This window comes from Pseudomonas sp. BN411, from assembly GCF_029871235.1.
GTDB lineage: Bacteria > Pseudomonadota > Gammaproteobacteria > Pseudomonadales > Pseudomonadaceae > Metapseudomonas.
This window is the reverse complement of record NZ_SSOM01000067.1, coordinates 55,582-110,446: the sequence shown is the minus strand read 5'-3', so window position 1 is coordinate 110,446 and position 54,865 is coordinate 55,582. Positions and strand designations below refer to the sequence as shown.

Below are 54,865 nucleotides of genomic sequence, written 5' to 3'. Positions count from 1 at the left end.
GCCCCACCTGGTCGCTGAACAATCTTTCCAACTGGCTCAGTGACAGGCAGGCCCGTTGCGCCAGCGCCGCCGCGCTGACCTTTTCCTCCAGCAAGGCATCCACCGCCGCCAGCGCGTTGGCGATTCGCGAGTCCAGCTGTTGCCGGGGCGCGGCCAGCAGCAAGCCGGCCAAGGGATCAAGGTCCGCCGGGGCATCCGCGAGCAACTGGCGCAAGGTCTCCGGGCTGAAGGCCAGGGGTTCGGCATAAACGGCGACCACGTCCTGGCTGGGGTCCTCGATGGCGTGGGCGCGCATCGATTCCACCAGCAGGAAGCGCCCGCCGCATGGCTCACCCTCCAGGGTCAGGCGCAGTGGCGCGGTCTTGGCCAACAGCGCCTGGTGGGCGTAGTGAGCGTGGGGACGCGCGCTGCCGGCAACGCCATCAAGCAGGCAGAAGTCGCGGGCCATCCATAGTGCGCCCTGCCAGGGTGATTCGATCATCAGGGGCCTCCTGCCGGTTCCAGGCAGACAGCAATAGCTGCCGGTTGCCGGTTCGGCAAGCGGTGTGCCGAGGTGCCTTGTGGGGGCGAGATCATTGGCGAAATGGGTGGGCGCCGAGCGGACCTGACACAGCCCTCACCCCAACCCCGCTCTGCGCCCCAGCCTGATCGCTTCGCGCTCAGGCGTTCATCGGCACCGGAAGCAGTGCTTCCGAAAACGTGCCTCTTCACCCCAGAGGGAGAGGGGGCGGGCCGTGCCGGAGATTGGCCGCGCTTTTTCCTGTGGGGGCGAATTCATTCGCCAAGCAGGGCGCAGCCCTGCCCTACGGCTGCTCCAGCGCCTGCACCAGCGCTTTCAGGAACCGCGCCGCTTCGCCCCCGGTCACTGCGCGGTGGTCGAAGGTCAGCGACAGCGGCAGCACCGGGTGGATTTCCACCTTGCCCTGCCAGGCCACCACCTCATCGCGGATGCCCCCGGCGCCGATGATCGCCACCTGGGGCGGGACCACCACAGGGTTGGCGTAGCGGCCGAACAAGGTGCCGAAGTTGGACAGGGTGATGGTCGCGCCCATCATTTCCTGCGGCGGGATCGAGCGCGCCTTCACGTCGGCCCGCAGCCGCGCCATACCTTCCTTCAGGTCCTCGGCGCTACGCCCACCGACGTTGCGCAGCACTGGCACGAAGAGTCCATCCTGCGTGTCGACGGCAATGCCGAGGTCGAGCTTGTCGTGCTGGCGGATGGACAAGGCGCGGCCGTCGAACCAGCTGTTGAGGATGGGTTCCACCTCGCAGGCGGCGGCGATGGCCTTGCCCAGGCGGATCAGCGGGTCGCGGGCTTCCGGCCAGCGGTGCAGGTCGGCGTCGCCGAAGATGGTCACCGGCACCACCTCGGCATGGGAGCGCGCCATGTTGATCGCCATGCTGCGGCGCACGCCCCGCAGACGCTCGCCGCCGAAGCTGTCGCGGGCGCTTTGGGCGGCCTGTTCCACGTCCGTGCGCGTCACCAGGCCGTCGGGGCCGGAGCCGGCCAGGGCGGCAAGCTCAACGCCCAGTTGGCGGGCGAGCTGGCGTACCGCTGGGGTGGCGCGTGGCGCCAGGTGTTCGCGGGTAGATGGCGCGGCGCCGACGAAGAAACTGTCGGCCTGGGCATTGCCCCCGCCCTCCAGGCGGCCGACCACGGTGCCGGCGTCGGCATCCTCGCCCTCGTAACCCAGCAGCGGTTCGCCGACGTGGAGAATGTCGCCCTCCTTGCCGAAGGTCCTGGCCACCACGCCGTCATGGGGTGCCGGGATATCCACAAGCGCCTTGGCGGTTTCCACCGAGACGAGCAGTTGGTCGGCCTTGACGCTGTCCCCCACCTTCACGTGCCACTGGACGATCTCGGCTTCCTGCAGACCTTCGCCCAGGTCGGGCAGTTTGAAGTATTTCATCGTGCGCTCCTCGTCTCAGGCGTAGTTCAGCACCAGGTCACAGGCCGCAAGAATGTCTTCCGGGCTGGGGATGTAGAGCTGCTCCAGGCGATACAGCGGCGGTGGAATATCCGGCGCGGTGACCCGCTGGATCGGCGCCTGCAGGTCGAGCAGCGCGCGTTCGTAGAGGCTGGCCGCGATTTCCGCGCCGACCCCGCAACTGCGCGGCGCCTCGTGGACGATCACGCAGCGGCCGGTCTTGCGCACCGACGCCTCCAGGGTGTCCAGGTCCAACGGTTTGATGCTGGCCACGTCTATCACTTCGGCGGAGACGCCCTGCTCTTCCAGCTTCGCAGCCGCCTGCAGGGTTTCGTGGACGCTGGCGCCCCAACTGACGAGGGTGATGTCCGAGCCCTCGCGCAGGGTGAAGCAGCTGTCCAGCGGCAGGCGCCTGCCGTCGTCGATGATGGGTTGCGGGTTCATCCGGTAAAGCCGGGTGGGTTCGAGGAAGATCACCGGGTCCGGGTCGTCGATGGCTGCCAGCAACAAGCCATAGGCCCGTGCCGGCGAGGACGGGATCACCACCCGCAGGCCAGGGATGTGGGCGAACAGCGCTTCGGTGCTTTCGCTGTGGTGCTCCGGTGCACGGATGCCGGCGCCCATGGGGCTGCGAAGCACCATCGGGCAGGTGAGCCGGCCACGGGTACGGCAGCGAATGCGGCTGGCATGGGACACCAGGTGCTCCATGGCGGCATAGATGAAACCGAGGAACTGGATTTCCATCACCGGCTTCAGGCCCTGGGCGGCCATGCCCACGGCGAGGCCGCCGATCATGGTTTCCGCCAGCGGCGTGTCGATCACCCGCTTGAAGCCGAAGCGGTCGCGCAGGCCGAGGGTGGCGCGAAACACGCCGCCGTTGACGCCCACGTCTTCCCCCAGGACCACGACGTTTTCGTCTTCCTGCATGGCGCGGTGCAGGGCCAGGTTGACGGCTTCCAGCAGGGCGCGTTTTTCGAGGCTGGTGTTGAGGTTAGTCATGGCTACCTCCTTGCTCACGCCGGGCAACTCGCTCCAGAAGCATTTCGCGCTGCTCGCCGAGAGCGGCCGGCCAGCGCGAGTAAACGTGGTCGAGCACCGCCTCCACCGGCTGGATTCCGGCGGATTCGAAATTATCCACAGCCCTCTGGACCTGCCGTTGGCAGTCGGCGATCAGCGCCTGCTCACGCCCTTCGTCCCAGACCCGGTTGGCAGCGAGGAAGGCCTGCATGCGCTTAATGGGTTCTTCCTGCCAGGCCGCCTTGACCTCCTCGGCGCTGCGGTAACGGGTGGCGTCGTCGGCGGTGGTGTGATCGCCCAGGCGGTAACTGAGGCATTCCAGCAGGATCGGTCCCTTGCCGTGGCGGGCGCGGTCCAGTGCCCATTGCACGCGGTCATAGACGGCCAGCACGTCGTTGCCGTCCACTTGTTCGCCGTGGAAGCCAGCGCCAGTGGCCTTCTGCGCGAGGGTGGGTGCGCCGCTCTGGATGCGCCGGGGCACCGAGATGGCCCACTGGTTGTTGTTCACCACGAAAACCACCGGCAGCTGCCAGGCCCCGGCCACGTTGAGGGCTTCAAGGAAGTCGCCCTTGCTGGTGGCGCCGTCGCCGCAGGTGGTGACCACCGCGCGATGCTGCCCACGGATCTTGATCGCCGTGGCGACACCACAGGCATGCAGGGCCTGGGTGGCGATGGGCACGCAGATGGGGAAATCCTCTTTCGAGCGTGGGTCCTGGAAGTCGCTGCCGCGTTCGTCGCCGCCCCAGTAGAGCAGGATTTCCTCCATGCGCACGCCGCGCATCAGCTGCACAGCGGTGTCGCGGTAATAGGGCACCAGCACGTCCTCACCGCGCATCAGGCTGCCGATGGCGACGCCTATGGCTTCCTGGCCCAGGGTCGGGGCGTAGGTGCCGATGCGGCCGGTGCGTTGCAGGGCGACCGCCTTCTGGTCGAAGAGGCGGGTCAGCACCATGCGGCGATAGAGGTCGGTGAGCAGGTTGAAATCGTCGGCCCAGGCTGGCAGTTCGCCGACCAGCCGTCCCTCGGGGTCGAGGAAGCGCGTATAGGGCAAATCGATCCGATTGGACATGGCTTCGCTCCTTACACCTTTTGAGTGCCTGTGCAGTGCCCGGGGCTTGTGGCTCCGGGAGCTAACGGGCCGGGCCGCTGGTTGGCGGCCGTTCAGCCGAACAGCAGGCGCTCGGCCAGGGCGTCGGCGACCCGCGCGGGGGATCGCTTGTCGGCCTGGGCGTGCGCGTAGATCTCGGTGAGCCGCTGGTGGATCCGCGACAGGTGCGCGGTGATCGCCGGCAGCGTCTCGCCCTTGTGCTTGAGGGCGACGTAGATGAGCCCGCCGGAATTGATCACGTAGTCCGGCGCATAAAGGATGCCGCGTGCTTCCATCTCGTCGGCGATCTCGGGGCTGGCGAGCTGGTTGTTAGCCGCGCCGGCCACGGCCGCGCAGCGCAACTGGCCCACCGTCTGGGCGTTGAGTACACCGCCCAGGCCGCAAGGCGCGAGGATGTCGCACGGCGTGGTGAGGAAGGCATCGGCAGCCACCGGCTGGGCGCCCAATTGCTCGATGGCCAACTGCACGCGGCCGGTGTCCAGGTCGCTTACCAGCAGCTCGGCGCCAACCGCATGGAGCTGTTCGGCCAGGGCGTAGCCCACGTGGCCGAGGCCTTGCACGGCGACGCGCAAGCCTTCGAGGTCATCGCTGCCAAGCCGCGCATGGGCGGTGGCACGGATGCCGGCGAAGACGCCGAGGGCGGTGTGCGGCGAAGGATCGCCAGCCGCCGTGGTGCTGGTGACGTGGCCGGTCTGCTGGGCGATGCAGTCCATGTCGGCGCTGGAGGTGCCGCTGTCCACCGCGGTGATGTAGCGGCCATTGAGGGACTCGATCATGCGGCCGAAGGCTTCGAACAGGGAGGCGCGATCATTCACATGGGCCGGGCGGATGATCACCGCCTTGCCGCCCCCTTGGTCGAGGCCGGCCAGGGCAGCCTTGTAGCTCATGCCCTGGGCGAGGCGGATGGCGTCGCGGATGGCGCTTTCATCATCGGGGTAGGCGAGATAACGGCACCCGCCCAGGGCTGGGCCGAGGCGGGTGTTATGGATGGCGATGATGGCCTTGAGTCCGGTGGCGGGGTCGTTGGCGAGGTGCAACGCCTCCAGCCGGGCGGTTTCCATCATGGCGAACATGGCGGTCTCCCTTCCTGACTTTACGGCCAGTATAGGTCGGCCTGCGCCATCCGCCCCCTTGCATGCGGACATAAGCCGGAGCGCCAAGATAACCGCTGTTCGTGCCACTACTGGACGAAAATCAACCAGTTGGCTACAAGGAAACAACCTCTCGGAGATACCCATGGACCCGCGCCAACGCTGTCTAGCCTGCCTCGAACGCGAGCCTCCGGCGATGCTGGAGGCGGCCCTGTGGATCGCCGCCGAACACGATCCGCGCCTGGACCCGGAACGGGTGCTGCGCGAATTCGGCGGCCTGCTCCAACTGGTGGCGGCCGGCCTGCCGAACCTGGCGCCGGCCGAACTGGCCCAGCCGTTGTTGCGGCGGCTGAACGAGCTGGACTTTCATGAGGACGACGACACGCCCCTGCGCCCGCGCGCCGCGCTGCTGCCCGAGGTCCTCACCCGGCGCCGGGGACAGCCGCTGTCGCTGGCGCTGATCGCCCTGGAGCTGGCCGCACGCCTGGGTATTCCCCTGGCCGGGGTGGGCTTTCCCGGCCACTTCCTGCTGCGCGTACCCGGTGCCGACCACCTGCTCGATCCATGCGGCGGCCGTCGCCTGTACACCCGCGATTGCCGCGACCTGCTGGCGCGCGTCCAGGGCCCCCAGGCCGAGCTCCAGGCGGCACACCTGCAAACGGCCAGCGCGATGGAAATGCTCCAGCGCCTGTCGCGCAACCTGCGCATGCTCCACCAGGAGGCCGGTGAGTTCCTCGCCGCGCTGAAGGATGCCGAGCGCGTGCTGCTGCTCGGCCCGCCCAGCATGCATGACCACCTGGCCCGGGCGGATATCTACCAGCGCCTGGATTGCCCCCAGGCGGAGCGCTACGACCTGGAGCGCGCCCTGCTGCTCTGCGACAACCCGGCCCAGCACCTGCACCTGGCCCAGCGCCTGCGCCGGCTGGGGCATGTACAGCCGCTGCATTGATGGCGCCCCGGCGGCTCGGGCATGCTTTGACATTCCTCCCGCCGTGACCGCCCCATGAGTTCGCACGACCAAGCCCCCGATCCCCAGACCGCCGCCACCCGTGACGTGGTGATGCGCTACCACCTGAGTTGGAAAGCCCGCGACATCGAGGCCGTGCTGGCGCTCTACCACCCCGAGGTGGAATACAACGATTTCTTCCAGAACCGCTGCATGCGCCGCGATGACATGCGCGACTACCTGCTCGCCACCATGCCCAGCGGACCGGAAGACTTCCTCGAACACAACGACCGCATCCGCATCGACGGCGACACCGCCTTCATCCAGTACGCCATCAGCGTCGCTGGCGGCGGCACCTTCCGCGCCAGCGAAGCCATCACCGTACGCGACGGCCTGATCTGGCGGATCAACGAGTACGCCCTGCTGGTGCAGCCCGCGGCCCAGTCCAGCACGACCCCGTCGCAGCGACCGGCAGCCAGTCGTCTCGGCCTGTCAGCGCGCCAGCTCGGCCTGCTGGCGCGGGACATCGAGGAATACTTCCAGCGTTCCCAGCCCTACCTCGATCCGGCGCTGGACCTGCACCAGGTGGCCAGCGCCACCGGCTATACCCGCAACCAGATTTCCTACCTGCTGAACCAGATGCTCGGCCAGAGCTTCTACCAGTACGTCAACCACGCCCGCCTGCAGCACCTGCTCAAGCTGCTGGAAGTTGCCGTGCCGCCGGTGCGCATCGACGAACTGGCCTTCACCGCCGGCTTCAATTCGCTCTCCGCCTTCTACCGCTGCTTCCGCCAGCACACCGGGCTGTCGCCCAAGGCCTACCTCAAGAGGGCGCACGGACGTTCGTAGGTTGGTCCGAGCAGAGCGAGGCCCAACGATGGGGCTGGGAGTCGTTGGGCTTCGCAGGCTCAGCGCCAACCTACGCGTTTCCTTCTCGTACATCCCGCATTCCCAGCGTGCCCGCGCACACGACAAGTGCCCGGCCAGGCTCTAGCCTTGCCAGCCACAACAACCTGCCAACGGGGACCTGCCTATGCCGAACTGGCGCTCGATCAGCCTGTGGATGGACACGCTCGATGAAGACCTCAAGCCGCGGCCGGCGCTGTCCAGCTCGCTTGAGGTGGACGTCGCGATCATCGGCGCAGGCTATACCGGGCTGTGGACGGCCTATTACCTCAAGCGCCAGGCCCCCGAGCTGAAGATCGCCATCGTCGAGTCGGAATTCGCCGGCTTTGGCGCCAGCGGTCGCAACGGCGGCTGGCTGATGGGCAACCTGCTGGGTGAGGACCGCGCCCTGGCGCCGCTGCCCAGCGAGGTGCGCAAGGCGTCCTTCGACCTGCTCCACGGCATTCCCGACGAAGTGGCCGACGTGCTTCAGCGCGAAGGCATCGACTGCCACTACCGCAAGGGCGGAATCCTCTATTGCGCCGCACGCTACCCGGAGCAGGAAAAGCGTCTGCGCGGCCAACTGGCCGACCTGTACGCCGAAGGTCTGACCGAAGCCGACTACCGCTGGCTGAGCCCCGAGGAACTGAACGGCCAGCTGCGCGTGGCCAACCCCTACGGCGGCATCCACACCCCGCACTGCGCCACCATCCAGCCGGCCAAGCTGGTGCGCGGACTGGCCCGGGCAGTGGAACGCATGGGCGTGCAGCTGTTCGAGCAGAGCCCCGCCACCCACTGGCAGCCGGGGCTGGTACGCACCGCCCAGGGCGAACTCAAGGCGCACTGGGTGGTACCGGCCATCGAAGGCTACGCCGCCAGCCTGCCGCCGTTGGGCAAGTACCAATTGCCGGTACAGAGCCTGCTGATCGGCACCGAACCGCTTTCCGACGAGCAGTGGGCAGAGATCGGCCTGGAACATGGCCAGGCTTTCAGCGAGAGCAGCCGCCAGGTCACCTATGCCCAACGCACCGCCGACAACCGCCTGGCCTTCGGTGCGCGTGGCGGCTACCGCTTCGGCGGCAAGCTACGACAGGACTTCCAGCTCACCGCGGACGAAGTCGGCCTGCGCCGCTACCTGCTGGGCGAGCTTTTCCCGCAACTGCGTAACGTGCGCATCACCCACAGCTGGGGCGGCAACCTGGGCATGGCGCGACGCTTCCGCCCGCACATGCTGGTAGACCGCAAGAACGGCATCGCCCTGTCCGGCGGCTACGGCGGCGAGGGCGTGGGCGCCAGCAACCTGGGCGGGCGCACCCTGGCCGACCTGATCCTCGGCAAGGAATCCCTGCTCACCCGCCAGCCCTGGGTGCTGGGCGACGGCCCGCTGGAGCGCCTCAGCGCCTGGGAACCGGAACCCTGCCGCTGGCTCGGCTACAACGCCATCATCCGCAGCTTCGTCCACGAGGACCGGGTGCTGGCCAATCCCCACAGCGCGCCCTGGCGCCGGACCATGGCACTGAAACTGGCCGGCCTGCTGGAAGGCCTGATGCGCTAGGCCGCGCGAAATCTCACTGCACCTATTCGCGAGCAGAGCTCGCTCCTACATCCAGGCATTTGCGGAGCCAACGACATGAAAGCCACCCTGCTGAAGAACACCCACGACCTTCCCCTGTCCGAACCGACCCCGGTCGCAGTACCTGTCGGCGAGCCGGTGCCGCACACCCGCGTGCATTCGGTGGAGCGCACCGACCAGGTGGAAACCGGCGTCTGGGAATGCAGCCCCGGCCGCTTCCGCCGCCAGATCGTCGAGCAGGAGTTCTGCCACTTCACCCACGGCAGCTGCACCTTCACCCCGGACGGCGGCGAGCCCATCGAGATCAAGGCCGGTGATGCCCTGCTGCTGCCGGCCAACAGCCTGGGCGTGTGGGACGTGAAGGAAACGCTGCGCAAGACCTACGTGATCATTTCGCGCTGATGAAGCCGGAGCCGGCAGGGCCTTGCCCTGCCTGGCGAATGAATTCGCTGTGTCTGCATCAAGTGTTGCAAGTAGCTGCATTGCCCGTAGGAGCTGGCTTGCCAGCGAATGGCCCCGTTTCGCTAGCAAGCTAGCTCCTACGAGGTTCCTGGACCGATGGGCGATCTCTGGCAACAGCTACGTGCTCCATCGCAATCAGTCGTCGAAGCTGCCGTGCCGCCCCTGCCCCGCCTTGAAGGACCGGGCACCGGCCAGGGTTTCGCCGCTGTGGATAACCTTCATCCCACCCTTGAATTCGTTGGCGATGGCGGCCTCGAACGGCAGTTCCCACTGGGCATAGGCGCTGGCCCGATCCGCCAGCATGCAGCGCTGCGGGAAGGCGGCGATGGCGTGGGCCAGTTCCTCGGCTGCAGCGCGGGCTTCGCCCTTGGCCACGACCCGGTTAGCCAGCCCCATGGCCAGCGCTTCCTGGGCCTTGACCGGACGGCCGGTGAGGATCAGGTCCATCGCCCGGCCCTGACCGACGATGCGCGGCAGGCGCACGGTGCCGCCATCGATCAACGGCACGCCGAAACGCCGGCAGAACACGCCGAACACCGCGTCCTCGGCCATCACCCGCATATCCGCCAACAGCGCCAGCTCCATACCGCCGGCCACCGCATGCCCCTCGATGGCGGCGATCAGCGGTTTCGCCAGTTGCATCCGGCTCGGTCCCATGGGGCCATCGCCCTCGTACTCCAGGCGGTTGCGTCGTGCGCCATCCTCGGCCACGGCGCCCAGGTCGGCGCCGGCGCAGAAGGTTCCGCCTGACCCGGTGAGCACCGCCACCCGCGCCTCTTCGTCCACCTCGAACGCCCGCAGCGCCGCGGCCAGCGCCTCGGCGGTGGGACGATCAACGGCATTGCGCACCTCGGGACGGTCGATGATCAGGGTGGTGACGGGGCCGTTCTTCTCGACTCTGACGTTCATGGGGGCTCCTGGGCTGGCAGATAGGGTGGCCGCTTTTCCTGTGGGGGCGATTTCAATCGCTATGCAGGCCGAAGGTCTGCCTTCAGGGGCTGCTGCGCAGCCCATTGCGAATGAATTCGCCCCCACAAGGTGTCATCCACAACACCAATGAAAAAGGCCGGCAACAAGGCCGGCCTTCAACATAGTGCGTCTCCGAAGGAATGTTCAGCCCGCTGGCGGAACTGCCCCGGTGAACGGCGGGATCAGAGGGCGTACTTCTGCAGGTTGGCCATCATCTCGCGCAGGGCTTCGACGTTGTCCGCCGGGTGGGCTGCATCAGTGAAGTCGCAGATGGTTTTCCAGTTGGCCGCCACGTCCTCGGCATCGAAGCCGGCCTTGGGGTCGAAGCCGAAGCCCAGGCTGCGCTCCCAGCGCACCTTGCCAATCCAGCCGCCGCCCACTTCGAACAGGCCGGAGGTTTCCTGGCACTGCTCGCTGCCGAGGAACACCACCAGCGGGCTCACCAGTTCGGGCTTGAGCTGTTCGAACACCTGCGGCGGGATCAGGCCTTCGGTCATGCGGGTGCCGCCAGTGGGGGCGATGGCGTTGACCAGGATGTTGTTCTTACGGCCTTCGATGGCCAGGTTGCGGGTCAGGCCATAGAGGCCGAGCTTGGCCATGCCGTAGTTCGACTGGCCGAAGTTGCCGTAGATGCCCGAAGTGGACGAGGTGAAGATGACGCGGCCGTAGCCCTGCTCGCGCATATGCGGCCAGGCGGCGCGGGTGACCTTGTAGGCGCCTTCGACGTGGACCTTGTAGACCAGGTCCCAGTCGGCGTCTTCCATCTTGTGGAAGGTCTTGTCGCGCAGGATGCCGGCGTTGTTCACCACCACGTCGATGCGCCCGAAGTGATCGAGCGCGGCCTGCACGATCTTCTCGCCGTCGGTCACCGAGTCATGGCTGGCCACGGCGGTGCCACCGGCTTCGCGGATTTCCGCCACCACGAGGTCGGCCGCCGAGGCGTTGGCGCCTTCACCGTGGGTGCTGCCGCCGAGGTCGTTGACCACAACCCGGGCACCATGACGGGCGAACAGCAGCGCATGGGCGCGGCCAATACCGCCACCGGCGCCGGTGACGACTACGACTTTGTCTTCGAAGCGGATTGCATCGCTCATGGGCTGGCTCCTTGGCAGGCCTGGGTATCCGCCGAGTCTCCGGCAGCTTCCCCAGCCCCACAAGAATCGGAACCGTCATGAATGGTGCCCGATAAGGGCGACGTTACTTGATGGGAATGAACAGGGTTCCGCGTGGACGCAGCTTGAACAGCCACCAGTTGTAGCTGTGGCAGAGCAGCGCAAGCAGGGCGGAAGCCAGGAGGCAGCCGATCGCGGCCAACCAGCTCCACGGGCCCGGATCGCGCAGGATGGCGTAGCCGATGAGGCTTAGGCTGCAGATGAACAGCAGGGCCGCGACGCCGGGCCCAAGGGTACGGATGACGGGATAGAGGAATACCAGGAGGCGGAAGAGCATGAGCAGGTCTCGTTGCCGCCGGGCCACTCGTGCCCGGCCGGAAAATGAAACCCGGGATGCTAGCGCCCCGCCTCCGGCCTCCCCATTAGGACAAATCCGATTGAGCCTCGGAAATGTCCCTTACGCATGCCGCTCACGAAACGCCAGGTAGTGCTCCAGCACCTGCTCCGGCGCTTCGGTCTGTGGATAGTGACCAATGCCTTCGAGCAGAACGGCGTCCGCATCGGGGATCAGCTCGCGGTAGCGCGCCACCATGTGGGCGCCGGAGATGGGGTCCACCGCCCCGTCGATCACCCGCAACGGCACCCCGCCCTTCTGCATCGCGGCCACCCAGCGGTCGCGCTGCTGGCGCCGCTCGGGAATGTAGTGGATCAGCCGGTGCATGACGGCAGGACCGTCCTGCTCGGCGATCAGTTGCCAGAAGTCGTCCAGCTCCCCGTCACTGGGTTGGGTGTCGGGGCCGAACACCTGGGCGAAGCTGGCGGCCAGCTTGCGCCGGGAGAACAGCCGCCCGACCAGGCCACCGAGGGGGCTCAGCAGGAGCTTCTGCACCAGCACCGGCCTATGGGTTTCCGGGAACAGGCCGCCATTGAGGAAGACGCAGCTGGCCAGCTTGAAGCACCCTTCGTGATGCCGCGCCAGCAACTCCTGGGCAACGCTGTCGCCGTAATCGTGGGCCAGCACGTGCACCGGCCCCTCCACGCCGAGGTGGGCGAGCAGCGCCTGCTTCAGGTCCGCCTGCTCCAGCAGCCGGTAGTCATGGCCGCGCGGCTTGGCCGAGTAGCCAAAGCCCAGCATGTCGCAGGCGATGAGGCGAAAGCGCTGGGCCAAGGGTTGCCAGAGGTAGTGCCAGTCCCAGGAAGCGGTGGGAAAGCCGTGGATCAGCAGCAGCGGCTCGCCCTCTCCCTCCGTCCAGTAGCGGACGCGCAGGCCGCGGAAGTCCAAATCCCTGGCCTGGGCGCGCCAGTCGCCCAGGGGGATGCCGGACAGCGCCATTACTGGTCGTATCCGGGCATTTGCTGGTCGAGCTTGCGCAGCAGTGCCGGCCACGGCAGCGCACCGCCCATGCCGGTGGAGGTTTTCATCACGCCGGCGATCATCGCCCGGGCGCCGTCGAGGATCTGCTGCGGGATGTGGATAAGTTCACCACCGCCAGCCTGGGCCATCACCTGGATCTCGCAGGCGCGCTGCATGGTGAACATGCCGAGGAAAGCGTCGGCGATGCTGCCGAAGGCGGTGAGCAGGCCGTGGTTGGGCAAGATCATGAAGTTGGCCTGGCCGAGGTCGGCCTGCAGACGGGCCTTTTCCTCGTGGTGCAGCGCCACGCCTTCGTAGCCGTGGTAAGCCAGGCTGGCGAGCACGAACAGCGATTGCTGGGACAGCGGCAGCAGGCCGTTCTTCTGCGCGGAAACGGCGATGCCGGCCGAGGTGTGGATATGCAGCACGCAGCCCACGTCCGGGCGTACCTCGTGAACCGCGCTGTGGATGGTGTAGCCGGCCGGGTTGATGTCGTACGGGCTGTCCATCAGCTTGTTGCCGGCCAGGTCGATCTTCACCAGGCTCGACGCGGTGATCTCGTGGAACATCAGCCCGTAGGGGTTGATCAGGAAATCTTCGGTGCCGGGAACCTTGGCGGAAATGTGGGTGAAGATCAGGTCGTCCCAGCCGTACAGGGCAATCAGGCGGTAGCAGGCGGCCAGGTCGACGCGGGTCTGCCATTCGGCGGCGGACACCTTGTCCTTGAGGTTGAGCGACGGGAGGGCTTGAGCGGCGGTCATGGCGGAATCTCGTTGTTGTTGTATGTGCGACGAGTCTAGCCACGGGCCGCCAGGGCGATAGTCGCCTTGGCAGCCAGCTTAATGGCCTTGCGAGTCAGATCAGCGCGGCGACCAGCGGTGCGGCGAAGAGGTTGAGCAGGCCCATCAGCACCATCACCAGACCGGCCACCGTGCCCTCTTCGCGGCCCACTTCCTGGGCCCGGCTAACACCCGCGCCATGGGCACCGACGCCGAACAGCGCGCCACGGGCCAGGGCGCTCTTCAGGGGCAGCCAGCGGATCAGCAGGCCGCCGGCAACAGCGCCGAACACGCCGGTGAGCATGACGAAGACCGCCGTCAGTTCGGGCACGCCGCCGAGGTCCTGGGCGAGCGGCATGGCGAAGGGTGTGGTGATGGAACGTGGCACCAACGACAGGCTCACCTGGGACTCCAGCGCCAGCGCATTGGCCAGGCCCCAGGAGCTGGCGATGGCCACGCCACTGCCGGCCAGCATGCCCAGCATCAGTGCCGGCCAGTGACGGGCGAGCAAGGCGCGCTGCTGCCAGATGGGCACAGCGAAAGCCACGGTGGCTGGGCCCAGCAACAGCATCAGCCAGTGGGTCGCCCCGGCGTATTCGGCGTAGGCGGTATGCAGCGGCACCGCAACTGCCAGCAGCAGCACAGGCACGAAGATCAGCGGCGACAGCAGGTAACGGCCAGTGCGCCGGTACATCCAGCGGCTGGCCAGGTAGCCGGCCAGGGTCAGCGCCAGCCAGAACCAGGACATGGGCTCAATGTTCATGGCGCATCCTCCAGCGGCATACGGCTTCCACGGTCAGTGCGGTGGCCAGCATCACCAGCAGGGTGCTGGCGCCGATCACCACCAGGATGCGTACGCCGTCCTCGCGCAGCAGAGCGCCGTAGTCCAGCAGGCTCATCAGCGCCGGGATGAAGAACAGCAGCATCTCGGCCATCAGCAGGCCGGCCCCCAGTTGCAGCGCCGCCGGTTTCACCCAGCCACTGGCGAAGGCAGCCAGCAGCAGGCCAAGTCCAATCACACCGCCGGGAATCGGCCAGCCCAGCACCGCCGCGAGTTTGCAGCCCAGGGCATAGAGGCCGACCAGGGCAAGGAGCTCGGCGGCGAGACGGCTGAAATGGAGCAGGCGGGAACGGTTCATGGCGGTGACCCTCGGTACTGGTGGCCAGCTTAGGTCCGCGCCTATCATCCCAAAAGCGAATTGTTCGACTTGCAGCCATTCGAGATTGGAATAGCCATGGAATTCCGCCAGTTACGCAGCTTCGTCGAAGTGGTCCGCCAGGGCGGCTTCACCCAGGCCGGCAAAACCCTGCATGCCACCCAGTCCACCGTCAGCAAGCAGGTGGCCCAGCTTGAACAGAGACTCGGGGTGCAACTGCTGGAGCGCAGCGGTCCGCACCTGCGCCTGACCGACGCTGGCGCCGTGGTGCTGCGCCACGCCGAGGACATGCTGCGCCAGCGCCAGGACCTGCACAGCGAACTGGACGACCTCAGCCAACTGCGCCGTGGCGAGCTGCGCCTGGGATTGCCGCTGCTGGGTGGCGAGGTGCTCTTCGCCGAGCTGTTCGCCCAGTACCGGCGGCGTTATCCGAACATCGTGGTGCGGTTGTTCGAAGGCGGCAGCAAGCTGATGGAAGAAGCGTTGCTGCAGGGTGAACTGGAGCTGGGTGGCAGCCTCACCCCCAATGACCCTGCGCTGGACTACCAGCCCTTCTGCAACGAGCCGCTGGATATTCTCGTGCCCGAGGACCATCCCCTGGCTGGCGAAGAAAGCCTCGCACTCGCACAACTGGCCGACTCGCCCTTCCTGCTTTACCAGCAGAGCTTCACCCTCAACGACCGCCTGTTGCAGGCGTGCCGGCAGGTCGGCTTCACGCCGCGCGAAGTGGGCCGCAGTGGTCAGGCGGATTTCCTCGCCGCGCTGGTGGCCGCCGGCCAGGGCGTGGTGCTGCTGCCGCGCATCGTCGCCCGACCACTGCAACGCCCGGGCCTGCGTCTGGTGCCGCTGCGCGAGCCCGACCTGCGCTGGGACATCGCCTTCGTCTGGCGACGCGGTGCCTACCTGTCGCGCGCGGCGCAGGCCTGGCTGGAGCTGTTGCGGGAGTATTCGCCGCTGAGAAAAGGCGACTCAGCCCTGTAGGGGCGAATTTATTCGCCAAGCAGACCGGAGGTCTGCCCTTCAAGGCCGATTGGGGCAGCTACGCCGCCCTTGGCGAATGAATTCGCCCCCACAGGAAAAGCGGCAGGACTTCGTCCTGCAATCGCGAATGAATTCGCCCCCACACGTTCAGATCAGCGCGCGATCCAGTAACGACCATTCCCGCTGCGCCTGCGGGTCGTCGGACAGCAGGCGAAAGCCGGCGAACTCGAATCCGGGCGCTACGTTGCAGCCCACCAGGGTATAGGCACCCAGGCAGCGGGCCGCTTGCCAGGCGTGGGCGGGTACGGTGCGCTGCGGCAAGCTGCCCTCTGCCACCGGGCCAAGGACTTCCCGACGCACCTCGGCGGGCGATTCGGCCACCAGCAGTTCCAGCGGGTCGCCTTCGTAGAAGTGCCAGGCTTCGTCGGCATCCACCCGGTGCCAGCGGCTCACACCACCCTGCAGCAACAGGAAGAAGATGGACGACGACGCGGCGCGGCCACCCGGCAGATGGGTGGCCGACTCGAACACCCGGCGATAGAAGCCACCTTCAGGGTGCGCCTCCAGTTGCAGCTCGCGGATGAGGAATTCGGCGCGCGGGTGCATCAGGCTTTCAGCGCCGCGATGACGGCGTTCAGCCAGGGCTCAGCATCCAGTTCCGGGGTGACGGTTTCGCTGGCGTCCAGGCGCTGCATCTCCACCACTTCGCGCAGGCCGAGCTCGGCATAGAGCTCGCGCATCAGCTCACCGCCGCCGCAGTACAGGTCATAGCTGGAATCCCCGAGGGCGAGAATGGCACCGGAGCGGCCGCGCCAGTTGGGCAGGCGGTCGCGCAGCTCGGCATACAGCGGCAGCAGGTTATCCGGCAGCTCGCCCATGCCGGTGGTGGCGGTCACGGTGAGCAGTGCCTCAGGGTCGAAGGCGATCAGATCATCCAGGCTCACCCGGGGCAGGTAGCTGGCGTCCAGGCCGGCGGCCTTGAGCAGCTTTTCCGCGTGACGAGCGACTTCTTCGGCGGTGCCGTACACCGAGCCGGACAGGATGGCGACTTTCATGGAGACTCCGAACAGAGGGGCGAAATGCCTCGCATTATGCCGCAACTGGCGAGGTCCGCAGGATGCCGTAGACTGCTTCCGGTCAGGTCGACAGAGCCAGGAACATGATCAACGCCAAGCTGCTGCAACTGGTAATAGACGCGTCCAACGACGGTATCGTGGTTGCCGAGCAGGAGGGTGAAGACAACATCCTGATCTACGCCAACGCCGCCTTCGAGCGCCTCACCGGCTACCCCCGCGACGAAATCCTCTACCAGGACTGCCGTTTCCTCCAGGGCAAGGACCGCAATCAGCTGGGCATTCCCGCCATCCGCCAGGCGATCCGCAATGGCCAGCCGTGCCGGCAGATCCTGCGCAACTACCGCAAGGACGGCAGCGCCTTCTGGAACGAGCTGTCCATCACCCCGGTATTCAACGAGTCGGACCAGCTCACCTATTTCATCGGCATCCAGAAGGACGTTACCGAACAGGTGGAAGCCCGCCAGCGGGTGCGCGAACTGGAAGCGGAGGTTGCGGCACTCAGATCAGAACTTGCAGAACTCAGGACGTAGGAGCGAGCTCTGCTCGCGAAGCGCTTTGATTAGATCTTTCGCGAGCAGAGCTCGCTCCTACAACGGGACAAAGGCCGGTTCAGGTGTCCAGATGCCCGACCAGGAACTGCCGGAGGCGGCGCTGCATCAGGCGCCCCTCGCTGCCGAGGCAAGCCACGGGCGTGCCGTCCAGTTCCTCACTCATCAGGTCGGCGGTCTCACCGGCCAGTGCCAGGGGGCAGTCCAGTCCCAGGGCCAGGCGGTTGAGCTGCTGGCCGAGGTCGTCGGCCGGTGGCTGGTTGGAGAACAGCACCAGCGCGTGGGGTTGCAGCTTGCCGCACACCAGCTCCAGCTCGGCCAGAGGCTGGCCAAGGCCGAGCACGCTCACCACCACCTCACCGCTGCCCAGCAACAGGCCGGCCACCAGCAACTCCAGCTCGCGCCCCTGCCCCGGCAAGGGCGCCAGCAGCACCCGCTCCTGCTGGTTATTGCGCGACAGCTGCAAGCGCTGCAGGACGCGGGCGCGCAGGAAGCTGTCGAAGAACACCCATTCGCTGCCGCGACCGAACTCGTCCTGGCGCAACAGCAACGACTGCCAGACCGGCATCAGCACATCGGCGAACGCCACGTGCAGTGGATAAGTGGAAAACACCTGGCCGTAGACCCGCTCCAGCTCAGCCTCGTCCAGGGTGGCGACGGCGTTGCGTACCTGGGTGCGACGCTCGTTCCACTCCCCCGAAGCCGCATCCGGGTGGATCGGAGCCACCGGCATCCTGGCCGCATTGCTGCGAGCCAGCAGCTTGCCCACCTTGCTCACCGAAACGCCGCGCTCGATCCAGGCGAGGATGCTGCGCACCGCCTCGACATCCGCCAGGGAATACAGGCGGTGGCCGCTTTCGGTGCGGGTCGGCTGGATCAGCCCGTAACGCCGTTCCCAGGCCCGCAGGGTGACCGGATTCACCCCGGTCAGGCGCGAAACCTCCCGGATCGGGAAGAGTTCTTCCTGTTTCGGGGCGGCCGAGGCGATGGATGCACCGGATTCGGTCATGGCGTGGGAATCGTCAGGCGAAGGATTCACGCAGTTTAAACCTTGTTGCGGGGATTCCAATCGACCGCAGGCCGCAGCAGGCGCGGGACGACCCACCGGTCATCCGTCCCGCTGGCGCTTTGGCGAAAAACCGGAATAATCCTTGCCTCTTTTTCAGCGCAGCCCACCACCCCGGCGCTGCGTGACGTGCCCCGGCCCAATCCGGGCGGGCACCCGGTTGCAAGGAGATACACGATGTCTGCCGATCCCGTCACCCTGATGGTGGCCCGCCGCGTCGCCCGCGAGCGCTACCACGATTTCATGGCCTGGCTGCGCGAAGGCGAGCAACTGGCCGCCGACTTCCCCGGATACCTCGGCTCGGGCGTGCTGGCACCGCCGCCGGATGACGACGAGTTCCAGATGATCTTCCGCTTCACCGACGAGCCGACCATGTCCGCCTGGGAGCACTCCGCTTCGCGCCGCGCCTGGCTGGAGCGCGGCACCGGCTTGTTCGAGCAGCCCCATGAGCATCGCGCCCTCGGCCTGGATGCCTGGTTTGGCAAGGCCGAGCAGCGGTCGCCGCGCTGGAAGCAGAGCGTGGCCATCTGGCTGGCCTTCTTCCCCGTTTCCCTGGCCTTCAACCTGCTGTTCGGCGGTTGGCTGGGCGACCTGCCGCTGGCCCTGCGGATATTCCTCAGCACCCTGGCGCTGACGCCGCTGATGACCTATTGGTTCATCCCGCTTTCCACTCGCCTGCTGGCGCCCTGGCTGCAGGCCAGCCGCCCCTCCCCGGCCCGCAGCGCAGCGGCGGTGCAACCCCGCTGAGGCCAGCCCCCGGCAATTTGTACAAGCCCCACCCCTGGTATAACGTGGTGCAGATCAGGCCGTCTGCACCGCCTTCCGGCCATCGCCCTCAGTACCTCCCGCTTCGAGGCGTCAATGAGCCGACCCGCTCCAATCCTCATCACCGGCGCCAGCCAGCGCGTCGGTCTGTATTGCGCTGAACGCCTGCTGGACGAAGGCCAGCCAGTGATCATCAGCTACCGCACCGAGCGCGACGGCGTGCGGCACCTGCGCGAACGCGGCGCCACGGCGCTGCAGGCGGACTTTTCCAGCGAAGCCGGCATCCTCGCTTTCATCGAAGCACTCAAGGCCTGCACCGACAGCCTGCGCGCCATCGTCCACAACGCGTCGGACTGGCTGACGGAATCGCCCGGCCATGAAGCCGACGCCTTCCAGCGCATGTTCAGCGTGCACATGCTGGCGCCCTACCTGATCAACCTGCATTGCGAGGAACTGCTGCGCCGTAGCAGCCCCGCGGACATCATCCACCTGAGCGACGACGTGGCGCGCCGAGGCAGCGAGAAGCGCGTCGCCTACTGCGCCAGCAAGGCCGGGCTGGACAACCTCACACTGTCCTTCGCCGCCCGCTTCGCCCCTCACATCAAGGTCAACGGCATCGCCCCGGCACTGGTGATGTTCAATGCCGAAGACGATGACGCCTACCGCAAGAAGACCCTGGCCAAGTCGGCGCTGGGCATCGAGCCCGGCCCGCAGGTGGTCTACCAGGGCCTGCGCTACCTCCTGGATAATTCCTACGTCACCGGAACGACCCTGACTCTCAACGGCGGACGCCACCTCAAGTAGGCGCCGCGAGGACTGCCACCATGAGCGATGAACTGGACCTGCATTACCGGGAAATCCTGCGGGGGCTGGGGGAAGACCCTGAACGCGAAGGCCTGCGCGACACTCCCATGCGGGCAGCCAAGGCCATGCGCTACCTGTGCCACGGCTACGAGCAGAACCTGGACGAACTCGTCAACGGCGCCCTCTTCGCCTCGGACAACGACGAGATGGTGACCGTGAAGGACATCGAACTCTATTCCCTCTGCGAACACCACCTCCTGCCCTTCATCGGCAAGGCCCATGTGGCGTACATTCCCACCGGCAAAGTGCTGGGGCTGTCGAAGGTCGCGCGCATCGTCGACATGTTCGCGAGACGATTGCAGATCCAGGAGAACCTCACCCGCCAGGTCGCCGATGCGGTACAGCGGGTGACGGGCGCCGCCGGTGTGGCGGTGGTGATCGAAGCCCAGCACATGTGCATGATGATGCGCGGCGTGGAAAAGCAGAATTCGGTGATGAGCACCTCGGTGATGCTCGGAGCCTTCAGGGAATCCCAGAACACCCGCCACGAATTCCTGAAATTGATCGGACGGAGTAACTAGAGAATGCCGAGACTGGAGCCCGGAATGGCGCGAATCCGCGTCAAGGACCTGCGCCTGCGCACCTTCATCGGAATCAAGGAGGAAGAAATCCTCAACAAGCAGGATGTGCTGATCAACCTCACCATCCTCTACCCGGCCACCGAAGCCGTGCGCGACAACGACATCGACCACGCGCTGAACTACCGCACCATCACCAAGGCCATCATCCGCCACGTCGAAGAGAACCGCTTCGCCCTGCTGGAGCGCCTGACCCAGGAAATCCTCGACCTGGTGATGGCCAACCCCAGCGTGCGCTACGCCGAGGTGGAAGTGGACAAGCCCCACGCGCTGCGTTTCGCCGAATCGGTGTCGATCACACTTGCCAGCCATCGCGAGTAACAGGTCCGGTTCGTCGCGGACCTGTTCAGAGTCGATTGCCGGAGCCAAGGAGGGCTCCTATCATCCCCGCCAGTCCCTCCCGAAAGCCCCAGGAGAATCCTGCCATGACCGAGCAAGAACGCCTTGAACTCGAGGCCGCAGCCTTCCGCAGTCTGGTGCAACACCTGCGTAGCCGCCCCGATGTACAGAATATCGACCTGATGAACCTCGCCGGCTTCTGCCGCAACTGCCTGTCGAAGTGGTACAAGGCCGCCGCCGACGACCTGGGCCTGGAAGTAACGCCAGACCAGGCCCGCGAAGAGATCTACGGCATGCCTTACGCCGACTGGAAGGCCAAGTACCAGAAAGAAGCCAGCGCCGAGCAACAATCGGCCTTCAACAAAGCGAACAAAGAATGAGCAACCTGAACGACTTCCGCGCCCGCCTGCACAGCGACCAGTTCGTCTTCGCCGAGACCCTGGCCTTCATCGCCGAAGGCTACGACTACCAGCAGAGCGCCTTTGCCAACGGCCCGGTGGAAAACGCCGCCGGCCAGAACGAAGGCTCCTGCAAGACCCTCGGCCTGGCCCTGCTGGAAGGCTTCAGCCTGGAAGAAACCCTGCTGGCCTTCGGCGAGCACTACCGCTCCGTGCTGGCCACGCCGGAAGGCAACGACCACGGCAATATCCGCGCCCTGATTGACACTGGCCTCGCCGGCGTTCGTTTCGAGCGCCAGCCACTGCAACGCAAGGCCTGACCCCGCTCAACCGCCCCGTCCGGGGCGGTTCTCTTACGCTTTGGCTTCCGCTTTTTGTCGGCAATGGCTGACAGCACTTTTCTACCAAACGAGTAGGATTCTCATCTGTTGTGGATGCTTGGCCTGATCGCTCCCACACGATTGGCCAGCGACAACACCACTTGCGGAGCGCACGGATGCAGCAAACCCTCGTATGGAAGCCCCTGACGACGTCCGGCGTGGAAAGCCTGCGTCTGTCCATGGATGAACAGGGCATCCACGCCAGCAGCCATCTGGTGCAGAACCGCAACGGCCAGAGCATCGCCGCCACCTACGTGCTGGACAGCGACCCGCGCTGGCGCTTCCGTCATCTCTGGCTGAAGGTGGAAAACCATGGCTCGCGCAGCCTGCGCCTGGAGCGCGATATCCGCGGACGCTGGTTGCTGAACGGCCAGCGCCGCCACGACCTCGACCAGTGCCAACTGGTGATGCTCTCCGCCACGCCCTTCACCCACACGCCGGCCCTGCAGCGCTGCGGACTGGACACCGGCCAGAGCGAGCAATTGCAGGTCGCCTACATCGACCTGCCGAGCCTGCGGGTGGAAGCCCGCCAGTTGCGCTACCACTGCCTGCGCCAGCAAGCCCAGAACAGCCTCTATCGCTGCGAGGCGGAAGGCCGCAAGGCCATCGAACTGACAGTGGACCGCCAGTCCCTGCTGCTGGAAGCCCAGGGCCTGTACCAGCGCATGAGCGCGCGGACGTTGTCGTTGAATACCTGGGCCTGAGGCGAGCCTGCAGTAGGTTGGGCAGAGGTACGAAGCCCAACACATCGTCGTTGGGCTTCGCTGCGCTCAGCGCCAACCTACGAAGAGCTCTGCACGGCCTCAAAGAAAAAGCCCCGCATTGGCGGGGCTTTCCTCATCAAGCGCTTTTTACTGACCGTCGAGATAACGCTCGACGTCCAGGGCAGCCATGCAACCCGCACCGGCCGAGGTAATGGCCTGGCGGTAGACGTGGTCGGCCACGTCGCCGGCCGCGAACACGCCGGGGATGTTGGTGGCGGTGGCGTTGCCTTCGCGGCCACCGTTGACCACCAGGTAGCCGTCCTTGAGCGTCAGCTGGCCTTCGAACAGCGAGGTGTTCGGGGTGTGGCCGATGGCGACGAACAGGCCGTCCACCTTCAGCTCGTCGCTGCCGCCGTCATTGCGCTTCAGGCGCACACCGGTGACGCCCATGTCGTCGCCCAGCACTTCGTCCACTTCCGCGTTCAGCTTGAGGACGATCTTGCCTTCGGCGACCCGCGCCTTCAGCTTGTCCTGGAGGATCTTCTCGGCGCGGAACGTCTCGCGACGGTGCACCAGGGTCACCTTGCTGGCGATGTTGGCCAGGTACAGCGCCTCTTCCACGGCGGTGTTGCCGCCACCGACCACCGCCACTTCGCGGTTGCGGTAGAAGAAACCGTCGCAGGTGGCGCAGGCGGAAACGCCCTTGCCCATGAATGCCTCTTCCGAGGGCAGGCCCAGGTAACGGGCGCTGGCGCCGGTGGCGATGATCAGCGCATCACAGGTGTAGGTGCCGCTGTCGCCCACCAGGGTGAACGGCTTGCCGGCCAGGTCCACGGCATTGATGTGGTCGAAGACGATCTCGGTCTCGAAACGCTCGGCGTGCTCCTGCATGCGCTGCATCAGCGCCGGGCCGGTGAGGCCGTGGGGGTCGCCGGGCCAGTTGTCGACTTCGGTGGTGGTAGTCAGCTGGCCGCCCGCCTGCATGCCGGTGATCAGCAGGGGCTTGAGGTTGGCGCGGGCAGCGTAGACAGCCGCGGAGTAACCGGCAGGGCCGGAACCGAGGATGATGACCCGCGAATGACGTGCTTCGGACATGGCTGACTCCCGCCCCTTGGGGCATAAAAAGGGGCCACTGCGGCACTTGGGGAAGGCTTTGGATGCAGAGGCCCCGTTGAACAGGGGCTGGCCGTTGTCGACTGGCCAGCAATGGTCGCAAGGTTACCGGGGGGCGTGCGATAGCGGAAATACCCGCTCTCAATCCCGGCCATAGGTGACACCTATTTGCAAAGCCGCGATCAAATTTGTTCCGAGCCTTTTCCAGGCTTTCCACGCCGAGGGCAAAGCCGTTAAGGTCGGCGCGTTTGCAACCTTGAGGGACCACCATGCCTGCACCCGCACTTTCCGGACCGCAGTACCTCGGCGAAGGACTGAAACTGGTTCTCAGCCCCGGACTGCGCCTGTTCGTCCTGCTACCGCTGACCGTCAACCTCCTGCTGTTCGCCGCCCTTATCGGCTTCGCCCTGCAGGAGTTCAGCGGCTGGGTCGATGCCTTCATGCCCAACCTCCCCGACTGGCTGAGCTTCCTCCAGTACCTGCTCTGGCCACTCTTCGTGCTGCTGGTCCTGGTGCTGGTGTTCTTCAGCTTCACCATGCTGGCCAACATCATCGCTGCGCCGTTCAACGGCTTCCTCGCGGAAAAGGTGGAAGTGGTGGTACGCGGCAAGGACGAATTCCCAGCCTTCAGCTGGGCCGAACTGATGGCGATGATTCCGCGCACCGTGGGCCGCGAATTGCGCAAGCTGGCCTATTTCCTGCCACGGGCCGCCGCCCTGCTGATCCTGTCCTTCATCCCCGTGGTCAACCTGGTGGCCGCGCCGCTGTGGATCGTTTTCGGCGTCTGGATGATGGCGGTGCAATACATCGACTACCCGGCGGACAACCACAAGCTGGGCTGGAACGAGATGCTCGCCTGGCTGCGCGAGAAGCGCTGGCAGAGCCTGGGTTTTGGCGGCATCACCTACCTGGCGCTGATGATTCCCTTCGTGAACATCCTGATGATGCCGGCCGCCGTGGCCGGTGCGACCCTGTTCTGGGTGCGCGAGGGCGGCGACAAGGCGCTGGTGAAGTAAGGCTGCGGCTCGATCACCGCAAGTCGCGGCAGGGTACCCAGTGAAACCCGTGGGCACCCTGCCGGGGATGAGGCTATGAACTCCGTTCGGGCGTGCAGGAAAGCCTGGCGTTCGTGCTCCGGCCGATTGGCCGACTGTCGACGATAACCAGGGCGCTGGTGCCCGGTTCGAGCAGCACTCGCTTGCCCGCCGGGCGCATGGCGTCAGCCACACCCGGTCCGACTTCGCACAGGGCAGCCTGCGCACCGCGGTTGGTGAGTTTGAGAATCTGACTGCCGCCCCGGCTGATGGCAGAAGCATCGACGTTATGGATCAACGGCGTACTCAGCGCCAGGTCGATATCGAGGCCGTTCAACTCAGCCTCCATGCTGGCATCGGCGAATGCCACCAGGGGCAGGCAGGCCGCGAATCCGCTTATAAGGAGCACTTTGTTCATCTCGAACCTCCGGGAGATTCAGAGTGAGCCTCTACCTGGCCGTAGAGGCGGGGCACCCAGCCCCGGACGGGAAAAGTCCGTCGGCTGGATCGATCCACTGCCGGTGGGGGTCCGGCGTAGATGCATTGCCCATCACATCAGGAGGGACGTGGTCACTGCAGGGCCATCCGCTGGCCTGTGCTTGAAAGCAAAGGATTACGCGGCCCCGCCGGCATGAGGGACATGCCCTAACAAGTCTAGGAGGGTCCGGCAAAGCACCCGGCAGCGGGCGACAGGCGTCCTCGTGGACCGCGTCCGAAGGCTACGTCATTCATCGGTCATCCCGCTGTCATACGGGCTACATCGCCAGTACCGACACTGGCTGCATGACCATAGCGCCCCTGTACATCTCGCTGATCAGCGAAACCTTCCTGCCCGAAGTCAATGGCGTGGCCAATACCCTTGGCCGCCTCTGCGACGGCCTGCGGGCCGCCGGCCACCGGCTGCAGCTGGTGCGTCCGCGCCAGTCCTGCGACCACGGCCGCAGGAGCGACGATGACCTGCTGCTGATTCGCGGCTGGCCGCTGCCGGGCTACCCCGGCCTGCAATGGGGCCAGTCCTGCCTGCACAAGCTGTTGCGCCGCTGGCGCCAGCGCAAGCCGGATGTGCTCTACATCGCCACCGAGGGCCCGCTGGGCTTCTCCGCCCTGCGCGCTGCACGGCGCCTGGGAATTCCGGTGGTGAGCGGCTTCCACACCAATTTCCAGCAGTACACCGGCCACTACGGCGCCGGTCTGCTGACCCGGTTGCTGACCAATTACCTGCGCTGGTTTCACAACGCCACGCGGCTGACCCTGGTTCCCAGCGTCAGCCAGCTGCAGGACCTCACCCGGCGCGGCTTCGAGCGCCTGCAGCTGCTGTCCCGCGGAGTGGACGGCCAGTTGTTCAACCCTGCCCGCCGCTGCCCGGACCTGCGTGCGCAGTGGGGCGCAGGTGAGCAGGACATCGTGGTGATCCATGTCGGTCGCCTGGCTGCGGAAAAGAACCTCAGTCTGCTCGGCGACACGTTTCAGCGCCTGCAACAGCGTTATCCACAGCAGCACCTGAAGTTGGTAGTGGTGGGCGATGGCCCCCAGCGAACGCAGCTCCAACGTGCCCTGCCCGAAGCCATCTTCTGCGGCGTTCAGCGCGGCGAGGAACTGGCACGGCACTATGCCTCGGGGGACCTGTTCCTGTTCCCCAGCCTGTCGGAAACCTTCGGCAACGTGGTGCTGGAAGCCCTGGCATCCGGTCTTGCGGTGGTGGCCTTCGACCAGGCCGCCGCCGCCCAGCACATTCGCCACGGGCACAACGGGGCGCTGGCCCTGCCCGATGAGCCAGCCAGCTTCATCGAGGCCGCCACCTGGCTGCTGGAAGACCCGGAATGCCTGCGCCGTGTTCGCCTCAATGCGCGCATGCACGCCGGTCGCCAAGGCTGGGAGGCCATCGTCCAGCAATTCGAGCAATACCTGCTGCACGCGCGCCGGCCTGAACTGGAAGCGCCGGTCGGCAGCACCCTGCCCCCGCAGGCTTAGGAGAACGCGGCAGGGGGCGCGGCGTAAGCCAGGCTCAGGGCGCCGCGTCCAAGGTTGATCGCCCCCGTCGGACTGAGCATCGCCAGATGCAGTGTCACACCCAGCTCTATACAGGCCGCCTCCAATTCGGCGAAGCCTGGCAGGTCGCGAACCAGCGATAGCTCCCCGGCAAAACTCATGCACAACTGCGGCGCTAGCAACTCTCCGGACAGCACCCGCGAGCGGGCGTGAGCAAACAGTTTTTCCGCCGCCTTGTCGAAGCTGGGTGCCAGGGATACGGGCTTGTCTTCGCCCTGCAGCACACTGATCACCGGCTTCACGTCCAGTAGCGACCCCAGCCCCAGTGCTGCCCCACGCAGGCGATCGAGCAGGCCGCTGCGCTCACCCTTCTGGAAGCCACGTTGGCGCAGATGCCCGAGGTCGTCGGGCAGCAGGAAGGTGCAGACCTGCCCAGACAACTGCTCCAGCCGCGTCCGCACGGCGTTGGGATGGGCGCCATCGCCAATCAGCCGCATGGCCTCGGCGGCCAGCACGGCGGTGCCGGCGAAGATGTTGCCGCCATCCACCACCCGCATCGCGAAATGCCCGGCCACGCCTGCCGCTGCGCGGCGGTCGCGGTAACGCTGGAGCAGGCCGAAAGAGGCCTGGGTGGCGTGCTCGAAGATCGGGCTGCGCTGGGAGGAGATGGTCAGGCAGATCACGTGGTCGTAGCGGGTGACCAGCTCCTCCAGGAACCACTCCTGCATTTCCATGACCTGCAGAGGCTCGCTGCGATCCGCCGGCCCGGCCTTGGGCAGCAACTCGCTGTAGAAGGCCTGGGTGGCCTGGGGTACACGACGGTCCACCAGCGAATGCTCCCCCAGCCGGATGCGGATGGGCAGCACCGGGATGCGGTGCTTCTGCAGAAAGTCCTGGGGCAGGTCACAGGTGGCGTCCACTACCAGGCCAATGCGCATGGGTTACTCCTTCGGCCGGTGTGCCGGCGCTTGTTGTGATGCGCGCACAGTGACCGCCGAAGGGTGTGATGTCAGCCCAACTGAAAGAGGGTTTGGGGGGAAGTCCGAGCGGGATTGGCTGCCCTCTCCCCCGGCCCCTCTCCCGCAAGCGGGCGAGGGGTGACTCGCGCCTGGCACGTTTTCTCAGTCCTGCACGTTCTGCTCCCTCTCCCTCTGGGGTGAAGAGGCACGCTTTCGGAAGCACCGCTTCCGGTGCCGATGAACGCCTGAGCGCGAAGCGATCAGGCTGGGGCGCAGAGCGGGGCTGGGGTGAGGGAAACGGAGCCCTGCTGGGACCCAGGTCAGCTCACAAGCAAAAAGCCCCGCCTAAGCGGGGCTCCTTCATACCAGTGCCTTACACCAGGCTACCCAGCGCATCCCGGCTGAACGGCAGGATGTCGTGCATGCGGCCTTCGCGCACTTTCACGGCCCAATCCGGGTCCACCAGCAGGGCACGGCCCACGGCGACCAGGTCGAACTCTTCCTTGTTCAGGCGCTCCAGCAGGCCTTCGATGTTGGCCGGCTGGGCGACCTTGTCGGTCTTGACCATGAACTGCAGGAACTCGCCATCCAGGCCGACGCTGCCGACGGTGATGGTGGGCTTGCCGGTGAGCTGGCGGGTCCAGCCGGCCAGGTTGAGCTCAGAGCCTTCGAATTCCGGCTCCCAGAAGCGGCGGGTGGAGCAGTGGAAGATATCCACACCGGCATCGGACAGCGGTTTGAGGAACTCACCCAGAGCCTCGGAGGTGGTCACCAGGCGCGCGGTGTAGTCCTGCTGCTTCCACTGGGAGTAGCGGAAGATGATCGGGTAATCCGGGCCAACGGCAGCGCGGATGGCCTGGATCACTTCGATGGCGAAGCGCGAGCGGTTGGCCAGGCTGCCACCGTATTCGTCGGAGCGCTGGTTGGTGCCCTCCCAGAAGAACTGGTCGATCAGGTAGCCGTGGGCGCCGTGGATTTCCACGCCGTCCATGCCGATGGCCTTGGCATCACGGGCAGCCTGGGCGTACGCGGCCACCACTTCCTGGATATCGTCCTTGGTCATGCCGTGGATGACTACCTGGCCATCCTTCACTTTCTCAGTCGGGCCATAGCCGGGAACGCTGGCGTCCGGCTCGGTGCCCAGACGACGCACGTTACCCACGTGCCAGAGCTGCGGAACGATGCGGCCGCCTTCGGCGTGCACGGCATCCACGACTTCCTTCCAGCCGGCCAGCGCGTCTTCACCGAAGAAGCGCGGTACATGGGGATAGCCGTTGGAGGCCTTGTGACCGATGGTGGTGCCCTCGGTGATGATCAGGCCGACGCCAGCAGCGGCGCGCCGGCGGTAGTACTCCACCACCTTGGCGTTGGGCACGCCGCCCGGGGAGAACGAACGGGTCATCGGCGCCATCACCACGCGGGTGGGCAGTTCCAGGCCGCCGAGGCGGAAGGGTTCGAACAGGGCTTGTACGGGAGCGGTCATGGGTTCTCCTGTGGCCGGCCATATGACCGGTCGTCTCGGTTTCAAGGCATTGAAAAATCAGGCCCGGAGCAGCAGCTCCAGGCGGTCGACGAATGCGTTCATGGGTGCGGTGCCACCGCCTACCTTCAGGCGCGTGAGCACGCCCTGCCAGGCGTTGGCGATGAAGGCCGCGAGGTTGGCGCAGTCTTCATCGGCCGACAGCTCGCCAGCGGCCACGGCTTCTTCCAGGCAAGCCTGGAGGATGTCCACCGAGCCTTGCAGAATGCTTTCCACCTGCTCGCCGATAGCGGGCGAGAGTTCGGCCATCTCGTAACCGAGGCTGCCGATGAAACAGTGGTATTCCGGTTTCTCGCGCCCGGCGAAATGCGCCAGCAGCTCGCGGTAATAGCCGAGGATGCGCTGGCACGGGCTCAGTGCGGAATTGCCCAGGGCCTGTGCATAACGATCCAGCCGCGGCAGGTAGAGGTACTCCAGCGCCTGCACGGCAAAGTCTTCCTTGCTGGCGAAGTAGTGATAGAAGGAGCCCTTCGGGATACCCGCGGCCTGGACGATCTCCTGCACGCCGGTGCCGTGATAGCCACGGCGGGTCATCACCTGGGAGCCCTTGGCGAGAATGAGGTCGCGTTTGTCGAGTCGGATACTGGTCATGGCGGCGAGCATATGACCGGTCGTCTCGCCATGCCCAGCACTATTGACGACGCTGATCGGGCACTAAAAGCCGGGGAAGGAAACGTAGGAGCCAGCTTGCTGGCGAACGTCCCGGGTGAGGCATTCGCCAGCAAGCTGGCTCCTACGGTCAAGCGTTCATGAGTGCGGGAGTTGAATCAGGCCAGGGCCTTTTCGACAGCCTGGATCAGCGCAGGGTCTTCCGGTGCGGTGCGCGGCGAGAAGCGCGCCAGTACGCGGCCGTCCTTGCCGACGAGGAACTTCTCGAAGTTCCAGGTGATCTCGCCGGGGAACTCGGCCCCCTCGCCTGCCAGCAGGCGGTACAGCGGGTGACGTGCCGAGCCGTTGACCTCGATCTTGCTGCCCAGGGGGAAGGTCACGCCGTAGTTCAGGCTGCAGAACTCGCGGATCTCTTCTTCGCTGCCCGGCTCCTGCCCGGCGAACTGGTTGCAGGGAAGGCCGAGCACGGTGAAGCCCTTGTCGCGGTATTGCTGGTAGAGCTTTTCCAGCCCGGCGTACTGCGGGGTCAGGCCGCATTTGGAGGCGACGTTCACCACCAGCACCACCTGGCCCTTGTACGGCGCCAACGGCAGGTCCTGACCGTCGAGCGCGCGCAAATTGAGGTCGTGAAACGCACTCATGACTGACTCCTCGAAAATCTCAGGGATTTCACAGCAGACAAAAAAGGCGCCCCGGGGCGCCTTTTCGGTTTTTTCAGCTTAGCAGCCGAATCGCGATTTGCCGGGTCGACAGTCGCGGACGATCGGTCAGTGGTGATGACCGCCTTCGCCGTGGATGTGGCCGTGAGCGATCTCTTCATCGCTGGCGTCACGCACGGTGATTACCTTGACCTTGAAGTTCAGGCGCTGGCCGGCCAGCGGGTGGTTGCCGTCAACGGTGACGTCGTCGCCGTCGATGTCGCGGATGGTCACGATCTGCATGCTGCCGTCCGGGCCGGAAGCGTGGAACTGCATGCCGACTTCCAGTTGATCGACGCCTTCGAACATGGCGCGGTCCAGGGTGGCAACCAGCTCGGCGCTGAACTCGCCGTAGGCATCTTCCGGCTCGACGGCAACGTTCAGCTCGTCACCGACCTGCTTGCCTTCGAGGGCGCGCTCCAGGCCAGCGATGATGTTGCCGGCGCCATGCAGGTACACCAGCGGGGCGCCGCCGGCGGAACTGTCGATCACCTCACCGGCGTCGTTGGTAAGGGTATAGTCGATGGACACGGCCTTGTTGGCGGCGATCAGCATGGTGCGAGACCTTCTGGAATGAATGATGAAAGCGCAAGTTTAACCGCGCGGCCGGTCGATTGCGACCCGAACGCTGACAGGCGGCCCCGGCTCGTCGGCTACAGGCAAGACGAAGACGGTCACTGGGTGGCGGTGCTTTCCTGCGGCCATACTCAGCACTTGCGGCACCAGCCGCCCTGGCAGTCACGCGCCTGGGTGCTCGACCCCGAACTGCGCGCTGCCCAGCTGGGTCGACTCTTCCCCTGCGGCTGGTGCGCCCAGGGCCTGGCGCCCGAGTCCACTGAGGAAACCTGATGCCCGCACGCAACATCCTGGTGATCCACGCGCGCAAGACGTCGCTGCGCTTCGCCCTGGTCAACGAAGCCCATAGTCAGTTCATCCTCCACGGCATGGCCGACGGACTCGGCAGCCGCGACGCGGAATTGCGCTGGCAGCGAGGCGGTGACAAGGACAACCTGATGATCCCCAACGCAGACCACCGCGCCGCGCTGTCGCAGCTGCTGCCCATCGTCCAGGGCGCCGCCGGCGGCAAGCTCCACGGTGTCGGCCACCACGTGCTGCACGGCGGCGAGCTGTTCACCTCTGCCTGCCGAGTGGACGCCCTGGTAGTCCGCCGCCTGCAGGCCCTGGTCCCATTGGCGCCGCAGCAGATGCCGGCCAGCCTGGTGGGCATCGACGCCGCCATGCACCTGCTGCCGAACCTGCCCCATGTCGCGGTGTTCGACACGGCCTTCCACCAGAGCATGCCCGAGCACGTCTACCGCCTTGCCCTGCCGGACGCCGTCTACCGCGACCACGGTCTGCGCCGCTATGCCTTCCACGGCAACAGCCACCGCTATGTCAGCCGCCGCGCCGCCGAACTGGCCGGGCTTTCCCTCGGTGACAGCTGCTGGCTCTCCGCCCATCTGGGCGAGCACTGTTCCACCTGCGCCATCGTCAACGGCCAGAGCCGCGACGCCAGCATGAATCTGGTGATGGCGAGGCGCAGCGGCGACATCGACCCACACCTCTACACCCAACTGCACCGCAGCCTCGGCTGGAGCCTGGAGAAGATCGACCAGGTGCTGCGCCAGGAGAGCGGCCTGCTCGGTCTCTCGGAACTGGCCGGCGACATGCGCAGCCTGGAACAGGCCCGCGACCAGGGCCACGCCGGCGCCACCCTGGCCATCGAAGTCTTCTGCTACCGCCTGGCCAGGACCCTGGCCGCTGTTGGTTGTGCGCTGCCGCAGCTGGACGGGCTGATCTTCACCGGCGAGATCGGCGAGAATTCACCCCTTGTGCGCAGCCGCACGGTGGATCACCTGAAGCTGCTCAACCTGGCCATCGACCGCGAAGCCAATGCACGCTGCGTGCGCGGCGTCGCCGGCCCCATCCACAAGCGCGGCCACCCGCGCGTGCTGGTGGTACCGACCAACGAAGAACGCCAGATCGCCCTCGATACCCTGGCCCTGCTTGCCTGAACCGCCTTTGCCAAGGAGCACCATGCACTGCTTTTTCATCGCCCCGACCGGTTTCGGCGTCGGCCTCACCTCCACCAGCCTGGGCCTGGTGCGCGCCCTGGAGCTGGCTGGCCTGCAGGTCGGCTTCCTCAAGCCCGTGGCCCAGCCACACCCCGGCGACCTCGGCCCGGAACGCTCCACCGAACTGGTGGCACGCACCCACGGCCTGAAGCCCCCGATGCCGCTGTCCCAGTCCCATGTCGAGCGGATGCTCGCCGACGGCCAGCTGGAAGAACTGCTGGATGAGATCACCGGCCTGTTCCACCAGGCGGCCGAAGGCAAGGACGTGGTGATCGTCGAAGGCATGGTGCCGACCCGCCATGCCAGCTACGCCGCGCGGATCAACTTCCACCTGTCCAAGAGCCTCGACGCCGATGTGATCCTGGTGTCGGCGCCGGAAGACGAAAGCCTCTCCGAACTGTCCGACCGCCTGGAGATCCAGGCACAGCAATTCGGCGGCCCGCGCGACCCGAAGGTGCTCGGGGTAATCCTCAACAAGGTGCGCGACGAAGAGTTCACCCGCCGCCTCAAGGACCAGTCGCCCCTGCTGCGCGGCGACGACTTCCGCCTGCTCGGCAGCGTGCCCTGGCTGGATGAGCTGAACGCGCCGCGTACCCGCGACGTAGCCGAATTGCTGCAGGCCCAGGTCATCAACGCCGGCGATTACGACCAGCGCCGTGTGCAGAAGATCGTGGTCTGCGCACGCACCGTGCCCAACACCGTGCAGCAGCTCAAGCCGGGTGTGCTGGTGGTGACGCCGGGCGACCGCGACGACATTATCCTCGCCGCCAGCCTCGCCGCCATGAACGGTGTACCGCTCGCCGGCCTGCTGCTCTCCAGCGACATCCAGCCCGACCCGCGCACCCTGGAACTCTGCCGTGGCGCCCTGCAGGGCGGCCTGCCGGTACTGGGCGTGGCCACCGGCACCTACGACACGGCGACCAACCTGAACCGGATGAACAAGGAAATCCCGGTGGACGACCGCGAGCGCGCGGAGAAGGTCACCGAATTCGTCGCCCGCAACCTGGACCTCGACTGGCTGCGCGCCCGTTGTGGCGCCCCCAGCGCGAGCCAGCGCCTGTCGCCGCCAGCCTTCCGCCATCGCCTGATCCAGCAGGCGCAACTCGCCGGCAAGCGCATCGTCCTGCCCGAAGGCAGCGAGCCGCGCACCGTGCAGGCAGCCGCCGCCTGCCAGGCTCGTGGCATCGCCCATTGCGTACTGCTGGCCCGGCCGGAGGACGTGCACGCGGTGGCCCGCGCCCATGGCATCGAGTTGCCCGAAGGCCTGGAAATCCTCGATCCGGAACGTGTCCGTGAACGCTACGTGCAGCCCATGGTGGACCTGCGGCAGAACAAGAGCCTGAACGCGCCGATGGCGACCGCCCAACTGGAAGACAACGTCGTCCTGGGCACCATGATGCTGGCGCTGGATGAGGTGGACGGCCTGGTGTCCGGCGCCATCCACCCCACCGCCAACACCATCCGCCCCGCTCTGCAGCTGATCAAGTCGGCGCCCGGCTACCGCATCGCCTCCTCGGTCTACCTGATGCTGTTGCCGGAACAGGTGGTGGTCTACGGCGACTGCGCGGTGAACCCCGAGCCCGATGCCAACGACCTGGCGGAAATCGCCCTGCAAAGCGCGGATTCGGCCGAGGCCTTAGGGATCGTCCCGCGGGTGACGATGATCTGCGATTCGCTCGATGAGACTGCGCTGGCCAAGGTCCGCGAAGCCGCCCGCCTGGCCCGCGCCGCCCGCCCCGAGCTGACCATCGAAGGCCCCCTGCCCTACCCCACCGCCGCCCGGGAGGGCAGCACCACGGTCTTCGTCTTCCCCGACCTCGCCACCGGCGATGCCGCCTACAAGGACGCCCAGCAGAGCCACCCCGTGGTGAGCGGCGGCCTGATGCTGCAAGGCCTGCGCAAACCGGTGAACGACCTGCCGCGCAATGTGTTGGTGGACGACATCATCCACACCATCGCCTTGACGGCGATACAGGCGGCGTGCGGGAGCGAAGCCTAGCCGCGGCGGGCGCTGAGCTTTCTTGTAGGGGCGAATTCATTCGCCAAGCAGGCCGAAGGTCTGCCTCCCTGATTCGACCGGGGCTGCTATGCAGCCCTTGGCGAATGAATTCGCCCCTACAACAGAGCCGACGAATTAGCCTCGCTCCCGACCACCCGGTCACCCTTCGCGCTTGCAGTTGAGTGAACAACCGTTAACCTTTGCCACCATTCTGCCCGCCGTCAGGGAACGCAGCGGGCCCGTCCATAACGAGGTGGCCATGACCACCCCACGGTGAGGCTCCATCCCTTTCATGCTCAGCTTTATCCCCTCTCCCCTGCGCGGTGTCCTGGCGGCTGTCCTACTGGCCCTCAACACCCTGTTCTGGTGCATGCCGCTGTTCGCCATCACGGCGCTGAAACTGCTGCTGCCGTTCCGCGCCACGAAGGGCGTGCTGAACTGGGCCGCGAGCTTCATCGCCGAAGGCTGGATCAGCTGCAACAAGGCGTGGATGCGCCTGGTGCGCGACACCCGCTGGGACATCGACGGCCTTGCCGGGCTGGACTATCAGCACACCTACCTGGTCACCAGCAATCACCAGAGCTGGGTGGATATCCTGGTCCTGCAACACCTGTTCAACCGCCGCATCCGCCTGCTGCGTTTCTTCCTCAAGCAGGAGCTGATCTGGGTCCCGGTGATCGGCCTGTGCTGGTGGGCGCTGGATTTCCCCTTCATGAAGCGCTACTCCAAGGCCTACCTGGCCAAGCACCCGGAGAAGAAGGGCAAGGACCTGGAAACCACCCGCCGTACCTGCGCCAAGTTCCGTGACAACCCGGTGGGTATCTTCAATTTCCTCGAAGGCACCCGCTTCACCCGCGCCAAGCACGATCAACAGGGTTCGCCCTTCCAGTACCTGCTCAAGCCCAAGGCCGGCGGCATCGCCTTCGTGCTGGATGCCATGGGCGAGCAGCTGCATTCGCTGGTCAACGTCACCATCCACTATCCCGATGGCAACCCGAACTTCTGGACTCTGCTGACCGGTCGCCTGCGCCAGGTGGTGGTGCGCATCGAGAAGCTGGATATCCCCCGCGAATTCATCGGCAAGAACTACGACCAGGACGAGCAGTACCGCCTCGCCTTCCAGCAATGGGTCAACCGCCTGTGGGAAGCCAAGGACGCCCAACTGGCCAAGCTGCACCAGCAGTTCCCGCCAGCCTGATGCCGGATACGAAAAGCCCGCCGATTGGCGGGCTTTTTCTTATCCACGTCTATGCGGTCTGTAACACCTCATCCACCTGGAGCAATGGCGCCAGGTTGGTGTAGTTGGGAATATCGGCGCTTATCTCGTCGCCGTTCAGTTCCAGCGTGCTGCGCAATTCCTCCACCGACAGTACCCAGAAATTGGCCATGCAGATGAAGGGCGCCACCGCGCCATCCGCTGAGGCCAGCCCCTTGCGCACTTCGATCTTCACCAGGTTTTCGCCGATCAGGCGGGACAGGAGTGGGATGTGTTCCTCGCAGTAGTAGGTGAAGTCGAATTTGGCGCCCGGTGCATTGGGGTACGCCACAACAAAGCAGTACATGGAGCCTCCTTATCGCGATTGGCCGGGGACCTGATCCCGGATGCCCCGACAGGTGAAGTGTAGGCCTGCCGATTCCGATCTGCGCGATGGCCCCCGCCCGGTCAGGGCGAGGGTGTGAGGCTATCGACACCCTCCCGCAGGGCACGCCAGTCCACCACCCTGGGGAAGGCCTCGGCCCTGGCCACCGGCAGCCCCGGCGCCACCAGGAAGCCCTGCATGAAGGTGCATCCGTGCTCCAGCAGCCAGTCACGCTGGGCCATGGTTTCCACCCCTTCGGCGATCACTTCCAGGCCCAGGTGGCGGCTGAGGTCGATGATGGTGCTGACCACCGCAGCATCGCGCCGCGACTCCAGCATGCTGGAGATGAACAGGCGGTCGATCTTCAGGGTGTCCAGCTCGAAGTGACGCAGGTAGGCCAGGGACGAATAACCGGTGCCGAAGTCGTCGATGGCGATGCGCACCCCAAGGGCGCGCAGTTGCCGCAGCTGTTCGCGGGTCATCTCCAGGTCCTGCATCAGCGCGCTTTCGGTGACCTCCACTTCCAGCTGCGCGGGCCGTAGCTTGAACTCGCCCAGCACCCGCCGCAGATCATCCACCAGCTGCGGCATGCCGAATTGCACCGGGCTGACGTTGAGGCTGACCACCAGGTCGTCGCCAAAGGACGACTGCCAGGTACTGCACTGGCTGGCGCCCTCGCGCAGCACCCAATCACCCAGGCGGTTGATCAGGCGGGTTTCCTCCAGCAGCGGTATGAACACGTTGGGCGCCACGGTGCCGGCCACTCGGTGTTCCCAGCGCAGCAGCGCCTCGAACCCACGCAGGCGGCCGGTCTCGATGTGGATCTGCGGCTGGTAGACGAGGTGGAAGTCGTTCTGCTCAATGGCGTTGCGCAGGCTTTCTTCCAGCATCAGCCGCGAACGGGCACGGCCGTTCATCTCCGGCGAGTAGAAGCGGTACTGCTGGCGACCAGCGCGCTTGGCCTCGTACATGGCGATATCCGCCGCGCGCAACAGGCCGTCCACGCTCTGCCCGCACTCGGGGAAGCAGGCTATGCCGACGCTGGCGCCGAGGGTGACGTCGATGCCCTCGATGCGATGGCGGACCGAGACCAGTTCGATGAGCTTCTCTGCCACCCGCGCGGCATCCTCGGGATGGTCAAGGGTGTCCAGTAGCGCAGTGAATTCGTCACCGCCCATGCGCGCCAGGATGTCGTAGGGACGCAGGCAGTTCTTCAACTGCTCCGCCACCCGCCGCAGCACGCGGTCACCTGCCTCATGGCCCAGGGAATCGTTGATCAGTTTGAAACCGTCCAGGTCCAGGTACAGCACCGCCATGCGCTTGCCATTGCGCTCGATGCGCGCCAGAGAGGCCTCCAGCGCCTGGTGGAAGCCACGACGGTTGAGCAGCCCGGTAAGGGCATCGGTGATGGCCTGGGATTCAAGCTGCGCGTGCAACTGGCGCACCACCGACATGTCCAGGGCGATGACCACCATGGAGCGCTGCAGGCGCGGCAGCGGCGACGACGACAGCGCCACCGGCAGGCACTCGCCGCTCATCGTCTTGAGGCTGGCGTCGTGGAGGCGGTAGGTCTCGTTCTGTTTCCAGTGGCGGTAGAAGTCCGAGAACTTCCAGTCGCTGCCCGTCTCCGGATGGGCGATCAGGCTCAACAGCGGCCGTCCCTCCAGATCCTCCACCGAGCCCTGGAGCATCTGCGCCATGGCCGGGTTGGCGAAGCTGATGAGACCGTCCTCGCCGACCACCAGGATGCCTTCAGCCGCGTTCTCCAGCACCGACGCGTTGAAGGCTCGGGCGCTGTCCAGTTGCTGGCTGAGCTGCAACAGGTCGCGCCGGTTGCGCTCATGGGCCAGCAGGGACTGGATCTTGTGGCGCAACACCTGGGGGTCGAAGGGTTTGAGGATGAAGTCCACCGCCCCCGAGGTATAGCCACGCAGCACGGCGTCCTGGGTGTGGGCGATGGCGGAGATGAAGATGATCGGCGTGAAGCGCGTCAGCGGGCTGCTGCGCATCAGCCGGGCCACTTCGAAGCCGTCCATGCGCGGCATCTGCACGTCCAGCAGGACCAGCCCGACCTCTTCTTCCAGCAGGCATTTCAACGCGGCCTCGCCCGAGTCCACGGTGCGCACCTGCCACTCGCCGTCGTCCAGCAGCGCTTCCATGGCGACGAGGTTTTCCTGGCGGTCATCCACCACCAACAGGATGTTGGCCGCTGGGGCCTCCTTAAGCTGCAGGTGCGCCATGGCGACCTCCCGGTTGTTCCAGCCAGCGGTAAAGCATGTCCAGCAGTTCCTGGCGACTCACCGGCTTGGCCAGGTAGTCGTCGGCGCCGGCGGTGATGCATTTCTCCCGGTCACCCTTCATCGCATGGGCGGTCAGGGCGATGATCGGGATGCCGCAGCCGTGCTCCTGCTTGAGCACGCGGGTGGCGGTGTAGCCGTCCATATTGGGCATTGCCATGTCCATCAGGATCAGGTCGAAGGGTTCGCGCTGGAAGCAATCGATGGCTTCCACACCATCGCGGGCGGCGGTGACTTTCATACCGGTTTCATCGAGCAGGGCACTCAGGGCGTAGATGTTTCGTACGTCGTCGTCCACCAGCAACACACGGCTGCCCTCCAGCGGATCCGCCACCGAGCCGTTCTGCGGCTGACGCAGGCCGGAGAAGAAGCCCTGGACCGCGGAGCTGAGGTTGTCGAGGTCGTTGCCTGCCTTGCGCACCACTACCGCCGAATAGCGACGCAGGCGCTGCAGGTTCTGCTGGTTGACGTCGACGCCGGTGTTGATGACCACGCGCGAGCCGTCCAGCGGGCGTTCGCGGTCGAGGCTGTCGAGCAGCTCGAAACCGTCCTGGTCGGGCAGGTCGAGGTCGATCACCAGGGCGGAGAAGTCGCCTTCCGCATAAGCCTTCCGGGCGCTCTCGCCGTTGGCGCTGGCGACCACGTTGAACCCCAGTTGCTTCAGGTGCTCGCGATAGTGCTCGCGCTCTACTTCAACGTCTTCTACCAGCAGCAGCTTGCGTTCCTCCGGCGGGCGACCGCCTTCCAGGTCCTGGAACACCTGCTCCAGGTCCTCACGGGCAATGGGTTTGACCAGGTAGCGGGTGGCGTCCTCATTCCAGTCCTGGGGCTGGGGCACGCAGGAGATGATGTTCACCGGGGTGGTGCGGTGGTTCGCGTGGCCACGCAGGCGTCGGTAGATCTGCCAGCCGCTGATGTCCGGCAGCAGGATGTCGAGGATCACCGCCGCGAACCGCTCGTTCTGCAGCAGGTTGATGGCCTGCTTGCCGCTGCGGCAGTGGACGCTGGAGAAGCCGTGGGTCTGCGCTTCTTCGGCGATCACCGAAGCGAAGTTGACGTCGTCTTCGACGATCAGCACCGCTGCGCCCTGGCCGCTGCGCACCGGTTGCGCGGGTTCCTCGTCGTCTTTCGGCTGGTTGGCGGCCACCGCCACCGGCAATCGCACGATAAAGCGCGAGCCCCGCCCCGGAACGCTTTCCAGGGTGATGTCGCCGTCCAGGGCGAGCACCAGTTGGCGAGTGATGGCCAATCCCAGGCCGGTACCACCGAAGCGCCGGCTGGTGGAGCCGTCGATCTGCTGGAAGGCCTGGAATATGCGTTCGTGCTGGTCCTCGGGAATGCCGATGCCGGTATCCCGGACGACGAAGCAGAGCACTTCGCGCTCATCGATCGCCGCTGACGGGTCCAGCTCCACCGACAGGTCCACCTCGCCCTGCTCGGTGAACTTGAGGGCATTGGACAACAGGTTGCGCAAGATCTGGTGCAGGCGCACCCGGTCACTGTGGATAACCCGTGGCACCCCGGCCTGGACATGGGTGTTCAGACGCAAACCCTTGATCTCGGCCATGGGACGCAGGCTGCCGTCCAGTTCGGCGAGCATGTCCTGCACATTGAGCGGTTCGAGCTTGAGCTGCATGCGCCCCGCCTCGACCTTGGCCAGGTCGAGCACATCGTTGATCAGCTGCAGCAGGTCGCTGCCGGCACGGTGGACGATGTCGGCGTGGCGGGTCTGCTTCTCGGTGAGGTTGCCGACCATGTTCTGCCGCAACTGGTCGCTGAGGATCAGGATGCTGTTCAGCGGCGTGCGCAGCTCGTGGGACATGTTGGCGAGGAACTCGGACTTGTAACGGTTGGCCAGCATCAATTGCTCGGCCTGGTCACGCAGCCGCTGTTCGGCAGCCTTGCGCTCGCTGATATCGATGATCACCGCCTGGACCATCAGTTCGCGGCCGGCACGGATCGGCGACAGCCCAACCTCCAGCGGGACCAGGCGACCGTCGCGGTGCTGACCGAACAGCTCGCGATTGCTCCCCATACGCCGTTGTTCGGGTTTTTTCTGGAAGCTTTCGCGCATGGCCACATGGGCCTCGCGCAGGGACTCGGGCAGGAGCATTTCCACAGGAGAGTCGAGCATCTCCGCGCGGCTGTAGCCGAAGAGCTGCTCGGTCTGGCGGTTGACCATGGCGATCCGTCCACGGCTGTCCACCAGGACGATGGCATTGGGCGAGGCCTCGACCACCAGGCGGAAACGCTCCTCGGCGCTCTTGCGTGCCTGCAGATCCACCAGATTCAACAGGTAGCGCTGGTCATGGCCGTGATTGATGGTGCTCAGGCTGAAGGCCACGGCGATGCGCTCGCCGTCATCCTGCAGGAGCTCCGTCTCCACCAGGTCGCTGGGTGCCTGCTTGGGCAGCTGTTGCGGCAAGTCCAGCAGGCCCGGCAGGAACCGGCGCAGGTTCTGCCCAACGAGGTTTTCCGTCGCGTTACCGAAGAGGTCCCCGGCGCGGGCGTTGGCCATCTCGATGCGGCCATCCTCCAGGCAGGTCAGGGTCGCCACCGGCAGGTGCCGCAGCAGCAGTCGGAAACGCTCTTCGCGCTCGGCCACCTCAGTGGCGGAAGACAGGGTGAGCAGCAACTGACGCTCGCGCTGGTAGAGGTAGCCGCCCACCAGCAGCGACAGCAGCATCGCGGCGGCCAGGCCGGTCCACAGGCTGAAGGCGATTCGATTGTTGCCGAGCATCGCCTCGTATTGGGCCGTGCTGCCCACGCCCAGCACCCAGGTGCGGCCGAACAGTTTCAGCTCCTCGATCCGGTGGAAGCGTGGCTGGCCGGCTCCGTCCTGGTGATCGAGCATGGGCGCTTCGGGACTGCCCTGATCCTTGAGGTCGATGCGATAGAGGTTGCCCTGGGTACCCAGGATGCCGTCCATCAGATCGTTCAGGCGAAATGCGCCGCAGACCATGCCGACCAGCGCCGCTCGCCGCTCTTCCTCCGTGCTGCTGGGCGCGTCCGGGCGGTACACCGGCATGTAGAGCAGCAGCCCGGTCTGCGCCTGCTGGTCGGTTTCCTGCCGAAGCTTGACCGGCCCGGTGAGGCTGGGCTCACCACTCTCCCAGGCGCGCTCGATGGCGTCCCGACGCACCGATTCGGTCAGCATGTCGAACCCCAGGGTGCGGCGATTTCGCCAGTCCATGGGGCTGGTGTACTGCACCACCAGGTACTCCTCCCGCGGGTCCGTGGGAAACACACGGAATTCCCGCCGGCCCTGCTCCCAGATCTCGCCGACGAACTCGTTGAGTTCCTCGTGCTTGAGGTAGCGTGCCCAGGCCAGCGCCTGGATGCCCGGGTAGCGCTCCTGCAATTGCAACTGGTCGGTGGCCCGCGCCCACTCCTCGGCCGACACGGAGGTACTGCCGACCATCAGGCCAGCCATGCCGCGCAGAACCATCTCGTAGGCACGCATCCGGATACCGATGCGCTGGGCGATTTCCTCCGCCTCGACCTGGAAACGCTGCTCGTATTCGGTGCGGTTACGCGCCTCAAGAGCCAGCCATTGCCAGAGCACCAGCCCCCCGGAAAGGAGCATCAGGGTGAGCGTCACCAGCAATGGCAGCAGGTACATGCGGAATCGGGGGATTTGACGTTCGTCCATGCAGTCTCCTGTCCTTTCCATGGCCGCCGCCGCATCGCAGGGAATGCGCACGGGCGGTTCAGGCTGGGCTCAGCGGAGCCCTGCAACGCAGTCTAGACAGGAAAGTGGCAACTGGCGTTGAGCCAGTAGTCGAGCGACGAGCGGCAGAAACGAAAAGGCCCGCTGCTGCGGGCCTTTTCGGGTAGAGCGGGGATTACTGCTGCGAAACCTGGGCGCCCGGGATGGGGGTCAGCTTGATTTCCACGCGGCGGTTCTGCGAACGGCCCGCCTCGTTGGCGTTGGTGGCGACCGGCTGGTCCGGGCCGAAGCCACGGGAGGTCACGCGGGCACCATTGACGCCCTGGGCCATCAGGTAGTTGGCCACGCTCTGGGCGCGCTGCTGCGACAGGTTCATGTTGTATTGGTGGCTGCCGGTGCTGTCGGTGTGACCAATCACTTCGATGTTGTTCTGGTCGTACTGCTTGAACGACGTAGCCAGATTGTTCAGCGGCGCGTAGAAGTTGCTGGCGATGTTCGCCGAATCAGTAGCGAAAGTGATGTTGCCGGGCATGATCAGGTTGATGTTGTCGCCCTGGCGCTGCACCTGCACGCCGGTGCCTTCCATGCTGCGGCGCAGTTCGGCTTCCTGCTTGTCGACGTAGTAGCCATAACCCGCGCTGGCGGCACCCGCCACGGCAGCGCCGATCAGCGCACCCTTGCCACGGTTGTCATGGTTGATCGCAGCGCCCGCTACGGCACCCGCCAGGGCGCCCAGAGCACCGTACTTGGCGGTTTTGCTCATGCCGCCTTCGGCGGGAGCCTGGACTTCACCCTGTTGGTTGTAGGGGTTCTGAGCACAACCCGACAGCATGGCGAAAGCGGTAGCGGCGATGATCAGACGACGCGCGGTGAACATGGACGATTTACTCCTGAGAAATCTTTTAGCCGGTGTGGCTGCGGGCAATTAGACATGAGAACGCGTAAAAATTCCGTGTTTCAGGCCCGCACGAACGGATTTTCCCGCATCTCGTCGCCCAGGCGGGTGTCCGGGCCGTGGCCGGTGACCACGGTGGCCTCCTCGTCCAGGCTGTACAGGCGTTGCTTGATGGATCGCTCGATGGTGTTGTAGTCGCCGCCCCAGAGGTCGGTACGGCCAATGCCGCGGCGGAACAGGGTGTCACCGGCGATCAGCAACTTGGCCTCAGGGAACCAGAAGCTCATGGAACCCGGCGTGTGCCCCGGGGTGTGCAGGGCGACGCCGCAACCGCAGGCCAGCTCCTCGTCGTCGGCCAGCCACTGGTCGGGAGCCGGCACCGGCTTGTAGGGCACACCGAACATGCGGCACTGCATTTCCAGGCCGTCCCAGAGGAACTGGTCTTCCTTGTGCAGGTGCAGCGTTGCGCCAGTGGCCTTCTTCAACTCGCCGGAAGCGAGGAAGTGATCCAGATGGGCATGGGTGTGGATGATGCTGACCAGCTTCAACCCATGTGCCTCCAGCCGCGCCAGGATCAACTCATGGTTGCCGCCCGGATCGACGACGATGGCCTTCTTGCTGACCGGATCGCCGATCAGGGTGCAGTTGCACTGCAACGGGCCGACGGGGAAGGTTTCGCGGATCAGGGCGGTGGACTGGGTCATTGGGCAGCTCCGGTACGGCGGTGCGCTCTGCGGCGCACGGGGAATGGCTTCACGGCCCGGAACGATAATCGCCCGGCAGCCTGCCCGTCCATTTCTTGAAAGCCCGGCGGAAGTTGGAGGGGTCGTTGAAGCCCAGCAGGTTGGCGATCTCGAACAATGGCAGCTGGGTCGTGCTGAGGTATTGCAGGGCCAGGCCCTTGCGCACTTCGTCCAGCACCTGTTGATAACTCGTCCCCATGGCCGCCAGGTGTCGGCGCAGGCTGCGGCCGCTGGTGTGCAGGGCGCGGGCGGCGCCGTCGAGGTCGGGGAAGTCGCCAGGGCGTGCAAGGAGCAGGCGGCGCACGCGGGTCAGCAGGGCATCCTGCACGTCCAGCGTGGCCAGCAGCGCCTCGCACTGTTGCTCGCACATCTGCACCGTGGCCGGGTTGGCCAGGGCCATCGGGCGCTCCAGATAAGCCTTGGGCAGACTCAGCCAGTGGCACGACTGCCCGAACTGCGCCGGTACGCCGAACACCTCCGCATAACGTGCGGCATACGCGGGAGCCGAATGGGCGAAGCCCACCTGCTGGCCGCGCAGTTCTTCACCCACCAGGAAGCGGGCGATGCTGAAGAAACTGGCCAGCAATCCCTCACCGGCGAAGCGCCCCAGAGGCCCCATGGGGAAGGATTCGGTTGCGCGCAGTTGCAGGCAGTCACCCTGCTCCGCCAGTTCCAGCTCATAGGCCAGGCCCAGCACCCGGTAGTACTTCAGGGCGAAATGCAGCGCGCGGCCGAGGTTGGCGCTGGAGAGCACCGCGTAACCAAGAATGCCGTGGGTGGACACGTTCAGGCGCTGGCCCAGCACCAGGCCCAGGGCCGGCTCGCGGCACAGCTGCAAGGCAGCGACGGCGAGCTGGTTGAAATCGAGGAAGGACAGCCGGCCATTGGGATTGCCGAGGATCTCCGGCCGCACCCTGGCGCCCGTGAACAGCGCCTCGCGCGCCACGCCCAGTTCCTCGGCCAGCACCAGCAGGGCTTCGGCGTAGGCGACGGGCACCAGTTCGGCGGAGAAGGTCAGCGGTTGCTTCATATTGGCGTCTTGTTCTGGTTGTGGCCGGATATGACCCGAAGGTTGGCAGAAGATAACCTTGTCCGACAAAACCCGGCAAGCGGATATTGGGACCATGGTCCATACAGCCTCAAGGAGCCCCCATGGCCAGTACCACACCCGAAGGATTGGTTATCCGTCCGCGCCACATGGATTTCGAGTTTCCCGATCCGCTGCCCCGCCACTGGCACAGCGGTGACGCCTTCAAGAGCCACCTGTTCGACGCGATGTCGGTGCTTTTCCCTGACGGCGAGCGTTTCTTCATCGACTCGGTGCGCCAGTTCCGCGACCAGATCGAGGACCCGGTCCTGAAGGAACAGATCCGCGGATTCATCGGCCAGGAAGGCCACCACAGCCGCGAACACCTGGAGTACAGCAACCGCCTGCGCGACCTCGGCTACGACATCGGCGCCATCGAACGCCGTGCCCAGACGCGCATCCGTTTTACCCAGAAAAAGTTCTCCGCCCGCCGCCAGCTTGCTGCCACTGCGGCCCTGGAACACATCACCGCGATCATGGCCGACGGCCTGCTGAAGAACCCCGAATACATGGCCGGCGCCCACCCGGTGATGGCGCGCCTGTGGCGCTGGCACGCTCTGGAGGAAACCGAACACAAGGCGGTGGCCTTCGACGTCTACAACCAGGTCTGCGGCAGCCACCGCATGCTGCGCCGGGCGATGATGATGGGCACCTTCTTCTTCGTCCTCGACACCACCCGCGGCCTGGCCCACATGCTCAAGCGCGACGGCCTGCTGTGGAACTGGCGCGTCTGGCGCGACGGCCTGAACTGGATGTGGGGCCGCAACGGCATCTTCCGCCCGCTGGTGCGCACCTACCTGGACTTCTTCAAGAAGGGTTTCCACCCCTGGCAGCACGACAATCTGGACCTGCTGTACAAGACGCGGGAAGAGTTCGATGTGGCGCAGGCGAGTGCGGCTTGAGCCCGGACACGAAAAACGGCCCTTCGGAGCCGTTTTTTTAAGCTCGGCGCGGCCCCCTTCTTCCCTCACCCCAACCCTCTCCCAAAGGGAGAGGGGGCCGTCCGTGCAAGAGGTAGGCCCTGAGTCACCCCTCGCCCTCCGGGAGAGGGGCCGGGGGTGAGGGAGGCAACCGCCGCGCCAATCTCACCCCAACAAGAACCGCATCGCATCCGCCGCGCTCTGCTGCGGAATCTCTTCCATGGGGACATGCCCCACGCCCGGATAGGTCTTCACCTGGATCCCCGGCAGGTCGCGCTGCCACAGCGGCACGTGCTTCGGCGAAATCCAGCGGTCTTTCTCACCCCACATCAACAGGGTCGGCGCCTTGATCTGCGCCACGCGCTGGCCGCTTTCCCCCAGTTCTTCCTGGTTGACCTTCAGCAGCACGCGGAAAATATCCATCATCGCCCGTCGATTTCCCGGCCGGCGGGTGATGTCGTAGTAGCGGTCCACGACGCCTGGCTTGATGCGGCCGGGCTCGCCATAGACCTCCTTGATGCCCTGGGCGATCAGGGCACGCGGCATCCACATCGGCATGGCCAGGGTCGCACCGGGCAGCGCGGCGGCGGCGATCATCCAGGGCACCTTGCGCATCTGGTAGCCGGCCGGGTCGATCAGCACCAGCTTGTCCACCCGTTGCGGCTGTGCCAGGGCGAAGTTCCAGGCAATGAAGCCGCCCAGGGAGTTGCCGGCGATGGACGCCTTGGCCACGCCCAGGTAGTCCATCAGCAGGCCGAGAATGCCGATCATGCGTTCGGCCGAGTAGTCGCCACTGCGCTTCGGCCCGGTGAGGCCGAAACCCGGCACGTCGAAACGGATGATCCGGTAGTGCGGGGCGAAGGCCTCGACCCAGTCGTCCCAGGTGTGCAGGGAGGCCACGACGCCGTGGATCATCACCAGAGCCGGTTTGTCGCGGCTGCCTTCGTCGCGGTAGTGGACGTTGAAGCCATCCAGCTCGATGAAACGCGAACCGCTGTCGGCGCTGGCGTAGCGCGCCTTGAGGCGGTCGAGCGGCAGGGAGCCGAAGCCCAGGCGGGCGAAACCGGCGGCAAGCGGCGGCGACAGCGGCAAGCTGGATGCGGACATGCGGGGCACCTCGTGGTTGTTGTTATCGAGGGCCTATCACAGCACGGGGCCCGGCCTGCCGCGCCCAACCTAGGTTGAGCGTCGACAAAGCGCCGAAATCAGCAGATCGCCAAGGACGGTCTTGGCGTGTTCGATCCGTGCCGCCGACGCCGCACCGGCCAGCAGTTCCAGGGACGCCGCTTCCATCGCCCAGATCAGTGCGCGGTAGGTCAGCGGATCGCGTTCGTCGCCCTCGCCGTGCAGGCGCTCGGCGAGCAGTCGGCCCATTTCCTCGTGGGCACGCTGGCGATGGCTGGCCAGGGGAGAATCAGCGCGCAGGGCTTCTTCCTGCATCAGGCGGATGATGGGCCCCACGGCCAGGTGGTAGTCGAAGAAGCGCGCCACCATGCCCCGTAGCCAGGCCTCGGCGCTGCCGGCATCGCCCTGCATCTCGCGAAAGCGCGCCAGCAGCAGGACCACGGCCGTGCGATAGATGCTTTCCAGCACGTCCATCTTGTTAGCGAAGTATTTGTAGAAGGTGCGCCGCGACACCCTGGCCGCATCCAGCAGGTCGTTCACCGTGGTTTCGGCAATGCCCTTGCGGGCGAACACCGGGATGGCCGCGAGCTGGATATTGGCCCGTAGCAGGTGCCCCACCAGCGGTCCTTCACCCTCTCCCTGCTGGCGCACGGCGTTGAAGCCCCCCAGGTCCTCGAACACCGCGCGTACGGCACCCTGCTCGCTCGTTTCCATCGGCCCGCATCCCCAACCAAGGCGCGGGTGACGGCGCAGCACGGCATCGCTACTCTTGGCCGGCCCTCCCCCGCAGGATTGTCCAGACCGATGACGCTATCACGCCCCCTGCTCTTGCCGCTGGCCATCCTTTTGCTGGTTTTCGCGCGGTTCACGCCGGCCGCCGAGCTGTTCTACCTGGGGCAGAAGATCCCGGACATCCAGCGGCCCTGGGTCAGCGCCGACTATCACCAGTTGCTCCTGGCCCTGCAGAAAATCGACACCACCCAGGTCAACGCCCTGCCCCGACGCAGCGGCGAGTTCACCGGCCCGATCTACACGCGCATGGTCAGCGAAGACAACTTCAAGCCACAGCTGAACATCTATGCACCGCTGGAGCTGCGGCAGAACGAGGCGCGTGACGTGCTGTTCCAGCTCAAGGAGCTGATGCGCCTGTACTTCGACTTCAAGGCCGCGCAGCAGCCCTACGGGGCGGAAGCCCTGGGCCTGATGACCTATTCGCTGCGCCAGCAGGCCATCCTCTTCACCCTCACGGTGGAGTTCTGGATGACGCTTTCCGAGAAGGAGCAGAGCAGCCAGATCCGCCTGCAAGGCCTGCAGGAAACCAAGGCAGCGGCGGCCATGCTGACCTCCAGCGCGCTGGATTACCTGGGCCTGACGCGCCAGTTCAACCGCGAGGACCTGGTGCTCTACAGCGCTGAACTGGCCAAGCAGTTGCCGGAGCTGTTCGTGCACCTGCCGGCCGACATTCGCGGGCAGCTACTGGCACGGGTGAGTGAACTGGCCGACAAGCATCAGTACAGCGAAGTGCGCGGCAACATGGCCGACCTGCTGCCGGTGCTGGTCGGCATCCAGCAGGATGTGGACGCCCAACTGGCCAGGCCGGTACCAGCCAAGCCGGCCCAACCGGCGTTGGACCTCTCGGTACCGCCGGCCGCTTCAGCGAAGTAGGCCGAGGGCCTTGGCCCGGGCTACGGCCTGGGTCCGGCGCTCTACGCCCAGCTTGCTGTTGATGTGGCGGGCGTGACTCTTCACCGTGTGCAGGGAGATGAACAGGCGATCGCTGATCTCCTGGTTCGAACAGCCCTGGGCGATCAACTGCAGCACCGCCAGCTCACGTGAACTCAGTGCCTCGGCAGCGCCTGCGTCCGCCGGCATCACAACGTCGGCGCCGGGCAGCAGTTCGAGCAGTTCCCGCACATCGTCTGGCGAGTGCGTCGCCAGTTGTTCGCGCAGCCACTGCGGGTGCTGCTCCAGCAGCTCGCGATACGGCAGCAGGGAACCGCTTTCCAGGCTTTCCAGGGAGCGTTCGAGCAGCGCTGCGGCCTCTCGCTCGCGGCCGGCGCGCAGCAGGCCCACGAGTTGCAGCCGCGCCCCAAGCGCCACATGCATGATCCCCTGCGCTTCGGCCTTTTCCAGCAGAGTGCGCAGTCGCGCCTCGGCCTCTGCGAGCTTGCCCTGGGCACGGGCCAGCGCGGCTGATTGCTGTTCGATGCACAGCGGCAGCAATGGATGGAATTCGGGCGCGGCGGCGGCGCCCTCGCCGGCATAGGTTTCCGCCAGACGCGGCAGCCAGGCCTCGGCCAGCTCCAGCTGTCCCTGGGCCAGCCAGAGCTCGCACTTGGACAGGGTGATCATGGCCAGGTAATAGACCGGCGGCACGTCCCAGATGTGCATCAGCCGCTCGGCCTCGGCCAGCTGCGCAAAGGCGGCGGCGAAGCGGCCCTCGCGGCCTTCCAGTGCGGCCAGGGCACAGTGTCCGATCAACAGGCTGATGTCGCGACAGGCGCGGGCTTCGGCAATGCCGGCCTGCAGGCTGACCCGCGCGGCCTGGTTCTGCATACGCATGCACAGCAGGAAGCCCTGGTAGAGCATCAATCGCGCACGGGCCACGCAGGCCCTGGGCACGTCCACACCGCGCAGACACTCCAGGCCCTGCTGCACTTCGGCCTGGGCACGCAGGGTTTCGCCCCGCACCTGCAGGACACGGGCACGGTCGTAATGAACCAGGGATTCGAACAGAGGATTGGCGCCGCGCTGGGCCATTTCCAGCGCTTCGCGATTGAGGCCGCGGGCGCGCCAGAGATCGCCGCGCACCAGGGCGATGTTGCCCAGCAGGGATAGGCAGAGATGGCGCTGGCCGTAGTTTTCCGGCGACAACGCAGTCAGGGCCTCGGTACAGGAACTTTCCGCGCGCTCGATGTCGCCACGGCCTCGGGCGATCAGCCCATTGATTGCCTGCCATTGCACCAGCAGGCTGCGTTGTTGTGCTGCATCCGGCGCCGGAAGGAAGCGCGCCAGGTTGCCGGCCAGTTCTTCCGCCGCGTCCAATTGGCAGGCCAAGCCCAGGGCCAGGCTGTAGAGCACGATCAGTCGTGGTGTGCTGGACAGGAGGCTGTCGGGCAGGTCCATCTTCCAGCGCAGCAGCATGGCGATGTTCTGGTTCGCCAGCAGTTGTTCTTCAGACAGGTTCTGCACCAGCGAGGCCGCCACATCGGGCTGGCCGGCGCGCAGCGCCTGTTCCACCGCTTCGTCCAGCAGGCCGCGCGCGCTGAACCAACGGCAGGCCCGCAGGTGCATGCCGGAGGGCGCCAGGCTGGTGGTGCCGCGCGTGCGCAGCAGGTCGGAGAACAGATGGTGGTAGCGGAACCACTGGCCCTGTTCGTCCAGCGGCACCAGGAACATCTGGTGGGCCTGCAGGTGACGAAGGATGGCCGCGCTGTCGTGGCTCTCGCGCACGGCATCGCAGAGTTCGGCACAGAAGCGCTCGAAGCGCGCGGTCTCGAAGAGGAACGCCTGCACCTCCGGCGGCTGGCGCTCGATGACTTCTTCCAGCAGGTATTCACGGATCAGGCTTTCGTCGCCCCGGGCAACCTGCTCCATGCCAGCGCCGGCAGGTGCGTCCTGACCGGAGAGCAGCCACAGGCGCAGGCCAGCGACCCAGCCTTCGCTGCGCTGCAGCAGACCTTCCAGTTCTTCACCCTCGAGCCTTGCACCCTGGCTGCTGAGCAGCGCCAGGCATTCGTCTTCGGTCAGGCGCAGGTCCTGTTCGTTGAGCTCCAGCAGGTGACGCGAAAGGCGCAGCCGCGCCAGGTGCCAGTCCGGACGCTGGCGGCTGGTGACCAGCAGCACCCAGCCATCGGGCAGGTGGTTGAGGAGGAATTGCAGGCAGCGGTCGAGCACCGCGTTCTGCGCCAGGTGGTAGTCGTCCAGCACCAGCAGCAGTGGCTGGTTGGCGTCGAGGCGTTCGGCAACTTCGTCGAGCAGGCCATCCAGCCACTGCTCGAAGGCGAACGGCTGGTGCCGCTGGCGCATCTTCAGGTGCCCCATGGCTTCGTCGCCCAGCCCCGGATAGAACTGGCGCAGGCCGTCCAGCAGGCGTTCGAGGAAACGGCCCGGATCGCTGTCGCGCCGGCTCAGGCTGAGCCAGAGGCTGTGCCAGCCGTGGGGCAGGCTTTCGCAGAATTCGATGGCCAGGGAGCTTTTGCCGAAACCGGCCGGCGCGCTGAGCATCAGCAGGCGGCCGTCGAGGCCATCGGCAAGCCGCTCGCACAGTCGCGGACGCGGAACATGGCCGGCGGGGCGCGGCGGGCGGAAGAAACGCGCATCCGCCAATGGGGCGGACGGCGTCACGGAGCGCGAACTGGTCAGTACGGTCATCACCCAGCTTCTAGGAATGTTGTGCGTGCGGAGGCGCAAACCCGAACGAGCCTAGCTGTTCGGGGAACCCAATAGAAGCCCCGCCGGGAAGGAAGTACAGACAAAGAAAAGCCGGCCCGGAGGCCGGCTTCACTACAAGGTGTTGCAGGTGTATCAGCGAACGCCCGCCTGGCGCAGGGCCGCCGGGGTGTAGTCGCTTTCGCCAGCGGTGTAGCTGAAGTCGTAGGACTGCTTCTCCTCGTTCTTCATGCCCAGCGCCAGGTAACGGCCGGACAGCAGGTCGTAGAGGCTTTCCAGCGTGTACCACGGCACCTGGTGGTTGTAGTAGTACTGGGAATGGGCCTCGGCAACGCGCCACAGGGTGCCACGACCGTCGTAGTGGTCGATGGCGGCGGCCTGCCAGGTGTCTTCGTCGATGTAGAAGTCACGCTTGGCGTAGATGTGGCGCTCGCCCGGCTTCAGGGTCGCTACCACGTGCCATACGCGGTGCAGCTCGTAGCGGGTCAGGTCCTGGTTGATGTGGCCGGCCTTGATGATGTCGGCGTACTTCAGGTTCGGACCATCCAGCTTGTAGCTGTTGTAGGGGATGTAGATTTCCTTCTTGCCTTCGAGCTTCCAGTCGTAGCGGTCCGGCGCACCGTTGTACATGTCGAAGTTGTCGGAAGTACGAAGACCGTCCGCGGCGGTACCCGGACCGTCGTAGGACACCTGCGGTGCACGGCGCACGCGACGCTGACCGGCGTTGTAGAGCCAGGCCAGACGCGGCTCCTTCACCTGGTTGAGGGTCTCGTGCACCAGCAGCACGTTACCAGCCAGGCGGGAGGGCGCAGTCACGCGCTGCTTGAAGTAGAACAGCACGTTGCTCGGCTTGCTCGCGTCGTAGTCCTTCAGCTTGTCGCGGAAGGTGAACTCATCCTGGAAGTACACCAGGCTGTAGGAGCCGTTCGGCTGCGGGGTCGCCTGAGTCACCAGACGGCGCACGCTGCCGCCGCGATAGCGGGTGATGTGGTTCCAGATCGCTTCCAGGCCATCCTTCGGAATCGGGAAGGGGTTGGCGGTGCGGAAGTCTTCCAGACCGTTACCGCCTTCCACCAGCTTGGTGTGGGTGGCGTTGTACTGGGTGGCTTCGAGCACGTCGGCCGGAACGGTGGCGGTACGGTGGGTCTTGAACACCGGCATCTTGTAGGTGTCGGGGTAGCGCTTGAACATCGCCAGCTGGCCGGGGGTCAGCTTGTCCTTGTACTGGTCGACGTTCTGCGCGGTGATGGTGAACAGCGGCTGCTCACTGGCGAAGGGGTCCGACAGGAAGCCACGGGCATCAGCGGTGCCGGCATTCTTCGGCAGACCACCGGTCCACTCCGGAATGGAGCCATCGGCGTTACCGGCCTTCTCGGCGCCCAGCGGGGTCAGGGTGGAGCCCAGTTTGGCCGCTTCGTCGGCGGATACGGCCGCCATGACGCCGGTGGCCAGCAGGGAGAGCGCCAGCGCGCCGGTTTGCAGCAGACTCTTTGTTGTTTTCATTTTCATCGTCTTCCTCAAGATTGCAGTCCGCTTAGAAGTTCACGCCGAAGCTGAGCGCGAGGAAATCGCGGTCAATCAGGGTGTTGTACTTGCCACCGAAGAAGTCGGTGTAGGCCAGGCTGGCGGTGTAGGTGTTCTGGTACTCGGCATCCAGACCCAGGCTCACGGCCTTGGCGTCTTCGGTGAACAGGCCGTTCGGACCGTAACCGTCGACGTCGTGGGACCAGGCGATGTTCGGCTTCAGGTTGATGCCGGCGAACACGTCGTTGTAGTCCCACACAGCACGCATGCGATAACCCCAGGCGGTGCTGGTGACGAAGCCGTCGTCTTCGCAGTACTTGCTGACGTTTTCAGCCGTGGGGCTGCCCAGGGTGCCGGTATTGAGAGCCACGCAGGTATTGTTCGGCAGCGGGCCAGGACCGAATACCGGATCGCGGCCGTAACGGGCCTTGGTGGTGCTCTCCAGGCCGCCCACGTGAACGACACCGACTTCGCCCACCAGGGTCAGGCGGCTGGCGCCCATCACCTGATCGAAGAAGTGAGTGAAGGTGGTCTGGAACTGAGTGATTTCCTTGCGGCGATAGCCGTGGAGATCGCTATCCGGACTTCCCGAGAGAACCGATATGTTCGGGTTACCCAGCGGAGTGAGGCCGGCAAACAGAATGTCGGTGGTGTTCAGCTGCACCGGAGCGTTGGGGCGATAGCTCACCTCACCGCTCCAGGCCGTGCCGGTGGGCAGGGTGGTGGAGAAGCTCAGGCCAAAGAGCTGGATATCTTCCGGGTACTCGATGAAGTACTGGCTATTACCTGCAACTGTGGCGGATGCCAGCCCCCTGGCAGCTTGTTGGAAGGCAGGGCTGCCCACCACCGCCGCCTGTACTGCTGCAAGCACCGCGGGGTTGGCACAGGCGCCACCCAGAGCGGCGCACTGCGCGGCCACCTGAGAGGCAGCGAATCCTTGAGTCGCCGCGCCCGCGGCGGCAAAAGCGGCAGCCGGAGCACCGCGGCCGCTGAAGATCGGGGCACGGCTGTGGTAGTTCATGAAGTAGGCGCCGAACTCGGTATCAAGCTCCTCGGCGAAGTAGCGGAAGGCGGTACCCCATTGGCCGCTGTCACGGGCATCACGATCCCCGCCCCTGGGGACAATCACACCTTCGGAAGTCGTTTCATACCCGAAGCCTTGAGCAGCTGCGAAAGGAGACAGCGCGCCGAGGGCGGGGCTGAGTACGGCGAGGTTCCGATCGCAACCGTCCGCCACCACGTCCGGCTGGGAGAAGAAGGTGCCGCAGTTGTCGATGACGGTCTGGTCCCACTCGATCTGGTAGAAGGCTTCGGCCGACAGGTTGTCGGTCAGGCTCTGGGACACGTAGAACATGTTGACCGGAATCAGGCCTTCCTTGATCTCGGAACCTGGGCGACGAAACGCGGACACGTCGACCGGGTTGATCGAGTTGATGCTGTTGCCGATGAAGGTGCTTTCACCCCAACTCACCACCTGCTTGCCCAGGCGTACGCTGCCCGGCAGGTCGGCGATGTCGTAGTTGTGGTAGACGAAGGCGTCGAGCAGTTGCGCACCGGAGGACTTGGCGCCTTCCTTGCGGCCGCTTTCCTCGATGTCCTTGAACGGACGGCTCTCGTCCTTCAGCTCGAAGTCGTACCAGTACTTGCCACGAACGAAGACGCCGGTATCGCCGTATTTCAGTTCGAGGTCATGGATGCCTTTGAAGATCTTCGAGAAGGTCTCGCCCTTCTTGAAGTTCAGGTGGCCATCGTCGGAGGTCTGGGACAGACCATCCCCACCGTTGTTAACGCCGATCAGGTCCTTGTCGGCTCCCCGCATCGACCAACTGGCCCCCACGGACAGCGAAGAGTCGAACTGACCTTCGATTTCACCGATGTTGAACGTCACGCCGAATGCCGGAGCTGCAAGCGTGGAAGCGAGGCTGACAGCCAGTGGCAGTTTCGCCAGGCGCCAGAACGTTGTGGTTGTTGTCATCGACGCTACTCCATGTGTTTTTTGTTATTGATGGTTGCGGACTATAGCCAGCGGGTATTAGCGCTTGATCCCTCGAAAGTGTGATTTGGAACCCCCAGGCACTCTGGCTCGCACCTTCCGACGGTCTAGTCCGATCCTTCGGTAGGAAAGATAGCCAGTAATTTTCAGAAAGCAGCAATTAACAAGCCAAGCGTTTGCTTGGTTGCCTGCGCAAAGAAAAGCCCAGGCCGCGCAAGGCGCGGCCTGGGCTGAGGTGAAGCGAAGCGGGGTGGGTCAGAGAGCGGAGAGGAATGTGCTGCCCGTGGCCTGCCATTGGGCGATGTCGACACGAATGCGTTTCTTGTCCAGTTTGCCCACGCTGGTCTTGGGAATTTCAGTAACAACGGCGATCTGGCTGGGAATAGCCCACTTATTGATGTGACCTTGCTCGACGAAGGGCTTGAGGTGTTCCTTCAAAACCTTGGCGTCGAGGGTCTGATTGTCACGAACCACCACGAGGGCGAACGGACGTTCACCCCACTGCGGATCGGGCACCCCGACCACCGCCACTTCCCGCACCGC

At 65.6% G+C, this 54,865-nt stretch carries 55 protein-coding genes (2 of these 55 running past the window's edge); 21 read left to right on the top strand and 34 right to left on the bottom strand.

Going from position 1 to position 54,865, the window contains the following annotated elements; all coding sequences use genetic code 11:
- The 5 genes from E8F06_RS13190 to E8F06_RS13170 all read right to left on the bottom strand — a co-directional run.
- On the bottom strand, positions 1–481 hold the 5' portion of the coding sequence (locus E8F06_RS13190; protein WP_280367824.1) for an AraC family transcriptional regulator. The gene continues 197 nt to the left of window position 1, outside the view; 481 of the gene's 678 nt are visible here — the first part of the coding sequence; the start codon lies at positions 479–481; its stop codon lies off the left edge, out of view.
- Between the two features lie 322 nt (positions 482–803).
- Positions 804–1,910: a dihydrolipoamide acetyltransferase family protein gene (locus E8F06_RS13185; protein WP_280367823.1), complete on the bottom strand. Its 1,107-nt coding sequence runs from the start codon at positions 1,908–1,910 to the stop codon at positions 804–806.
- 15 nt (positions 1,911–1,925) lie between these two features.
- Complete coding sequence (locus E8F06_RS13180; protein ID WP_280367821.1) at positions 1,926–2,927, bottom strand: alpha-ketoacid dehydrogenase subunit beta; 1,002 nt, start codon at positions 2,925–2,927, stop codon at positions 1,926–1,928.
- A complete protein-coding gene (gene pdhA, locus E8F06_RS13175; RefSeq protein ID WP_280367819.1) occupies positions 2,920–4,014 on the bottom strand; it encodes a pyruvate dehydrogenase (acetyl-transferring) E1 component subunit alpha in 1,095 nt (364 codons plus the stop codon). Before pdhA ends, E8F06_RS13180 begins: the two co-directional genes overlap by 8 nt.
- Positions 4,015–4,106: 92 nt before the next feature.
- Complete coding sequence (locus E8F06_RS13170; protein ID WP_280367817.1) at positions 4,107–5,126, bottom strand: Glu/Leu/Phe/Val dehydrogenase dimerization domain-containing protein; 1,020 nt, start codon at positions 5,124–5,126, stop codon at positions 4,107–4,109.
- A gap of 163 nt (positions 5,127–5,289) precedes the next feature.
- Between E8F06_RS13170 and E8F06_RS13165 the strand changes: the two genes are divergently transcribed.
- The 4 genes from E8F06_RS13165 (at position 5,290) to E8F06_RS13150 (ending at position 8,950) form a co-directional block, all read left to right on the top strand.
- Entirely contained in the window at positions 5,290–6,093 is an 804-nt protein-coding gene (locus E8F06_RS13165) for a transglutaminase family protein (RefSeq protein ID WP_280367815.1), read from the top strand.
- A gap of 54 nt (positions 6,094–6,147) precedes the next feature.
- Positions 6,148–6,939 carry a nuclear transport factor 2 family protein gene (locus tag E8F06_RS13160; RefSeq protein WP_280367813.1) on the top strand — a complete coding sequence of 264 codons (792 nt, stop codon included), beginning with the start codon at positions 6,148–6,150 and terminating at the stop codon, positions 6,937–6,939.
- 184 nt (positions 6,940–7,123) lie between these two features.
- Positions 7,124–8,530: an FAD-binding oxidoreductase gene (locus E8F06_RS13155; protein WP_280367811.1), complete on the top strand. Its 1,407-nt coding sequence runs from the start codon at positions 7,124–7,126 to the stop codon at positions 8,528–8,530.
- Positions 8,531–8,605: 75 nt separating this feature from the next.
- Entirely contained in the window at positions 8,606–8,950 is a 345-nt protein-coding gene (locus E8F06_RS13150; protein ID WP_280367808.1) for a cupin domain-containing protein, read from the top strand.
- Between the two features lie 195 nt (positions 8,951–9,145).
- Here the strand turns inward: E8F06_RS13150 and E8F06_RS13145 are convergent, their stop codons facing one another.
- The 7 genes from E8F06_RS13145 to E8F06_RS13115 form a co-directional block, all read right to left on the bottom strand.
- Positions 9,146–9,919, bottom strand: coding sequence for a crotonase/enoyl-CoA hydratase family protein (locus E8F06_RS13145; protein ID WP_280367806.1), 774 nt, complete (start codon positions 9,917–9,919; stop codon positions 9,146–9,148).
- Positions 9,920–10,161: 242 nt separating this feature from the next.
- Positions 10,162–11,073 (bottom strand): SDR family oxidoreductase, encoded by a 912-nt coding sequence (locus tag E8F06_RS13140; protein ID WP_280367805.1) that lies wholly within the window; start codon positions 11,071–11,073, stop codon positions 10,162–10,164.
- A 103-nt stretch (positions 11,074–11,176) separates the two neighbouring features.
- Positions 11,177–11,428 (bottom strand): hypothetical protein, encoded by a 252-nt coding sequence (locus tag E8F06_RS13135; protein WP_190830762.1) that lies wholly within the window; start codon positions 11,426–11,428, stop codon positions 11,177–11,179.
- 120 nt (positions 11,429–11,548) lie between these two features.
- Positions 11,549–12,424, bottom strand: coding sequence for an alpha/beta hydrolase (locus E8F06_RS13130; protein WP_280367801.1), 876 nt, complete (start codon positions 12,422–12,424; stop codon positions 11,549–11,551).
- Entirely contained in the window at positions 12,424–13,206 is a 783-nt protein-coding gene (locus E8F06_RS13125) for a class II aldolase/adducin family protein (protein ID WP_190830760.1), read from the bottom strand. Before E8F06_RS13125 ends, E8F06_RS13130 begins: the two co-directional genes overlap by 1 nt.
- A 94-nt stretch (positions 13,207–13,300) precedes the next feature.
- Entirely contained in the window at positions 13,301–13,987 is a 687-nt protein-coding gene (locus E8F06_RS13120; RefSeq protein WP_280367797.1) for an LrgB family protein, read from the bottom strand.
- On the bottom strand, positions 13,977–14,363 hold the full coding sequence (locus E8F06_RS13115) for a CidA/LrgA family protein (protein WP_280367794.1): 387 nt from the start codon (positions 14,361–14,363) through the stop codon (positions 13,977–13,979). The genes E8F06_RS13120 and E8F06_RS13115 overlap by 11 nt, the downstream gene beginning before the upstream one ends.
- Positions 14,364–14,459: 96 nt before the next feature.
- Between E8F06_RS13115 and E8F06_RS13110 the strand changes: the two genes are divergently transcribed.
- Positions 14,460–15,362, top strand: coding sequence for a LysR family transcriptional regulator (locus E8F06_RS13110; protein WP_280367791.1), 903 nt, complete (start codon positions 14,460–14,462; stop codon positions 15,360–15,362).
- Between the two features lie 147 nt (positions 15,363–15,509).
- On the opposite strand, the gene E8F06_RS13105 is transcribed toward E8F06_RS13110, so the two are convergent.
- Complete coding sequence (locus E8F06_RS13105) at positions 15,510–15,968, bottom strand: cupin domain-containing protein (protein WP_280367789.1); 459 nt, start codon at positions 15,966–15,968, stop codon at positions 15,510–15,512.
- On the bottom strand, positions 15,968–16,417 hold the full coding sequence (locus E8F06_RS13100; protein WP_280367786.1) for a flavodoxin: 450 nt from the start codon (positions 16,415–16,417) through the stop codon (positions 15,968–15,970). The genes E8F06_RS13105 and E8F06_RS13100 overlap by 1 nt, the downstream gene beginning before the upstream one ends.
- Positions 16,418–16,521: 104 nt before the next feature.
- On the opposite strand from E8F06_RS13100, the gene E8F06_RS13095 reads away from it, so the two are divergent.
- The gene (locus E8F06_RS13095) at positions 16,522–16,968 is read left to right on the top strand and encodes a PAS domain-containing protein (protein ID WP_280367784.1); all 447 of its coding nucleotides are present in this window, start codon (positions 16,522–16,524) and stop codon (positions 16,966–16,968) included.
- 79 nt (positions 16,969–17,047) lie between these two features.
- Here E8F06_RS13095 and E8F06_RS13090 read toward each other — a convergent pair whose 3' ends face one another.
- A complete protein-coding gene (locus tag E8F06_RS13090; protein ID WP_280368567.1) occupies positions 17,048–17,995 on the bottom strand; it encodes a MerR family transcriptional regulator in 948 nt (315 codons plus the stop codon).
- Between the two features lie 234 nt (positions 17,996–18,229).
- On the opposite strand from E8F06_RS13090, the gene E8F06_RS13085 reads away from it, so the two are divergent.
- The 7 genes from E8F06_RS13085 to E8F06_RS13055 all read left to right on the top strand — a co-directional run bounded on the left by E8F06_RS13085 (position 18,230) and on the right by E8F06_RS13055 (position 22,080).
- On the top strand, positions 18,230–18,799 hold the full coding sequence (locus tag E8F06_RS13085; protein ID WP_280367781.1) for an antibiotic biosynthesis monooxygenase: 570 nt from the start codon (positions 18,230–18,232) through the stop codon (positions 18,797–18,799).
- Between the two features lie 114 nt (positions 18,800–18,913).
- On the top strand, positions 18,914–19,621 hold the full coding sequence (gene folM / locus E8F06_RS13080) for a dihydromonapterin reductase (RefSeq protein WP_280367779.1): 708 nt from the start codon (positions 18,914–18,916) through the stop codon (positions 19,619–19,621).
- Positions 19,622–19,641: 20 nt separating this feature from the next.
- Positions 19,642–20,202 carry a GTP cyclohydrolase I FolE gene (gene folE, locus E8F06_RS13075; RefSeq protein WP_280367777.1) on the top strand — a complete coding sequence of 187 codons (561 nt, stop codon included), beginning with the start codon at positions 19,642–19,644 and terminating at the stop codon, positions 20,200–20,202.
- A gap of 3 nt (positions 20,203–20,205) precedes the next feature.
- Positions 20,206–20,580, top strand: coding sequence for a dihydroneopterin triphosphate 2'-epimerase (gene folX / locus E8F06_RS13070; protein ID WP_151136724.1), 375 nt, complete (start codon positions 20,206–20,208; stop codon positions 20,578–20,580).
- A gap of 104 nt (positions 20,581–20,684) precedes the next feature.
- Positions 20,685–20,978, top strand: a complete 294-nt coding sequence (locus tag E8F06_RS13065) for a DUF1244 domain-containing protein (protein WP_226282592.1) — start codon at positions 20,685–20,687, stop codon at positions 20,976–20,978.
- On the top strand, positions 20,975–21,316 hold the full coding sequence (locus tag E8F06_RS13060; RefSeq protein WP_280367753.1) for a HopJ type III effector protein: 342 nt from the start codon (positions 20,975–20,977) through the stop codon (positions 21,314–21,316). Before E8F06_RS13065 ends, E8F06_RS13060 begins: the two co-directional genes overlap by 4 nt.
- Before the next feature lie 176 nt (positions 21,317–21,492).
- A complete protein-coding gene (locus E8F06_RS13055; protein ID WP_280367751.1) occupies positions 21,493–22,080 on the top strand; it encodes a putative glycolipid-binding domain-containing protein in 588 nt (195 codons plus the stop codon).
- 147 nt (positions 22,081–22,227) lie between these two features.
- On the opposite strand, the gene trxB is transcribed toward E8F06_RS13055, so the two are convergent.
- Positions 22,228–23,175: a thioredoxin-disulfide reductase gene (gene trxB, locus E8F06_RS13050; RefSeq protein WP_280367749.1), complete on the bottom strand. Its 948-nt coding sequence runs from the start codon at positions 23,173–23,175 to the stop codon at positions 22,228–22,230.
- 287 nt (positions 23,176–23,462) lie between these two features.
- On the opposite strand from trxB, the gene cysZ reads away from it, so the two are divergent.
- Positions 23,463–24,209, top strand: a complete 747-nt coding sequence (gene cysZ, locus E8F06_RS13045) for a sulfate transporter CysZ (protein ID WP_280367747.1) — start codon at positions 23,463–23,465, stop codon at positions 24,207–24,209.
- 73 nt (positions 24,210–24,282) lie between these two features.
- Here cysZ and E8F06_RS13040 read toward each other — a convergent pair whose 3' ends face one another.
- Positions 24,283–24,645: a hypothetical protein gene (locus E8F06_RS13040; RefSeq protein ID WP_280367746.1), complete on the bottom strand. Its 363-nt coding sequence runs from the start codon at positions 24,643–24,645 to the stop codon at positions 24,283–24,285.
- Between the two features lie 341 nt (positions 24,646–24,986).
- Between E8F06_RS13040 and E8F06_RS13035 the strand changes: the two genes are divergently transcribed.
- Positions 24,987–26,198: a glycosyltransferase family 1 protein gene (locus E8F06_RS13035; RefSeq protein ID WP_280368566.1), complete on the top strand. Its 1,212-nt coding sequence runs from the start codon at positions 24,987–24,989 to the stop codon at positions 26,196–26,198.
- Here the strand turns inward: E8F06_RS13035 and E8F06_RS13030 are convergent.
- From E8F06_RS13030 to E8F06_RS13010, 5 genes are all read right to left on the bottom strand, one after another.
- A complete protein-coding gene (locus tag E8F06_RS13030) occupies positions 26,195–27,154 on the bottom strand; it encodes a DegV family protein (RefSeq protein WP_280367744.1) in 960 nt (319 codons plus the stop codon). The genes E8F06_RS13035 and E8F06_RS13030 overlap by 4 nt on opposite strands.
- Positions 27,155–27,548: 394 nt before the next feature.
- Positions 27,549–28,658 carry an NADH:flavin oxidoreductase gene (locus E8F06_RS13025; protein WP_280367742.1) on the bottom strand — a complete coding sequence of 370 codons (1,110 nt, stop codon included), beginning with the start codon at positions 28,656–28,658 and terminating at the stop codon, positions 27,549–27,551.
- Between the two features lie 57 nt (positions 28,659–28,715).
- The gene (locus tag E8F06_RS13020; protein WP_280367739.1) at positions 28,716–29,306 is read right to left on the bottom strand and encodes a TetR/AcrR family transcriptional regulator; all 591 of its coding nucleotides are present in this window, start codon (positions 29,304–29,306) and stop codon (positions 28,716–28,718) included.
- Between the two features lie 176 nt (positions 29,307–29,482).
- The gene (locus E8F06_RS13015) at positions 29,483–29,965 is read right to left on the bottom strand and encodes a glutathione peroxidase (RefSeq protein WP_151136743.1); all 483 of its coding nucleotides are present in this window, start codon (positions 29,963–29,965) and stop codon (positions 29,483–29,485) included.
- 126 nt (positions 29,966–30,091) lie between these two features.
- Positions 30,092–30,577 (bottom strand): peptidylprolyl isomerase, encoded by a 486-nt coding sequence (locus E8F06_RS13010; RefSeq protein ID WP_280367736.1) that lies wholly within the window; start codon positions 30,575–30,577, stop codon positions 30,092–30,094.
- Positions 30,578–30,595: 18 nt separating this feature from the next.
- Between E8F06_RS13010 and E8F06_RS29355 the strand changes: the two genes are divergently transcribed.
- The 4 genes from E8F06_RS29355 to E8F06_RS12990 all read left to right on the top strand — a co-directional run bounded on the left by E8F06_RS29355 (position 30,596) and on the right by E8F06_RS12990 (position 35,294).
- On the top strand, positions 30,596–30,871 hold the full coding sequence (locus tag E8F06_RS29355) for a DUF3565 domain-containing protein (RefSeq protein WP_348532256.1): 276 nt from the start codon (positions 30,596–30,598) through the stop codon (positions 30,869–30,871).
- On the top strand, positions 30,871–32,037 hold the full coding sequence (locus E8F06_RS13000) for an acetate/propionate family kinase (protein ID WP_280367733.1): 1,167 nt from the start codon (positions 30,871–30,873) through the stop codon (positions 32,035–32,037). The genes E8F06_RS29355 and E8F06_RS13000 overlap by 1 nt, the downstream gene beginning before the upstream one ends.
- A gap of 22 nt (positions 32,038–32,059) precedes the next feature.
- Positions 32,060–34,096 carry a phosphate acetyltransferase gene (pta, locus tag E8F06_RS12995; RefSeq protein ID WP_280367731.1) on the top strand — a complete coding sequence of 679 codons (2,037 nt, stop codon included), beginning with the start codon at positions 32,060–32,062 and terminating at the stop codon, positions 34,094–34,096.
- Between the two features lie 292 nt (positions 34,097–34,388).
- Positions 34,389–35,294, top strand: a complete 906-nt coding sequence (locus tag E8F06_RS12990; RefSeq protein ID WP_280367729.1) for an acyltransferase — start codon at positions 34,389–34,391, stop codon at positions 35,292–35,294.
- A 49-nt stretch (positions 35,295–35,343) separates the two neighbouring features.
- Here E8F06_RS12990 and E8F06_RS12985 read toward each other — a convergent pair whose 3' ends face one another.
- The 6 genes from E8F06_RS12985 to E8F06_RS12960 form a co-directional block, all read right to left on the bottom strand.
- Entirely contained in the window at positions 35,344–35,658 is a 315-nt protein-coding gene (locus E8F06_RS12985) for an EthD family reductase (RefSeq protein WP_280367727.1), read from the bottom strand.
- Positions 35,659–35,759: 101 nt separating this feature from the next.
- Positions 35,760–37,916, bottom strand: a complete 2,157-nt coding sequence (locus E8F06_RS12980) for an EAL domain-containing protein (protein ID WP_280367725.1) — start codon at positions 37,914–37,916, stop codon at positions 35,760–35,762.
- Complete coding sequence (locus E8F06_RS12975; protein ID WP_280367723.1) at positions 37,897–41,625, bottom strand: response regulator; 3,729 nt, start codon at positions 41,623–41,625, stop codon at positions 37,897–37,899. Before E8F06_RS12975 ends, E8F06_RS12980 begins: the two co-directional genes overlap by 20 nt.
- 193 nt (positions 41,626–41,818) lie before the next feature.
- Complete coding sequence (locus E8F06_RS12970; protein ID WP_280367721.1) at positions 41,819–42,520, bottom strand: OmpA family protein; 702 nt, start codon at positions 42,518–42,520, stop codon at positions 41,819–41,821.
- Between the two features lie 80 nt (positions 42,521–42,600).
- Complete coding sequence (locus tag E8F06_RS12965; RefSeq protein WP_280367719.1) at positions 42,601–43,242, bottom strand: MBL fold metallo-hydrolase; 642 nt, start codon at positions 43,240–43,242, stop codon at positions 42,601–42,603.
- Between the two features lie 49 nt (positions 43,243–43,291).
- Positions 43,292–44,311 carry an AraC family transcriptional regulator gene (locus E8F06_RS12960; protein ID WP_280367717.1) on the bottom strand — a complete coding sequence of 340 codons (1,020 nt, stop codon included), beginning with the start codon at positions 44,309–44,311 and terminating at the stop codon, positions 43,292–43,294.
- Between the two features lie 122 nt (positions 44,312–44,433).
- Here E8F06_RS12960 and E8F06_RS12955 point away from each other — a divergent pair, with 122 nt between their 5' ends.
- On the top strand, positions 44,434–45,270 hold the full coding sequence (locus E8F06_RS12955) for a metal-dependent hydrolase (protein ID WP_280367715.1): 837 nt from the start codon (positions 44,434–44,436) through the stop codon (positions 45,268–45,270).
- A gap of 183 nt (positions 45,271–45,453) precedes the next feature.
- Here E8F06_RS12955 and E8F06_RS12950 read toward each other — a convergent pair whose 3' ends face one another.
- A complete protein-coding gene (locus tag E8F06_RS12950) occupies positions 45,454–46,395 on the bottom strand; it encodes an alpha/beta hydrolase (protein ID WP_280367713.1) in 942 nt (313 codons plus the stop codon).
- A 69-nt stretch (positions 46,396–46,464) separates the two neighbouring features.
- Positions 46,465–47,127, bottom strand: a complete 663-nt coding sequence (locus E8F06_RS12945) for a TetR/AcrR family transcriptional regulator (protein WP_280367710.1) — start codon at positions 47,125–47,127, stop codon at positions 46,465–46,467.
- Between the two features lie 90 nt (positions 47,128–47,217).
- Here E8F06_RS12945 and E8F06_RS12940 point away from each other — a divergent pair, with 90 nt between their 5' ends.
- Positions 47,218–48,078, top strand: coding sequence for a hypothetical protein (locus E8F06_RS12940; protein WP_280367709.1), 861 nt, complete (start codon positions 47,218–47,220; stop codon positions 48,076–48,078).
- On the opposite strand, the gene E8F06_RS12935 is transcribed toward E8F06_RS12940, so the two are convergent.
- The 4 genes from E8F06_RS12935 to E8F06_RS12920 form a co-directional block, all read right to left on the bottom strand.
- Entirely contained in the window at positions 48,067–50,787 is a 2,721-nt protein-coding gene (locus tag E8F06_RS12935; protein WP_280367707.1) for a LuxR C-terminal-related transcriptional regulator, read from the bottom strand. The genes E8F06_RS12940 and E8F06_RS12935 overlap by 12 nt on opposite strands.
- 153 nt (positions 50,788–50,940) lie before the next feature.
- The gene (locus tag E8F06_RS12930; protein ID WP_280367705.1) at positions 50,941–52,308 is read right to left on the bottom strand and encodes a DUF1329 domain-containing protein; all 1,368 of its coding nucleotides are present in this window, start codon (positions 52,306–52,308) and stop codon (positions 50,941–50,943) included.
- A gap of 31 nt (positions 52,309–52,339) precedes the next feature.
- Entirely contained in the window at positions 52,340–54,304 is a 1,965-nt protein-coding gene (locus E8F06_RS12925; protein WP_280367702.1) for a DUF1302 domain-containing protein, read from the bottom strand.
- A 273-nt stretch (positions 54,305–54,577) separates the two neighbouring features.
- Positions 54,578–54,865, bottom strand: the end of a protein-coding gene (locus E8F06_RS12920; RefSeq protein ID WP_280367700.1) for a fatty acid--CoA ligase. The gene runs 1,395 nt beyond the window's last position; only the last 288 of its 1,683 coding nucleotides appear in the window; its start codon lies beyond the right edge, outside the window — the gene reads right to left on this strand; the stop codon is at positions 54,578–54,580.

Coding starts and splice junctions, on each gene's coding strand:
- E8F06_RS13015 (WP_151136743.1), bottom strand. CDS start 29,965: ATGAGTGCGTTTCACGACCTCAATTTGCGCGCGCTCGACGGTCAGGAC.
- E8F06_RS13125 (WP_190830760.1), bottom strand. CDS start 13,206: ATGACCGCCGCTCAAGCCCTCCCGTCGCTCAACCTCAAGGACAAGGTG.
- E8F06_RS13160 (WP_280367813.1), top strand. CDS start 6,148: ATGAGTTCGCACGACCAAGCCCCCGATCCCCAGACCGCCGCCACCCGT.
- folE (WP_280367777.1), top strand. CDS start 19,642: ATGAGCGATGAACTGGACCTGCATTACCGGGAAATCCTGCGGGGGCTG.
- E8F06_RS13095 (WP_280367784.1), top strand. CDS start 16,522: ATGATCAACGCCAAGCTGCTGCAACTGGTAATAGACGCGTCCAACGAC.
- E8F06_RS13180 (WP_280367821.1), bottom strand. CDS start 2,927: ATGACTAACCTCAACACCAGCCTCGAAAAACGCGCCCTGCTGGAAGCC.
- E8F06_RS29355 (WP_348532256.1), top strand. CDS start 30,596: ATGAATGATGAAAGCGCAAGTTTAACCGCGCGGCCGGTCGATTGCGAC.
- E8F06_RS12975 (WP_280367723.1), bottom strand. CDS start 41,625: ATGGACGAACGTCAAATCCCCCGATTCCGCATGTACCTGCTGCCATTG.
- E8F06_RS13010 (WP_280367736.1), bottom strand. CDS start 30,577: ATGCTGATCGCCGCCAACAAGGCCGTGTCCATCGACTATACCCTTACC.
- E8F06_RS13110 (WP_280367791.1), top strand. CDS start 14,460: ATGGAATTCCGCCAGTTACGCAGCTTCGTCGAAGTGGTCCGCCAGGGC.
- E8F06_RS13030 (WP_280367744.1), bottom strand. CDS start 27,154: ATGCGCATTGGCCTGGTAGTGGACGCCACCTGTGACCTGCCCCAGGAC.
- E8F06_RS13185 (WP_280367823.1), bottom strand. CDS start 1,910: ATGAAATACTTCAAACTGCCCGACCTGGGCGAAGGTCTGCAGGAAGCC.
- E8F06_RS12990 (WP_280367729.1), top strand. CDS start 34,389: ATGCTCAGCTTTATCCCCTCTCCCCTGCGCGGTGTCCTGGCGGCTGTC.
- E8F06_RS13120 (WP_280367797.1), bottom strand. CDS start 13,987: ATGAACATTGAGCCCATGTCCTGGTTCTGGCTGGCGCTGACCCTGGCC.
- E8F06_RS13000 (WP_280367733.1), top strand. CDS start 30,871: ATGCCCGCACGCAACATCCTGGTGATCCACGCGCGCAAGACGTCGCTG.
- cysZ (WP_280367747.1), top strand. CDS start 23,463: ATGCCTGCACCCGCACTTTCCGGACCGCAGTACCTCGGCGAAGGACTG.
- E8F06_RS13165 (WP_280367815.1), top strand. CDS start 5,290: ATGGACCCGCGCCAACGCTGTCTAGCCTGCCTCGAACGCGAGCCTCCG.
- E8F06_RS12955 (WP_280367715.1), top strand. CDS start 44,434: ATGGCCAGTACCACACCCGAAGGATTGGTTATCCGTCCGCGCCACATG.
- pdhA (WP_280367819.1), bottom strand. CDS start 4,014: ATGTCCAATCGGATCGATTTGCCCTATACGCGCTTCCTCGACCCCGAG.
- E8F06_RS13020 (WP_280367739.1), bottom strand. CDS start 29,306: ATGACCAGTATCCGACTCGACAAACGCGACCTCATTCTCGCCAAGGGC.
- folM (WP_280367779.1), top strand. CDS start 18,914: ATGAGCCGACCCGCTCCAATCCTCATCACCGGCGCCAGCCAGCGCGTC.
- E8F06_RS12980 (WP_280367725.1), bottom strand. CDS start 37,916: ATGGCGCACCTGCAGCTTAAGGAGGCCCCAGCGGCCAACATCCTGTTG.
- E8F06_RS12940 (WP_280367709.1), top strand. CDS start 47,218: ATGACGCTATCACGCCCCCTGCTCTTGCCGCTGGCCATCCTTTTGCTG.
- E8F06_RS13060 (WP_280367753.1), top strand. CDS start 20,975: ATGAGCAACCTGAACGACTTCCGCGCCCGCCTGCACAGCGACCAGTTC.
- E8F06_RS12970 (WP_280367721.1), bottom strand. CDS start 42,520: ATGTTCACCGCGCGTCGTCTGATCATCGCCGCTACCGCTTTCGCCATG.
- E8F06_RS13025 (WP_280367742.1), bottom strand. CDS start 28,658: ATGACCGCTCCCGTACAAGCCCTGTTCGAACCCTTCCGCCTCGGCGGC.
- E8F06_RS13150 (WP_280367808.1), top strand. CDS start 8,606: ATGAAAGCCACCCTGCTGAAGAACACCCACGACCTTCCCCTGTCCGAA.
- E8F06_RS12965 (WP_280367719.1), bottom strand. CDS start 43,242: ATGACCCAGTCCACCGCCCTGATCCGCGAAACCTTCCCCGTCGGCCCG.
- E8F06_RS13155 (WP_280367811.1), top strand. CDS start 7,124: ATGCCGAACTGGCGCTCGATCAGCCTGTGGATGGACACGCTCGATGAA.
- E8F06_RS12930 (WP_280367705.1), bottom strand. CDS start 52,308: ATGAAAACAACAAAGAGTCTGCTGCAAACCGGCGCGCTGGCGCTCTCC.
- trxB (WP_280367749.1), bottom strand. CDS start 23,175: ATGTCCGAAGCACGTCATTCGCGGGTCATCATCCTCGGTTCCGGCCCT.
- E8F06_RS12985 (WP_280367727.1), bottom strand. CDS start 35,658: ATGTACTGCTTTGTTGTGGCGTACCCCAATGCACCGGGCGCCAAATTC.
- E8F06_RS13085 (WP_280367781.1), top strand. CDS start 18,230: ATGTCTGCCGATCCCGTCACCCTGATGGTGGCCCGCCGCGTCGCCCGC.
- E8F06_RS12950 (WP_280367713.1), bottom strand. CDS start 46,395: ATGTCCGCATCCAGCTTGCCGCTGTCGCCGCCGCTTGCCGCCGGTTTC.
- E8F06_RS13170 (WP_280367817.1), bottom strand. CDS start 5,126: ATGTTCGCCATGATGGAAACCGCCCGGCTGGAGGCGTTGCACCTCGCC.
- E8F06_RS13130 (WP_280367801.1), bottom strand. CDS start 12,424: ATGGCGCTGTCCGGCATCCCCCTGGGCGACTGGCGCGCCCAGGCCAGG.
- E8F06_RS13090 (WP_280368567.1), bottom strand. CDS start 17,995: ATGACCGAATCCGGTGCATCCATCGCCTCGGCCGCCCCGAAACAGGAA.
- folX (WP_151136724.1), top strand. CDS start 20,206: ATGCCGAGACTGGAGCCCGGAATGGCGCGAATCCGCGTCAAGGACCTG.
- E8F06_RS12935 (WP_280367707.1), bottom strand. CDS start 50,787: ATGACCGTACTGACCAGTTCGCGCTCCGTGACGCCGTCCGCCCCATTG.
- E8F06_RS13065 (WP_226282592.1), top strand. CDS start 20,685: ATGACCGAGCAAGAACGCCTTGAACTCGAGGCCGCAGCCTTCCGCAGT.
- E8F06_RS13115 (WP_280367794.1), bottom strand. CDS start 14,363: ATGAACCGTTCCCGCCTGCTCCATTTCAGCCGTCTCGCCGCCGAGCTC.
- E8F06_RS13105 (WP_280367789.1), bottom strand. CDS start 15,968: ATGCACCCGCGCGCCGAATTCCTCATCCGCGAGCTGCAACTGGAGGCG.
- E8F06_RS13135 (WP_190830762.1), bottom strand. CDS start 11,428: ATGCTCTTCCGCCTCCTGGTATTCCTCTATCCCGTCATCCGTACCCTT.
- E8F06_RS13040 (WP_280367746.1), bottom strand. CDS start 24,645: ATGAACAAAGTGCTCCTTATAAGCGGATTCGCGGCCTGCCTGCCCCTG.
- E8F06_RS13055 (WP_280367751.1), top strand. CDS start 21,493: ATGCAGCAAACCCTCGTATGGAAGCCCCTGACGACGTCCGGCGTGGAA.
- E8F06_RS12945 (WP_280367710.1), bottom strand. CDS start 47,127: ATGGAAACGAGCGAGCAGGGTGCCGTACGCGCGGTGTTCGAGGACCTG.
- E8F06_RS12925 (WP_280367702.1), bottom strand. CDS start 54,304: ATGACAACAACCACAACGTTCTGGCGCCTGGCGAAACTGCCACTGGCT.
- E8F06_RS12960 (WP_280367717.1), bottom strand. CDS start 44,311: ATGAAGCAACCGCTGACCTTCTCCGCCGAACTGGTGCCCGTCGCCTAC.
- E8F06_RS13100 (WP_280367786.1), bottom strand. CDS start 16,417: ATGAAAGTCGCCATCCTGTCCGGCTCGGTGTACGGCACCGCCGAAGAA.
- pta (WP_280367731.1), top strand. CDS start 32,060: ATGCACTGCTTTTTCATCGCCCCGACCGGTTTCGGCGTCGGCCTCACC.
- E8F06_RS13140 (WP_280367805.1), bottom strand. CDS start 11,073: ATGAGCGATGCAATCCGCTTCGAAGACAAAGTCGTAGTCGTCACCGGC.
- E8F06_RS13145 (WP_280367806.1), bottom strand. CDS start 9,919: ATGAACGTCAGAGTCGAGAAGAACGGCCCCGTCACCACCCTGATCATC.